The sequence below is a fragment of the Streptomyces sp. NPDC002623 genome, assembly GCF_053592635.1.
Map to the genome: position 1 here is coordinate 170,084 of NZ_JBSFWB010000011.1, position 55,194 is coordinate 225,277.

The 55,194-nt window shown below is 69.9% G+C and carries 56 protein-coding genes, 1 tRNA gene, 2 pseudogenes and 1 riboswitch (2 of these 60 only partly in view); of the genes and pseudogenes, 28 read left to right on the plus strand and 31 right to left on the minus strand.

The window, feature by feature from the left end:
- On the plus strand, window positions 1-601 hold the 3' portion of the coding sequence (locus ACWD4O_RS21695) for an HAD family hydrolase (RefSeq protein WP_451281967.1). It extends 224 nt beyond the left edge of the window; 601 of the gene's 825 nt are visible here — the last part of the coding sequence; its start codon lies beyond the left edge, outside the window; the stop codon is at window positions 599-601.
- Between the two features lie 54 nt (window positions 602-655).
- Here ACWD4O_RS21695 and ACWD4O_RS21700 read toward each other — a convergent pair whose 3' ends face one another.
- Entirely contained in the window at window positions 656-1,138 is a 483-nt protein-coding gene (locus ACWD4O_RS21700) for a transglycosylase SLT domain-containing protein (protein WP_451281969.1), read from the minus strand.
- 3 nt (window positions 1,139-1,141) lie between these two features.
- A riboswitch (cyclic di-AMP (ydaO/yuaA leader) is annotated at window positions 1,142-1,355 on the minus strand.
- Between the two features lie 697 nt (window positions 1,356-2,052).
- On the opposite strand from ACWD4O_RS21700, the gene ACWD4O_RS21705 reads away from it, so the two are divergent.
- The 4 genes from ACWD4O_RS21705 to ACWD4O_RS21720 all read left to right on the plus strand — a co-directional run bounded on the left by ACWD4O_RS21705 (window position 2,053) and on the right by ACWD4O_RS21720 (window position 6,673).
- Window positions 2,053-3,063 (plus strand): polyprenyl synthetase family protein, encoded by a 1,011-nt coding sequence (locus ACWD4O_RS21705; protein ID WP_351904043.1) that lies wholly within the window; start codon window positions 2,053-2,055, stop codon window positions 3,061-3,063.
- 292 nt (window positions 3,064-3,355) lie between these two features.
- The gene (locus ACWD4O_RS21710) at window positions 3,356-4,669 is read left to right on the plus strand and encodes a LolA family protein (RefSeq protein ID WP_451281971.1); all 1,314 of its coding nucleotides are present in this window, start codon (window positions 3,356-3,358) and stop codon (window positions 4,667-4,669) included.
- A gap of 62 nt (window positions 4,670-4,731) precedes the next feature.
- Entirely contained in the window at window positions 4,732-5,706 is a 975-nt protein-coding gene (locus ACWD4O_RS21715) for an ABC transporter ATP-binding protein (protein ID WP_451281973.1), read from the plus strand.
- Complete coding sequence (locus ACWD4O_RS21720; RefSeq protein WP_451281975.1) at window positions 5,693-6,673, plus strand: ABC transporter permease; 981 nt, start codon at window positions 5,693-5,695, stop codon at window positions 6,671-6,673. Before ACWD4O_RS21715 ends, ACWD4O_RS21720 begins: the two co-directional genes overlap by 14 nt.
- 3 nt (window positions 6,674-6,676) lie before the next feature.
- Here ACWD4O_RS21720 and ACWD4O_RS21725 read toward each other — a convergent pair whose 3' ends face one another.
- From ACWD4O_RS21725 to ACWD4O_RS21735, 3 genes are all read right to left on the minus strand, one after another.
- Window positions 6,677-7,294 carry a flavodoxin family protein gene (locus ACWD4O_RS21725; RefSeq protein ID WP_451281977.1) on the minus strand — a complete coding sequence of 206 codons (618 nt, stop codon included), beginning with the start codon at window positions 7,292-7,294 and terminating at the stop codon, window positions 6,677-6,679.
- A gap of 68 nt (window positions 7,295-7,362) precedes the next feature.
- Window positions 7,363-8,685, minus strand: a complete 1,323-nt coding sequence (locus tag ACWD4O_RS21730) for an amidase family protein (protein WP_451281979.1) — start codon at window positions 8,683-8,685, stop codon at window positions 7,363-7,365.
- 23 nt (window positions 8,686-8,708) lie between these two features.
- The gene (locus ACWD4O_RS21735; RefSeq protein ID WP_451281981.1) at window positions 8,709-9,227 is read right to left on the minus strand and encodes a DUF6668 family protein; all 519 of its coding nucleotides are present in this window, start codon (window positions 9,225-9,227) and stop codon (window positions 8,709-8,711) included.
- Window positions 9,228-9,443: 216 nt separating this feature from the next.
- On the opposite strand from ACWD4O_RS21735, the gene ACWD4O_RS21740 reads away from it, so the two are divergent.
- Window positions 9,444-10,859 carry a tetratricopeptide repeat protein gene (locus tag ACWD4O_RS21740; RefSeq protein WP_451281983.1) on the plus strand — a complete coding sequence of 472 codons (1,416 nt, stop codon included), beginning with the start codon at window positions 9,444-9,446 and terminating at the stop codon, window positions 10,857-10,859.
- A 121-nt stretch (window positions 10,860-10,980) separates the two neighbouring features.
- Here the strand turns inward: ACWD4O_RS21740 and ACWD4O_RS21745 are convergent, their stop codons facing one another.
- From ACWD4O_RS21745 to ACWD4O_RS21755, 3 genes are all read right to left on the minus strand, one after another.
- The gene (locus ACWD4O_RS21745) at window positions 10,981-11,898 is read right to left on the minus strand and encodes a M28 family metallopeptidase (RefSeq protein ID WP_451281985.1); all 918 of its coding nucleotides are present in this window, start codon (window positions 11,896-11,898) and stop codon (window positions 10,981-10,983) included.
- Between the two features lie 266 nt (window positions 11,899-12,164).
- The gene (rarD, locus tag ACWD4O_RS21750) at window positions 12,165-13,133 is read right to left on the minus strand and encodes an EamA family transporter RarD (RefSeq protein WP_451281987.1); all 969 of its coding nucleotides are present in this window, start codon (window positions 13,131-13,133) and stop codon (window positions 12,165-12,167) included.
- A 173-nt stretch (window positions 13,134-13,306) separates the two neighbouring features.
- A complete protein-coding gene (locus ACWD4O_RS21755; RefSeq protein WP_451281989.1) occupies window positions 13,307-14,161 on the minus strand; it encodes an NAD(P)H-binding protein in 855 nt (284 codons plus the stop codon).
- A 136-nt stretch (window positions 14,162-14,297) separates the two neighbouring features.
- Between ACWD4O_RS21755 and ACWD4O_RS21760 the strand changes: the two genes are divergently transcribed.
- The gene (locus tag ACWD4O_RS21760; protein ID WP_451281991.1) at window positions 14,298-14,684 is read left to right on the plus strand and encodes a winged helix-turn-helix transcriptional regulator; all 387 of its coding nucleotides are present in this window, start codon (window positions 14,298-14,300) and stop codon (window positions 14,682-14,684) included.
- A 31-nt stretch (window positions 14,685-14,715) separates the two neighbouring features.
- Here ACWD4O_RS21760 and ACWD4O_RS21765 read toward each other — a convergent pair whose 3' ends face one another.
- The 5 genes from ACWD4O_RS21765 to ACWD4O_RS21785 all read right to left on the minus strand — a co-directional run bounded on the left by ACWD4O_RS21765 (window position 14,716) and on the right by ACWD4O_RS21785 (window position 21,623).
- The gene (locus ACWD4O_RS21765) at window positions 14,716-15,777 is read right to left on the minus strand and encodes a 2-oxoacid:ferredoxin oxidoreductase subunit beta (RefSeq protein WP_451281992.1); all 1,062 of its coding nucleotides are present in this window, start codon (window positions 15,775-15,777) and stop codon (window positions 14,716-14,718) included.
- On the minus strand, window positions 15,770-17,719 hold the full coding sequence (locus ACWD4O_RS21770; RefSeq protein WP_451281994.1) for a 2-oxoacid:acceptor oxidoreductase subunit alpha: 1,950 nt from the start codon (window positions 17,717-17,719) through the stop codon (window positions 15,770-15,772). Before ACWD4O_RS21770 ends, ACWD4O_RS21765 begins: the two co-directional genes overlap by 8 nt.
- Window positions 17,720-17,970: 251 nt before the next feature.
- A complete protein-coding gene (locus ACWD4O_RS21775; RefSeq protein ID WP_351904001.1) occupies window positions 17,971-18,642 on the minus strand; it encodes a response regulator transcription factor in 672 nt (223 codons plus the stop codon).
- Window positions 18,643-18,931: 289 nt separating this feature from the next.
- Entirely contained in the window at window positions 18,932-20,305 is a 1,374-nt protein-coding gene (locus ACWD4O_RS21780; RefSeq protein WP_451281996.1) for a sensor histidine kinase, read from the minus strand.
- A gap of 136 nt (window positions 20,306-20,441) precedes the next feature.
- Window positions 20,442-21,623 carry a sensor histidine kinase gene (locus ACWD4O_RS21785; protein WP_451281998.1) on the minus strand — a complete coding sequence of 394 codons (1,182 nt, stop codon included), beginning with the start codon at window positions 21,621-21,623 and terminating at the stop codon, window positions 20,442-20,444.
- A gap of 194 nt (window positions 21,624-21,817) precedes the next feature.
- Here ACWD4O_RS21785 and ACWD4O_RS21790 point away from each other — a divergent pair, with 194 nt between their 5' ends.
- The 14 genes and pseudogenes from ACWD4O_RS21790 (at window position 21,818) to ACWD4O_RS21855 (ending at window position 33,895) form a co-directional block, all read left to right on the plus strand.
- Entirely contained in the window at window positions 21,818-22,258 is a 441-nt protein-coding gene (locus ACWD4O_RS21790) for an NADH-quinone oxidoreductase subunit A (protein WP_451281999.1), read from the plus strand.
- Window positions 22,249-22,857 (plus strand): NADH-quinone oxidoreductase subunit B, encoded by a 609-nt coding sequence (locus tag ACWD4O_RS21795; RefSeq protein WP_451282001.1) that lies wholly within the window; start codon window positions 22,249-22,251, stop codon window positions 22,855-22,857. Before ACWD4O_RS21790 ends, ACWD4O_RS21795 begins: the two co-directional genes overlap by 10 nt.
- Entirely contained in the window at window positions 22,854-24,389 is a 1,536-nt protein-coding gene (locus tag ACWD4O_RS21800) for an NADH-quinone oxidoreductase subunit C (RefSeq protein WP_451282003.1), read from the plus strand. The genes ACWD4O_RS21795 and ACWD4O_RS21800 overlap by 4 nt, the downstream gene beginning before the upstream one ends.
- Window positions 24,386-25,354: a complex I subunit 1/NuoH family protein gene (locus tag ACWD4O_RS21805; protein WP_451282005.1), complete on the plus strand. Its 969-nt coding sequence runs from the start codon at window positions 24,386-24,388 to the stop codon at window positions 25,352-25,354. Before ACWD4O_RS21800 ends, ACWD4O_RS21805 begins: the two co-directional genes overlap by 4 nt.
- 2 nt (window positions 25,355-25,356) lie before the next feature.
- Window positions 25,357-25,929: a NuoI/complex I 23 kDa subunit family protein gene (locus tag ACWD4O_RS21810; RefSeq protein WP_451282006.1), complete on the plus strand. Its 573-nt coding sequence runs from the start codon at window positions 25,357-25,359 to the stop codon at window positions 25,927-25,929.
- A complete protein-coding gene (locus tag ACWD4O_RS21815; RefSeq protein WP_451282008.1) occupies window positions 25,926-26,603 on the plus strand; it encodes an NADH-quinone oxidoreductase subunit J family protein in 678 nt (225 codons plus the stop codon). Before ACWD4O_RS21810 ends, ACWD4O_RS21815 begins: the two co-directional genes overlap by 4 nt.
- Window positions 26,603-27,004: an NADH-quinone oxidoreductase subunit NuoK gene (gene nuoK / locus ACWD4O_RS21820; RefSeq protein ID WP_450946084.1), complete on the plus strand. Its 402-nt coding sequence runs from the start codon at window positions 26,603-26,605 to the stop codon at window positions 27,002-27,004. The genes ACWD4O_RS21815 and nuoK overlap by 1 nt, the downstream gene beginning before the upstream one ends.
- The gene (locus tag ACWD4O_RS21825; RefSeq protein WP_451282011.1) at window positions 27,001-28,995 is read left to right on the plus strand and encodes an NADH-quinone oxidoreductase subunit 5 family protein; all 1,995 of its coding nucleotides are present in this window, start codon (window positions 27,001-27,003) and stop codon (window positions 28,993-28,995) included. The genes nuoK and ACWD4O_RS21825 overlap by 4 nt, the downstream gene beginning before the upstream one ends.
- 6 nt (window positions 28,996-29,001) lie before the next feature.
- Window positions 29,002-30,576 carry an NADH-quinone oxidoreductase subunit M gene (locus ACWD4O_RS21830; RefSeq protein ID WP_451282012.1) on the plus strand — a complete coding sequence of 525 codons (1,575 nt, stop codon included), beginning with the start codon at window positions 29,002-29,004 and terminating at the stop codon, window positions 30,574-30,576.
- Window positions 30,573-32,108 (plus strand): NADH-quinone oxidoreductase subunit N, encoded by a 1,536-nt coding sequence (locus ACWD4O_RS21835; RefSeq protein WP_451282014.1) that lies wholly within the window; start codon window positions 30,573-30,575, stop codon window positions 32,106-32,108. The genes ACWD4O_RS21830 and ACWD4O_RS21835 overlap by 4 nt, the downstream gene beginning before the upstream one ends.
- A gap of 206 nt (window positions 32,109-32,314) precedes the next feature.
- Window positions 32,315-33,178 carry a zinc metalloprotease HtpX gene (gene htpX, locus ACWD4O_RS21840; RefSeq protein ID WP_451282016.1) on the plus strand — a complete coding sequence of 288 codons (864 nt, stop codon included), beginning with the start codon at window positions 32,315-32,317 and terminating at the stop codon, window positions 33,176-33,178.
- A gap of 23 nt (window positions 33,179-33,201) precedes the next feature.
- Window positions 33,202-33,303: pseudogene (locus tag ACWD4O_RS21845) on the plus strand (YccF domain-containing protein); the annotation flags it as partial.
- Between the two features lie 49 nt (window positions 33,304-33,352).
- Window positions 33,353-33,607 carry a hypothetical protein gene (locus tag ACWD4O_RS21850; protein WP_451282018.1) on the plus strand — a complete coding sequence of 85 codons (255 nt, stop codon included), beginning with the start codon at window positions 33,353-33,355 and terminating at the stop codon, window positions 33,605-33,607.
- 69 nt (window positions 33,608-33,676) lie between these two features.
- Window positions 33,677-33,895 (plus strand): hypothetical protein, encoded by a 219-nt coding sequence (locus tag ACWD4O_RS21855; RefSeq protein ID WP_451282019.1) that lies wholly within the window; start codon window positions 33,677-33,679, stop codon window positions 33,893-33,895.
- A 242-nt stretch (window positions 33,896-34,137) separates the two neighbouring features.
- Here the strand turns inward: ACWD4O_RS21855 and ACWD4O_RS21860 are convergent, their stop codons facing one another.
- Window positions 34,138-34,539 (minus strand): YccF domain-containing protein, encoded by a 402-nt coding sequence (locus tag ACWD4O_RS21860; protein ID WP_450946092.1) that lies wholly within the window; start codon window positions 34,537-34,539, stop codon window positions 34,138-34,140.
- Between the two features lie 117 nt (window positions 34,540-34,656).
- Between ACWD4O_RS21860 and ACWD4O_RS21865 the strand changes: the two are divergent.
- A pseudogene (locus tag ACWD4O_RS21865) lies at window positions 34,657-34,755 on the plus strand (YccF domain-containing protein); the annotation flags it as partial.
- 101 nt (window positions 34,756-34,856) lie between these two features.
- Window positions 34,857-35,429 (plus strand): SMI1/KNR4 family protein, encoded by a 573-nt coding sequence (locus ACWD4O_RS21870; protein WP_451282022.1) that lies wholly within the window; start codon window positions 34,857-34,859, stop codon window positions 35,427-35,429.
- A 137-nt stretch (window positions 35,430-35,566) separates the two neighbouring features.
- On the opposite strand, the gene ACWD4O_RS21875 is transcribed toward ACWD4O_RS21870, so the two are convergent.
- Window positions 35,567-36,817, minus strand: a complete 1,251-nt coding sequence (locus ACWD4O_RS21875) for an APC family permease (protein WP_451282024.1) — start codon at window positions 36,815-36,817, stop codon at window positions 35,567-35,569.
- A gap of 203 nt (window positions 36,818-37,020) precedes the next feature.
- Between ACWD4O_RS21875 and ACWD4O_RS21880 the strand changes: the two genes are divergently transcribed.
- A complete protein-coding gene (locus tag ACWD4O_RS21880; protein WP_451282026.1) occupies window positions 37,021-37,287 on the plus strand; it encodes a GlsB/YeaQ/YmgE family stress response membrane protein in 267 nt (88 codons plus the stop codon).
- A 76-nt stretch (window positions 37,288-37,363) separates the two neighbouring features.
- Here ACWD4O_RS21880 and ACWD4O_RS21885 read toward each other — a convergent pair whose 3' ends face one another.
- Entirely contained in the window at window positions 37,364-37,852 is a 489-nt protein-coding gene (locus ACWD4O_RS21885) for a YajQ family cyclic di-GMP-binding protein (protein WP_451282028.1), read from the minus strand.
- Window positions 37,853-38,077: 225 nt separating this feature from the next.
- On the opposite strand from ACWD4O_RS21885, the gene ACWD4O_RS21890 reads away from it, so the two are divergent.
- A tRNA-Tyr gene (locus tag ACWD4O_RS21890) sits at window positions 38,078-38,159 on the plus strand.
- A gap of 154 nt (window positions 38,160-38,313) precedes the next feature.
- Here the strand turns inward: ACWD4O_RS21890 and ACWD4O_RS21895 are convergent.
- The 13 genes from ACWD4O_RS21895 to ACWD4O_RS21955 all read right to left on the minus strand — a co-directional run bounded on the left by ACWD4O_RS21895 (window position 38,314) and on the right by ACWD4O_RS21955 (window position 49,774).
- Window positions 38,314-39,675, minus strand: coding sequence for a tyrosine-type recombinase/integrase (locus ACWD4O_RS21895; protein WP_451282162.1), 1,362 nt, complete (start codon window positions 39,673-39,675; stop codon window positions 38,314-38,316).
- On the minus strand, window positions 39,675-40,034 hold the full coding sequence (locus ACWD4O_RS21900; protein ID WP_451282030.1) for a helix-turn-helix transcriptional regulator: 360 nt from the start codon (window positions 40,032-40,034) through the stop codon (window positions 39,675-39,677). Before ACWD4O_RS21900 ends, ACWD4O_RS21895 begins: the two co-directional genes overlap by 1 nt.
- 39 nt (window positions 40,035-40,073) lie before the next feature.
- Entirely contained in the window at window positions 40,074-41,303 is a 1,230-nt protein-coding gene (locus tag ACWD4O_RS21905) for a DUF3631 domain-containing protein (protein WP_451282032.1), read from the minus strand.
- Between the two features lie 358 nt (window positions 41,304-41,661).
- Window positions 41,662-42,567 (minus strand): bifunctional DNA primase/polymerase, encoded by a 906-nt coding sequence (locus ACWD4O_RS21910; RefSeq protein ID WP_451282034.1) that lies wholly within the window; start codon window positions 42,565-42,567, stop codon window positions 41,662-41,664.
- A gap of 87 nt (window positions 42,568-42,654) precedes the next feature.
- On the minus strand, window positions 42,655-42,948 hold the full coding sequence (locus tag ACWD4O_RS21915) for a hypothetical protein (protein WP_451282036.1): 294 nt from the start codon (window positions 42,946-42,948) through the stop codon (window positions 42,655-42,657).
- An 18-nt stretch (window positions 42,949-42,966) separates the two neighbouring features.
- Window positions 42,967-43,278, minus strand: a complete 312-nt coding sequence (locus tag ACWD4O_RS21920; protein WP_451282038.1) for a hypothetical protein — start codon at window positions 43,276-43,278, stop codon at window positions 42,967-42,969.
- A 228-nt stretch (window positions 43,279-43,506) separates the two neighbouring features.
- Complete coding sequence (locus ACWD4O_RS21925) at window positions 43,507-45,642, minus strand: hypothetical protein (protein ID WP_451282040.1); 2,136 nt, start codon at window positions 45,640-45,642, stop codon at window positions 43,507-43,509.
- A 2-nt stretch (window positions 45,643-45,644) separates the two neighbouring features.
- The gene (locus ACWD4O_RS21930) at window positions 45,645-47,177 is read right to left on the minus strand and encodes a hypothetical protein (RefSeq protein WP_451282042.1); all 1,533 of its coding nucleotides are present in this window, start codon (window positions 47,175-47,177) and stop codon (window positions 45,645-45,647) included.
- Between the two features lie 81 nt (window positions 47,178-47,258).
- Window positions 47,259-47,642, minus strand: a complete 384-nt coding sequence (locus tag ACWD4O_RS21935) for an RRQRL motif-containing zinc-binding protein (RefSeq protein ID WP_451282044.1) — start codon at window positions 47,640-47,642, stop codon at window positions 47,259-47,261.
- Window positions 47,642-48,649 carry a DUF2637 domain-containing protein gene (locus tag ACWD4O_RS21940; RefSeq protein ID WP_451282046.1) on the minus strand — a complete coding sequence of 336 codons (1,008 nt, stop codon included), beginning with the start codon at window positions 48,647-48,649 and terminating at the stop codon, window positions 47,642-47,644. Before ACWD4O_RS21940 ends, ACWD4O_RS21935 begins: the two co-directional genes overlap by 1 nt.
- Window positions 48,646-49,176, minus strand: coding sequence for a hypothetical protein (locus ACWD4O_RS21945; RefSeq protein WP_451282048.1), 531 nt, complete (start codon window positions 49,174-49,176; stop codon window positions 48,646-48,648). Before ACWD4O_RS21945 ends, ACWD4O_RS21940 begins: the two co-directional genes overlap by 4 nt.
- Window positions 49,173-49,514 (minus strand): hypothetical protein, encoded by a 342-nt coding sequence (locus tag ACWD4O_RS21950; RefSeq protein WP_451282050.1) that lies wholly within the window; start codon window positions 49,512-49,514, stop codon window positions 49,173-49,175. The genes ACWD4O_RS21945 and ACWD4O_RS21950 overlap by 4 nt, the downstream gene beginning before the upstream one ends.
- On the minus strand, window positions 49,511-49,774 hold the full coding sequence (locus ACWD4O_RS21955) for a DUF6284 family protein (RefSeq protein ID WP_451282052.1): 264 nt from the start codon (window positions 49,772-49,774) through the stop codon (window positions 49,511-49,513). The genes ACWD4O_RS21950 and ACWD4O_RS21955 overlap by 4 nt, the downstream gene beginning before the upstream one ends.
- A gap of 995 nt (window positions 49,775-50,769) precedes the next feature.
- Between ACWD4O_RS21955 and ACWD4O_RS21960 the strand changes: the two genes are divergently transcribed.
- Complete coding sequence (locus ACWD4O_RS21960) at window positions 50,770-51,537, plus strand: XRE family transcriptional regulator (protein ID WP_451282054.1); 768 nt, start codon at window positions 50,770-50,772, stop codon at window positions 51,535-51,537.
- A gap of 2 nt (window positions 51,538-51,539) precedes the next feature.
- On the plus strand, window positions 51,540-52,013 hold the full coding sequence (locus ACWD4O_RS21965; RefSeq protein WP_451282055.1) for an NUDIX domain-containing protein: 474 nt from the start codon (window positions 51,540-51,542) through the stop codon (window positions 52,011-52,013).
- Here the strand turns inward: ACWD4O_RS21965 and ACWD4O_RS21970 are convergent.
- Together ACWD4O_RS21970 and ACWD4O_RS21975 are read right to left on the minus strand one after the other, a co-directional pair.
- Entirely contained in the window at window positions 52,001-52,567 is a 567-nt protein-coding gene (locus tag ACWD4O_RS21970; RefSeq protein ID WP_398421788.1) for an HD domain-containing protein, read from the minus strand. The genes ACWD4O_RS21965 and ACWD4O_RS21970 overlap by 13 nt on opposite strands.
- A gap of 1 nt (window position 52,568) precedes the next feature.
- Complete coding sequence (locus tag ACWD4O_RS21975; RefSeq protein WP_451282058.1) at window positions 52,569-53,030, minus strand: GntR family transcriptional regulator; 462 nt, start codon at window positions 53,028-53,030, stop codon at window positions 52,569-52,571.
- Window positions 53,031-53,211: 181 nt separating this feature from the next.
- Here ACWD4O_RS21975 and ACWD4O_RS21980 point away from each other — a divergent pair, with 181 nt between their 5' ends.
- Window positions 53,212-54,582 (plus strand): hypothetical protein, encoded by a 1,371-nt coding sequence (locus tag ACWD4O_RS21980; protein WP_451282060.1) that lies wholly within the window; start codon window positions 53,212-53,214, stop codon window positions 54,580-54,582.
- A 292-nt stretch (window positions 54,583-54,874) separates the two neighbouring features.
- Here the strand turns inward: ACWD4O_RS21980 and ACWD4O_RS21985 are convergent, their stop codons facing one another.
- Window positions 54,875-55,194, minus strand: the 3' end of a protein-coding gene (locus tag ACWD4O_RS21985) for an HNH endonuclease (protein ID WP_451282061.1). The gene runs 739 nt beyond the window's last position; only the last 320 of its 1,059 coding nucleotides appear in the window; its start codon lies beyond the right edge, outside the window — the gene reads right to left on this strand; it ends in the stop codon at window positions 54,875-54,877.

Below are 55,194 nucleotides of genomic sequence, written 5' to 3' on the forward strand. Positions count from 1 at the left end.
CGGACAGGGCGCGCAGTTGTACGACGCCGGCGCGGACCGTCTGCTGTGGTCGGTCACGCTGGACCGGGAGCTGGCGGAGACCGCGCTCGGCAAGATCGAGGCGGAGGTCGGGCAGCTGTACGCGGCCGTCGACCAGGACGGCGTCGACGGACTGACGCTCATCGAGCCGGGCTACCGGATGCCGCACCCGACACTGCCCGCCCTGCGCGTCGACCGACGCGACGATCTGTGGTGCGAGCCGATCAGCAAGGTGCTGCTGCGCCATCCCACGCTGTCCGACGACGAGCTGGCGGCGACGGCCCGCTCGGTGGTCGGCTCGCTCGCCACCGTCACCATGTCGGGGCCGGGCACGGTCGAGCTGCAGCCCTGCGGGATCACCAAGGCGACGGGCCTGGCACTGGCCGCCGAACACCTGGGTCTGCGGCCCGAGGACACCGTCGCGTTCGGGGACATGCCCAACGACATCCCGATGTTCGACTGGGCCGCGCACGGTGTCGCCATGGCCAACGCCCATCCCGAGCTCAAGGCCGTGGCCGACGAGGTGACGACGTCGAACGAGGACGACGGCGTGGCCGTCGTCCTCGAAAGACTGTTCCCGTAGGACCCCTAGGTCCCGTAGGACCATCAGGGCCTGTAGGTCCCGTAGGGGGTTCTGTCAGTACGCGCCGAACACGTTGTCGATCGAGCCGTAGCGCGCGGCCGCGTAGTTGCAGGCGGCGGTGATGTTGGCGACCGGGTCGTAGGAGTTCCACGACGTGCCGGCGACGTGGTAGGCGCGGAAGGTCGGGTCGATGACCTGGAGCAGTCCCTTGGACGGGATGCCCGCGGCCGCGTTGGAGTCCCAGAGATTGATGGCGTTGGGGTTGCCGGAGGACTCGCGGATGACGTTGCGGTAGATGCCGTTGTACGTCCCCGGGATGCCGTGCTGCGCCATGACCTGGAGCGAGGCGCGGATCCAGCCGTCGAGGTTGTTGGCGTAGCCGAGGCTGGAGGCGGTGGTGACGGTCGGCGTGGCCGCGGAGGCGGTGGTGGAGCCGATGATCGGAAGGGCGAGCACGGCCGCGCCGGTGGCGGCGACGGCGAGCGTGCGGGCGAGACGGGTACGGCGGGCGCGGCGCGGCTGAGCGGCAGCGGACATGACGAAGTTCCTCTCCGGCGCCTGCGAGGTGAGCTGTCGGGTTCGGGCGGGAGCTGCCCGGCCGCGTCCTGACGGATGCGACTTCACCCCAAGCCGTACCGAAGTGTCCGAAACATCCTGAAAATCCAAGACGTCCAGAATTTCGATTCGGCGGCCTACCTGGTTCCCCCGCTCCTGCCGTGCGGTTCTCGATGGGTGTTTCGGGCGGCGGCAGGATTCGGCGTCCGCCCGACAGGCCGGGAACGTATGCGAGAGCACATGTCCGGAACAAGTAGCGGATTCACAGATCACCCCTATTGACCTTGGTCTGTGCCCTATGGGGTGCTTGATCCTTTGTGGGTGCAAAGCCCCAACTTGCTTGAGGGGCGCGGGGAAATGGTGGATGGCGTGCGGGGGGCGGCTCGGTGCCGGGAGTGAGCCAACTCACCAGCAATCACAAGAGTGGCGAATCGGGCATTGTTCCCAACTCATAGTTAAAGGAGCGGCAAAGGGGTGGGCCTGGAATTCTCAGCGCTTTGCTGCCATCCGTTCCCATGTGTCCATTTTGTCGCTCATGGATTTCGTCGATCCGACGACGCGGGAGGCCTCGCGGTGCGGGGCGCCAGGCGGCGCGCCCGCCCGCGCGTGGCGGGAAACGGTCGCGGGGCGCCCCTGGATCACCCGGCAGGCATGAATCACTACTACCTGGTAACTCGATAGGTGTTCGTTCATATGGGCTGATCAGAAACATAACGGGCCGGATCCGGCGTCGGCAGACCCGGCGCGACGCCTCCTCGGCGGGCCCATTCGAGCCTGCGGGACGTGGGGGCTATCGGTGATCGAAACGTGACCGGATACGCTGACTTGAGTGATGGCAGCGACCTATCGACAAACCGCGTAATCGCCAGTAGACACCAGCAGACAGGAGACCCCTCGTGACCGTCGTCGGGCCGTTCGGGCTGAGCGTGCGGGACCAGGCTCTGGAAGCCGATGTCCAGGCCGGATTGGCGGCTGTCGAGGAAGGCTTGCTCGAGGCCACCAAGAGTGAGGTTCCGTTCATCACGGAGGCTGCCCAGCACCTCGTACGGGCGGGCGGGAAGCGGTTCCGGCCGCTGCTCGTGGTGCTCGCCTCGCAGTTCGGGGACCCGTACGCGCCGGGGATCGTGCCGTCGGCCGTGGTCGTGGAGCTCACCCATCTGGCCACGCTGTACCACGACGACGTGATGGACGAGGCCGCCGTGCGGCGCGGGGTGCCCAGCGCGAACGCCCGCTGGGGGAACTCCGTCGCCGTCCTCACGGGTGACTTCCTCTTCGCGCGCGCCTCCCACATCCTGGCCGACCTCGGGCCGGAGGCGGTTCGGGTGCAGGCGGAGGCGTTCGAGCGGCTGGTCACCGGACAGATCCTGGAGACGGCAGGGCCGACGGACGGGCGCGACCCGGTCGAGCACTACCTCGACGTGCTCGGCGGCAAGACGGGCTCGCTGGTGGCGGTCGCCTGCCGCTTCGGGGCGATGATGTCGGGCGCCGACGAGACGGTCGTCGACGTGCTGACGCAGTACGGCGAGCGGCTGGGCGTCGCCTTCCAGCTGGCGGACGACGTCCTGGACATCGCCTCCGACTCGCGCGAGTCGGGAAAGACGCCCGGGACGGACCTTCGCGAGGGCGTTCCCACGCTGCCGGTGCTGCGGCTGCGGGAGCGGGCGGCGCGGTTGTCGCTGCCCGAGGACATCGCCCTGTGCGAGCTGCTGGACTCCGACCTGAGCGACGATGCCCGGCTCGCCGAGGCCCTGGAGGCGCTCCGGGCCCACCCGGCGCTGGAACAGGCCCGCCGGGACACGGTGCGGTACGCGAAGGACGCGCGGGCCGCGTTGGCGCCGTTGCGGGAGTGCGACTCCAAGGCGGCGCTGATGGAACTCTGCGACGCCGTGGTCCACCGAGCCGGCTGACCCCACCCACCGGTCTCCGCCCACCGGTCTCCGCCCACCGGTCTCCGCCCCGTCCCAGCCCGCCCACCGCCCGCCGACCCCTACGGGTCGGGCGTGGTCTCGGCGCGTTGTGTCATACCGGAGGTGTACGTGGAGTTGAGTCCCCGGGTTGACGCTTCCGAAGAGTGGATTTGGTCAGATGGGAACCACGGAAAACACCACTCCTCACCGATTCGGGTGAGAATGGCGGCTTGGGGTGGGGAACTTCAGCGCGAGATGACCAGCCGCCGCCGACGACGGAGGTAAGGCACACATGGCACCGAAGGCATCCGACGACACCACGACCGGCGTGGACGCGACCGCTGGGTACGCGACCGGTGGGGACGCCGACGAGCTGCGCCTCGGGCGGCGCAAGGCAGTGCGGTACGTCGTCCCGGTCACCGTGATCGGTGTCGCGGCGGCGACGATCGGGCTGGTCCCGGCGCTCGCCGACTCCGGCGACCCCGACCTGCCGAAGATCACCGCACAGCAACTCCTCGACAAGATCGCCGCCTCGGACGTACAGCAGCTGTCCGGGACCGTGAAGATCAGCACCGATCTCGGGCTGCCCGACCTCGGCGGGCTGGAGAGCGGTCTCCTCTCCGGCGTCGCGCAGCAGGGCGGTGACGGATCGTCCGCCGATCCGTCCGCCAAGCTCACCGAGCTCGCCTCCGGCACGCACACCCTGCGCGTCGCCGCCGACGGCCCGGACAGGCAGAAGCTCTCGCTGCTGGAGAACGCCGCCGAATACAGCCTCATCCACAACGGCAAGGACGTGTGGGGGTACGACAGCGCCTCCAACGAGGTCTATCACTCCACCGTCGACGAGAGCTCCGACGAGGCCGAGACCCCCGTTCCCGCCACGCCCAAGGACCTCACCGAGGACGCCCTGAAGGCGGTCGACGACACGACGTCCGTGACCGTCGACGGCACCGTCCACGTCGCCGGCCGCGATGCCTACAAGCTGCTGGTCAAGCCGAAGCAGTCCGGTTCCACGGTCGGCGCCATCAGCGTGGCCGTGGACGCGAAGACGGGCCTGCCGCTGAAGTTCACGCTGACCCCGGCGAGCGGCGGCGCCGCCGTCGTGGACGCGGGCTTCACCCAGGTCAGCTTCGCCAAGCCCGCCGCCTCCACCTTCGACTTCACCGTCCCCAAGGGCGCGAAGGTCACCGAGGCCGACGCGGCCGACGAGGCCGGCACATGGGACGAAGGCGGTCCGTGGGACGAAGGCGGCGCGGTGAAGCCGGCCCCCGGGCACTCCGGCAAGTCCGACGACCTCGGGAAGGACCTCGGGAAGGACCTCGAGGCGGATCTCGGCGACACCGGCGGTCCCACCGTCATCGGTGAGGGCTGGACCTCCATCGCCACCTTCGACACCGGCGGCGAGGGCGTGCCCTCGGGCTCCGAGGTCGGCGGCGACCTCGGCGGCTTCCTCGACTCCTTCGGCGACAAGGTGAGCGGCAAGTTCGGTTCCGGAACCGTCTTCTCCACCCGCCTGATCAACGCCCTGATGACTGACGACGGAAAGGTCTACGTCGGCGCGGTCACCAAGGACGCCCTTGTGAAGGCGGCGAACGCGGCGAAGTAGGGGTACTACGGGTACTACGGGTACTTCGGGTACTGAGGATCGGGGGTTCGGTGAGGGCGTCCATGGACGATGACGGCGGCGACGGCGAGAACGGCGATGGCGAAGCCGTCATCCACACCCGCGCCCTCACCAAGCGCTACCGCGGCGGCCAACTCGCCGTCGACGGCCTCGACCTGACCGTCCCCGCGGGCAGCGTCTTCGGCTTCCTCGGTCCCAACGGCTCCGGCAAGACCACCACCATCCGCATGCTGATGGGGCTCATCGAGCCCACGGCCGGCTCGGCCCGCGTCCTGGGGCAACCCATGCCGAGGGCCGCGCGCACCGTGCTGCCGCACGTCGGGGCCCTCATCGAGGGCCCCGCCCTCTACGGCTTCCTCTCCGGCCGCGACAACCTGCTCCGCTACGACGCCGCCGACCCGACGGCCGACCCGCGCACCCGGCGGGCGCGCGTCACGGCGACGCTGGAGCGGGTCGGGCTGACGGCCGCCGCCGGCAAGAAGGCGAAGGCGTACTCGCTCGGCATGAAACAGCGCCTGGGCCTCGCCGCCGCCCTCCTCCAGCCCCGCCGCCTGCTCGTCCTCGACGAGCCGACCAACGGCCTCGATCCACAGGGAATGCGCGAAATCCGTTCGCTGATCCGGGAGTTGGCGTCCGAAGGCACGACCGTGTTCCTCTCCTCGCACCTGCTCGACGAGATCGAGCAGGTGTGCACCCACGCGGCGGTGATGGCGCAGGGCCGGTTGATCGTCCAGGGACCGGTGGCGGACCTCGCGGCGGGGACACGCGGCCGACTGGTCGTGACGACCCCGGACCCCGCGGACGCGGCCCGGGTGCTGAAGGAACAGGGCACGAGCGACGTCGTCGTCGGCGAGGATCTCGTGAGCGCGGAGGCTCCGCCGCCGGACCACGATCTCGCCGACCTGAACGCCGCGTTGGTGACGGCGGGCGTCCGCGTCCGTGGCTTCGCCGTCGAACGGGCTTCCTTGGAGGACGCGTTCGTGGCGCTCACGGGGGAGGGTTTCGATGTCGCAGGCTGAAACGGAGGAGCTGGAAGGGGCGGGGGAGAGCCGGAGCTCCGCGCAGACGCCGACCCGGACCCCGACCCGGACCCCGACCCCGACCCCGACCTCGGCCCGGGCCTCGACCTGGACTTGGACCTGGACGTTCGGAATCCTCCGCAATGAACTGCTGACCACCTTCAGACGCTGGCGCACGCTCGCGCTGCTGGGCGTGCTGGCAGCGGTGCCGATCCTGGTCGGGATCGCGGTGAAGATCGAGACGAGCGACGGCTCGTCCGCCGGGCCCGGTGGCGGAGGAGGCGGGGGCGGCGGGGGTCCCGCGTTCATCTCGCAGGTCACCAACAACGGCCTGTTCCTGGTCTTCACCGCGCTGGCCGTGACGCTGCCGTTCTTCCTGCCGATGGCGATCGGCGTCGTCGCGGGCGACTCGATCGCCGGAGAGTCGAACGCGGGGACGCTCCGCTACCTCCTCGTCGCCCCCGCCGGCCGCACCCGCCTCCTGCTGGCCAAGTACGCGACCGTCATGACCTTCTGTCTGGCGGCCACACTCGTGGTCGCGCTGTCGGCGCTGACGGTCGGCGCGTTGCTCTTCCCGCTGGGCGACCTGACCACGATCTCCGGCACCCGGATCGACTTCGCCGACGGACTGCTCCGGGCGCTGCTGATCGCCCTGGTCGTCGCCGCGTCCCTCATGGGCGTGGCGGCGCTCGGCCTGTTCGTCTCCACGCTCACGAGCAGCGGCATCGCCGCGATGGCCACGACGGTGGGTCTGCTGATCACGATCCAGATCCTCGACCAGATCCCCCAACTCCACGCGCTCCAGCCGTACTTCTTCTCGCACTACTGGCTGTCCTTCGCCGACCTCATGCGCGAGCCGGTCTACTGGGACGACCTGCAGAAGAACCTCGGCATCCAGGCCCTCTACGCGGCCGTCTTCGGCTCGGCGGCCTGGGCGCGCTTCACGACGAAGGACATCACGGCGTAGGCGTCAGCGGGGTGACTCGCTCTCGTACAGGAAGCGGGCCACCGGTGCCTCCTGTGCGAAGAACGTCTTCGCGCGGGTCAGCGCCTCGGTGTCCGTCAGGACGTCGTCCGGCTTGCTGCCGTTGCCGAGCAGCACCCCGCCGAACCGCATCTTCAGGTACGCGGCCGAGTTGTTGAGCGTGCCGACGAGCGGGTCGGCGACCAGGGGCTGGTCGTCCGCGAGCACGGTGACGCCCCAGAGGGTGCGCCCGGCGAGCGTCGCCTTGAAGTCGAGGCCGGGGGTGCGCAGCCAGCCCGACCAGTGGTCCAGGTAGCGCTTGGTCTGGGCGGAGACCGAGTACCAGTACAGCGGGGACGCGATCACGATGTCCGTCGCGGCGAGCGTGGCGTCGAGCAGCAGCGCCGTGCTGCCTTCGGTGGGGCGGACGTGGTCGCTGTCGTGCCGCAGGTCCGCGAAGTCGGGCAAGGGGTGTGCGGCCAGGCTGATCCACGTCTGCTCGACGTCGGAGGGCAACTGCTCGGCGGCCTTGCGGGCCAGTGACTCGGTGTTGCCGTCCGGTCGGCTGCTGCCCAGCACGAACAGGAAGCTGCGGTGCGTCGTCTGCGTCGTCTGCGTCGTCATGATCCGATCCCCCAGGTAGTCGGCGTACGACGATAGTATGCCTCTGCATTAAATGTGTGCGCAATCATTTATGGCGGTGGGTTCAGCGGGTTCAGCGGGTTCAGCGGGCTCTGGGGGCGGGCAGGCTCGGCTCCGGGCGCTCGCGCGGCCGCCAGCAGCGATATCTCCCCGCCGTGCGCCGCGACCATCTGCAACCCCACCGGGCAGCCGTCCGCGCCGACCCCCGCCGGGAGGCTGATCGCCGGGTGCCCGCTCAGGTTGAACGCCCAGGTCAGCGCCGTCGAGTAGCGGTCGCCGGGGCCTTCGTGACCGTGCGCGGCGTTGGGGGTCGTGGGCGTCAGCAGCAGGTCGGCGCCGGAGAAGAGGCCGGCCAGCAGCAGGTCGTTCGCCTCCCGGACCCGTTCGGCCGCGCGGAGGTCCGCGCCCGGGGTGCGCAGCGCGAGCCAGGCCGGGCCGGGGTCCGCCAGCCGCAGACGCGCGTCGGACGGCAGCAGTCGGACGACACCGGCCTCGGCGAGGCGCTCGGCGGCGGCGCGGGCGAGGGCGAGCGGCTCGGGGTCGGGGTCGGCGAAGCCGAGGCCGGGGGAGAAGACGGCGGTCGGCGGCGGCACCGTAACCGCCCGTCCGCCCGCCTCGGAACCCGCTCCTACGCCCGCTCCTACGCCCGCCTCTACGTCCGCCGCAGAGCCCGCGACTGAACCCGCCGCTGAACCCGAAGCCCGCCCCGAGAGCTCCGCCCCCGCCCCCGACCCCGCCTCCGCGACCATGACCCGCCACCAGGCCTCGGCATCCTCCGCGTACCGCACGAGCACACCCGGCGCGGTCAGCCCCGTGCCGTCCCCGGGCAGCGGTCGTCCGTTGGTCGTCTTGAGGCCGATCACGCCGCACCACGCGGCCGGGATGCGTACCGAGCCCGCGCCGTCGCTGCCGGTCGCGAGGGGGACGAGGCCGGCGGCCACCGCCGCCGCGGAGCCGGCCGAGGAGCCGCCCGGTGTGCGGTCGGCGCGCCAGGGGTTGACGGTACGGCCGTGGGTTCCGAGGCCCCAGGTCTGCCACGGGGTGCCGGGTCCGGGTACGGCGGTCGCCCCCACGGGCACGCATCCGGCGGCGATCAACGGGGCCGCCGCACGCAGCCCGTGACGCCCCTTCACCCCGATCGGCACACCTGCCAGCGGCAGCGACAGCGACAGCGGCGGCGATTCGCCCGACCCGACCCGCTCGTCGACCGCCCGCGCCCACCCCTCCGCCCGCTCCTCCCACACCTCGGCGAAGGCGCACAGCGAGCGGTCGATGCGGGCGATCCGTCCGAGCGCCTCGCCGACGACGTCCACGGCCCGCAGCCGCCCCGCGCGTACGCCCGCGGCGATCTCGACGGCCGGAGGCCACTCCACAGGCCCGCCTCCGGTGCCCGGCCTCAGCGAACCCTCCCGCTCACCGCCCCCGTGAGCCGGGACAGCGGTTCCGTCTCCCTCGGCGGGCTTCCGGCCAGGTCGCCGAGACGCCAGTTCGTCACCCACGGGACGCGGTACACGTCGATCACCGATTCGATCACCCGCACCCGCTGGACGAGCGGGCGCGGCAGCCGGCCCGGCGCGTCTGCGACGAGTACGACCGCGTCGAGGTCGAGCCCCTGAGGAGCCGCCCCGCGCCGGAAGACCTCCAGGGTCCGTAGGACGGACTCCAGCCCGGCCGCATGCGTACGGCCGACGAGCAACACGGACGGGGGATCGCCCGCGCCGGGCCATTCCCGCCCGCAGTCGTGGCCGCCGTAGACCGCGGCGAGGGTGGAGCTGCCGGCCCCGCCGTGCGTGGCGACCCACGAGAAGCGGCGGGGCGTGGCGGTGGACGTGTACGGCATGGGCACCGGATCCGGTGCGGCCACCGGTCCGCGGATCCAGATCTCCGGCCCCCGCTGCCCGTCCGTCGTCCGCATCCCCGTGTTCCTCCCAGTCGTCGCCGTCCCTCCGGGACGCACCCTGATCCTGGTGGTCCCGGGGCGGCCCCGGGGAGCGGGGCGTGGGTTCCTGGAACGAGGCTGTGACGTCGTGGTGACGCGCGGACCGGGAGCGCTCGGAGAGACTCAACAGTACGTGCCACGCACGCGTACCTGGACGACCGGATCGTGACGACGCATCCGAGTGAGGAACCGATGTCTCGACTCAGCCGCGAGAAGAAGCGGGAACAGCAGCACCCCGGCCGCCCGGCCGCCGTGGTGGCACCGCTCGATGTCCATGTCCGCGGGGGTGGGACGGCGACGATAGGCGGCGTACCGGTCACGGCGGTCGAAGGCGAGGAGATCCAGCGCGCCGTCCTGAGCCACCTCCACCGCATCGCCCTCGCCACCGGCCACCCGGTCCTCGCCACGGTCCACGACGAACGCATCGGTTACGTCGTCCCCCTGCGGGTGGAACCGGACGGCTCCAGCCACTTCACGGCGGAGCCCCTGCGCACACCGGCGGTGGCGGCGACGGCAGCGGTGACGACGCCGACGGCGACATCGGCGGTGACGACGGCGACAGCGGCACAGGAGGAGCCCTCTCCCGCTCCCGTTCCCGTTCCCGTTCCCGCTCCCGTCCCCGAAGCCCTCACGCCCGTCCCCGAAGCCCCCGCGCCTCTCGAAGACGGACAGCCGCCCTCCCCGCCGCGGCACGACAAGCCCACGCACTTCCTGCGCCCGGCGTCCGAGCCGGTGCGTGACACGGCCCCGACGTTCCCGCTGCGCGCGGTGCCCGATCCGGAGCGGGAGCCGGAGGCGAAGCCGGAACCCTGGGACGAAGTCCCTGCCCTCGGCACGGTCACCGCTCCGACGGGCGTGTTCGGCCCGCCTCCGCAGATGGACGAGCAGCCGAACCCGGACACTGCCCCTACCTCTACCCCTACCCCCACCCCCATCTCGACCCCGATCCCACTGCCACTGCCGCTCCCGACCCCTGCCACAGCCCCTGCACCCGCTGCTCCCACCCCCTTCGTCCCCGACGAGGTCATCTCCGACTCGGTCTCCGCCGCCGAGGCCGACCTCAAGCCCACCCCCGCCCGCGGCTTCGACGCCGTCGCGGAGGCGGTGCTGGGGGACGATCCCCGTGCCCTGCACGGCGACGGCGGCGTCCCCGCACTCCTCGGGGAACCGGTGGCGCAGATCAACGAGGCCGTGCGGGCGGGCCGGATAGACGCCGCGGCCGGCCTCGCGGAGCGGACCGTGCTGGAGGCGTCCGGGACGCTCGGGCCGGAGCACCCCGAAGTGCTCCGGCTACGCGAACTCACCGCGTACATCGCCTACCTGGCAGGCGACCCGCTGCGTGCCTTCCATGTCTCCCTCGACCTGGCCCGTATCCGCCGCCGGGCCCGGGACGCGGAGGCCGCGTACGGCAACGTCCAGAGCGCGGCGGCGGCCTGGCGTGCCGTACGGGACCCCCTGCAGGGGCTGAACCTGGGGACCGAGCTCCTCGGCCTGTGGACGGAGCTCAGCACCGAGGAGGGACCGGCCGCCGACGACGTCGAGCAGCTGGAGTCGGCCCGCGCGCGCATGCTCCGCCTGGCGGAACGCGCCCGTAAGGCAGGCGCGTAGCCACCTCGTCGTCCGGCGGCTACGGCGACTCCGGCCGGTCTGGCCGGTCTGGCGAGTCCGGCCGGTCCGGCACGTCAGGCCCCGTCTGGCGGCCCCGTCTGGCCCCGTCCCGTCCGGGTGATCAGGCGGACAGGTTCCAGATCGCGTACGCCAGTGCGTCCGCGTTCCGGTCCAGGGCGGTGTCGTTGATGTTGGCGGTCGTGTCGCAGGAGGAGTGGTAGCAGCGGTCGAAGGCCAGCCCGGCCGTGCCGCCCCACTTGGCCGCCTGCGCCGCCGTCTTGATGTAGTCGGCACCGCTGAACAGGCCGCCCACCGGCACGCCCACGTTCTTGAAGGGGGCGTGGTCGGAGCGGCCGTCGCCCTCTGTCTCGATCTCCGTCGGGATGCCGAGGCCGGCGAAGTAGTCCTTGAAGGTCTGCTCGATGGCCGGGGCGTCGTCGTAGACGAAGTAGCCGGGGTTCGGCGAGCCGACCATGTCGAGGTTGAGGTAGCCGCTGATGCGTGCGCGGTTCGCGGAGGACAGGTTGTTGACGTAGTACCTGGATCCGACCAGGCCCAGTTCCTCCGCGCCCCACCAGGCGAATCGCAGATGCTTGGTGGGCGCGTAGCCGGACCGGGCCACGGCCAGCGCCGTCTCCAGCACGGCGGCCGAGCCGGAGCCGTTGTCGTTGATGCCGGCCCCCGATGTGACGCTGTCGAGGTGGGATCCGGCCATGACCACCTGGTTGGCGTCGCCGCCGGGCCAGTCGGCGATCAGGTTGTAGCCGACGCGGGCAGACGAGGTGAACTGCTGGATGGTGGTGGTGTACCCGGCGGCGTCCAGCTTGGCCTTCACATAGTCGAGCGAGGCCTTGTAGCCGGTCCGGCCGTGGGCGCGGTTGCCGCCGTTGGCGGTGGCGATGGACTGCAGCTGGGCCAGATGAGCCTTGACGTTGGCCAGCGGGATGTCGGGAGCGGCGGCCAGGGGTGCGGCGGCCAGGGGTGCGGTGGCCTGCGGCGCGGGGGCCGCACCGGCTATCGATCCGCCAGTCAGGAGCATGACAAGCGAAACGATGCCGACAGCCGCCGTGCGTCCGGAAACGGGACGCTTGGCGAGTCTGGGGAGCTTGGGTGACTGCATGTGGGGGGCTCCGAATTCCTCGGGGGTCTCCGGATCACAGAGACTCCACAGTGAATGGGGTTCCAGGATGGTGAACTCGCCACTGACGCCACGTCAAGAGCGCTATCAGGACACGGGGTTCACATTCCGGACAAGAGGGAGCCCCCAAGTCGTATCGAACGGGGTCCGGGGGCAGAGCCCCCAGGTCAGACGTCCACGGCGGCGGGCGGCACCGAGGCCGCGACCGGAACCGTCTCCACCGTCTCGGCCGCCGCCACCTTCTTCGGCCGCCGTGAGGAGCGCCACGCATCCCCCGTGAGCAGCACCAACGCCAGCCACACCAGTGCGAACCCGGCCCAGCGCTCGGCCGGCATGGCCTCGCCGAAGTAGAGGACGCCGAGCAGGAACTGGAAGACCGGGGCCATGTACTGCAGCAGGCCCAGCGTGGACAGCGGCACGCGGATCGCCGCCGCACCGAAGCAGACGAGGGGGAGTGCGGTGACGATGCCCGTGGAGGCGAGCAGGGCCGCGTGTCCGGTGCCCTCGGTCGTGAAAGTGGCGTCGCCGTGCGCGGACAGCCACAGCAGATAGCCCAGCGCGGGCAGGAACTGCACGGCGGTCTCGGCGGTCAGCGACTCGACCCCGCCGAGGTTGACCTTCTTCTTCACCAGCCCGTAGGTGGCGAAGGAGAAGGCGAGACAGAGCGAGATCCACGGCGGGCGGCCGTAGCCGATGGTCAGGACCAGCACCGCGCTGAAGCCGACGCCGACCGCCGCCCACTGCACGGGCCGCAGTCGCTCCTTGAGGATCAGTACGCCCATCGCGATGGTGACCAGCGGATTGATGAAGTAGCCGAGCGACGCCTCGACGACATGGCCGCTGTTCACGGCCCAGATGTAGACGCCCCAGTTCACGGTGATCACGGCCGCGGCGATCACGACGAGACCGAGCCGGCGCGGCTGCCGCAGCAGCTCACCGGCCCACGCCCAGCGTCGTACGACGAGCAGTGCGACGGCGACGAAGGCGAGGGACCACACCATGCGGTGGGCCAGGATCTCGGTCGCGCCGGCCGGCTTGAGCAGCGGCCAGAAGAGGGGCACCAGGCCCCACATCCCGTACGCCGCGATGCCGTTCAGCAGGCCTATCCGGCCTTCACTCCTCGACGTCCCGGCCACGGGGCCCCTCCCTTTCACCGTCAGGCATGCGTGGACGAAGGTAACGCCGAGCACCCCTGTCTGTCATGCCCGTATCGCTATACGGTCATGACAGGCAGGGGTGGGGCGGAGCAAGGGCCCGTTACGGGGCCCTTCAGCCCTTCAGTCCGTCACTCCTTCGGTCCGACAGCTCGTCAGCCCTTCAGCGCCGCCGTGATCGCCTCGGCGAGCGGAGTGGTCGGGCGGCCCGCCAGCCGGGACAGGTCACCGCTCGACACGACCAGCTCGCCCTTCTCGATGGACGTGTCCACGCCGGCCAGGATCGCGGCGAACTGCTCGGGCAGTCCCGCGCCGGTCAGGATGCCGATGAGCGCCTCGGCCGGAACGGCGTTGTAGGCGATCTCCTTGCCGGTCTGCTTGCTCAGCTCGGCCGCGTACTCGGCGAAGCTCCACGCCTCGTCGCCGCCCAGCTCGTACGTCTTGTTCTCGTGGCCCTCGCCGGTCAGCACGGCGACGGCGGCGGCCGCGTAGTCCGCGCGGGAGGCGGAGGAGACCCGGCCCGCACCGGCGGCGGACACGACCGCGTTGTGCTCCAGCACCGGGGCGAGCTGCTCGGTGTAGTTCTCGTGGTACCAGCCGTTGCGCAGCAGCGCGTACGGCAGACCGGAGGCGAGCAGCGCCTTCTCGGTGGCGCGGTGGTCGTCCGCCAGCGCCGCGCTCAGGCTGCCCGGCGCGCTGGTGTACGCGAGCAGCGCGGCCCCGGCCGCCTTCGCGGCGTCGATGACGACCTGGTGCTGGGCCGGGCGGCCCTTGTCGAACTCGTTGCCCGAGATCAGCAGCACCTTGTCGCCGGCCGCGAACACGCCGTCGAAGGTCTCGGGGGCGTTGTAGTTCGCGACGGCGATCTTCACGCCCTTGGCCGCGAAGTCGGCGGCCTTGGTCTCGTCGCGTACGACGGCCGTGATCTGCTCCGCCGGAACCTTCTCCAGCAACTGCTCCACGACGTGACGGCCGAGGTGTCCGGTGGCTCCGGTGACGACGATGCTCATGGCTCAGGAACTCCTAGTGGGGGTCAGCGGGTCTGGTACTAACTCTACGGGCGGCACTAACTCACCGAAAGTACCCACTTTGAAGTAAGGTACTGGCATGGCAGTAAGTGAAAACACCACGGCAGGTGCGGCAGCCATGGAAACCATGGCTCCACGGGTCGTCGATGCGATGTGCCCCTCCCGTCTGGTCCTGGAGCACGTGACGAGCCGCTGGGGCGTCCTCGTCCTGATCCACCTCCTCGGCCGTCCGCACCGCTTCAGCGAACTGCGCCGGGCGATCGGGTCGGTCAGCGAGAAGATGCTGACCCAGACCCTGCAGACCCTGGAGCGCGACGGTCTGGTCCATCGTGACGCCAAGCCGGTGATCCCGCCGCGCGTCGACTACTCGCTCACCGACCTCGGCCGCGAGGCCGCGGAGCAGGTGCGCGGGCTGACCCACTGGACGTACACCCGCTTGGCCGACGTGGAGAAGGCCCGCCAGGCATACGACGAGGCCCGGGAAATCCAGTCCCGGGCCTCGTGAACCGCAGCAGATCCGCGCCGCGACAACCGTCTCAGCCGACGACCGTCCAGGTGTCCCCGCCCGCCAGCAGCGCGGCGAGATCGCCCTTGCCGTGCTGTTCGACGGCCGCGTCGAGCTGCTCGGCCATCTGGGTGTCGTAGACCGGCCGTCGGATCGAGCGCAGCACGCCGATCGGGGTGTGGTGCAGGGTGTCCGGATCGGCCAGCCGGGACAGCGCGAACGCGGTCGTGGGCGAGTCCGCGTGCGCGTCGTGGACGAGGATGTCCGCCTCGTTGTCGGCGGTCACCGTGACCACCTTCAGATCCCCCGTCCGCCGGTCGCGGACCACGCCCCGCGCGCGGTCCGCCCCGAAGCGGATCGGCTGCCCGTGCTCCAGGCGGATCACCGCCTCCTCCGCCGACTGCCGGTCCTTCAGCGCCTCGAACGCGCCGTCGTTGAAGATGTTGCAGTTCTGGTAGATCTCGATCAGCGCCGTACCGGGGTGGGCGGCGGCCTGGCGCAGCACCTCCGTCAGATGCTTGCGGTCGGAGTCGATGGTCCGCGCCACGAACGAGGCCTCGGCCCCGAGGGCCAGCGAGACGGGGTTGAAGGGCGCGTCCAGTGACCCCATCGGCGTCGACTTGGTGATCTTGCCGACCTCGGAGGTGGGGGAGTACTGGCCCTTGGTCAGTCCGTAGATACGGTTGTTGAACAGCAGGATCTTCAGGTTGACATTGCGTCGCAGGGCGTGGATGAGGTGGTTTCCGCCGATGGAGAGCGCGTCGCCGTCCCCGGTCACCACCCACACGCTCAGGTCCCGCCGGGAGGCGGCCAGCCCGGTCGCGATCGCCGGCGCGCGCCCGTGGATGGAGTGCATCCCGTAGGTGTTCATGTAGTAGGGGAAGCGGGAGGAGCAGCCGATGCCGGAGACGAAGACGATGTTCTCCTTGGCCAGCCCCAGCTCCGGCATGAAGCCCTGGACGGCCGCCAGGATGGCGTAGTCACCGCAGCCGGGGCACCAGCGCACTTCCTGGTCGGACTTGAAGTCCTTCATGGACTGCTTGGCCTCGGCCTTGGGGACGAGCTGCAGCAGACCGTTCGTGGCGTCAGTCATCGATGGCCTCCTTGAGCGCTGCGGCGAGCTGTTCCGCCTTGAATGGCATGCCGTTGACCTGGTTGTAGGACTGGGCGTCGACCAGGTACTTCGCCCGGACGAGGGTGGCGAGCTGGCCGAGGTTCATCTCGGGGACGACGACCTTGTCGTAGCTCCCCAGCACCGTGCCGAGGTTGCGCGGGAAGGGGTTGAGGTGCCGCAGATGGGCCTGCGCGATGGCCTCGCCCGCCGTCCGCAGCCGTCGTACCGCAGCGGTGATGGGCCCGTAGGTGGAGCCCCAGCCCAGCACCAGCGTCCTCGCCTCGTGCGGGTCGTCCACCTCGAGGTCGGGCACGTCGATGCCGTCGATCTTGGCCTGCCGGGTGCGGACCATGAACTCGTGGTTGGCCGGGGCGTAGGAGATGTTCCCCGTCCCGTCCTCCTTCTCGATCCCGCCGATGCGGTGCTCGAGACCCGGCGTGCCCGGGACCGCCCACGGCCGGGCGAGGGTCTGCGGGTCGCGCTTGTACGGCCAGAACACCTCGCTCCCGTCGTCCAGGGTGTGGTTGGGGCCCTGCGCGAACTGCACGGTCAGATCGGGCAGCTCCGCGACCTCCGGGATCCGCCAGGGCTCCGAGCCGCTGGCCAGATAACCGTCGGAGAGCAGCATCACGGGAGTGCGGTAGGTGAGGGCGATCCGGGCCGCCTCCAGTGCCGCGTCGAAGCAGTCGGCGGGTGTGCAGGCGGCCACGATCGGGATGGGGGCCTCGCCGTTGCGGCCGAACATCGCCTGCAGCAGATCCGCCTGCTCGGTCTTGGTCGGCAGCCCGGTCGACGGCCCGCCGCGCTGGATGTCGATCACCAGCAGCGGCAGCTCCAGCGAGACCGCGAGACCGATGGTCTCCGACTTCAGCGCCACCCCGGGGCCGCTCGTCGTGGTCACCGCCAGCGAGCCGCCGAAGGCCGCGCCCAGCGCCGCCCCGATGCCGGCGATCTCGTCCTCCGCCTGGAAGGTGCGCACCCCGAAGTTCTTGTGCCGGCTCAGCTCGTGCAGGATGTCCGAGGCCGGAGTGATCGGGTACGAGCCCAGGAACAGCGGCAGATCCGCCTGCCGGGACGCGGCGACCAGCCCGTACGCCAGAGCCAGGTTCCCGGTGATGTTCCGGTACGTGCCGACGGGGAACGCCTTCGACGCCGGAGCCACCTCGTAGGAGACGGCGAAGTCCTCGGTCGTCTCCCCGAAGTTCCAGCCCGCCCGGAACGCCGCGATGTTGGCGGCCGCGATGTCCGGCTTCCGCGCGAACTTCGACTTCAGGAACTTCTCGGTGCCCTCGGTCGGCCGGTGGTACATCCACGACAAGAGGCCGAGCGCGAACATGTTCTTGCTGCGCTCGGCCTCTTTGCGGGTGAGGGCGAAATCTTTCAGAGCCTCGACGGTCAGGGTGGTCAGTGGGACCGGATGGAGCTGGTAACCGTCGAGGGAACCGTCCTCCAGCGGCGAGGCCGCGTACCCCACCTTCTGCATCGCGCGTTTCGTGAATTCGTCCGTGTTGACGATGATCTCCGCGCCGCGCGGCACATCCGCGATGTTCGCCTTCAGCGCCGCCGGGTTCATCGCGACCAGCACATTCGGCGCGTCGCCGGGTGTGAGGATGTCGTGGTCGGCGAAGTGCAGCTGGAAGGAGGAGACGCCGGGCAGGGTGCCGGCGGGCGCACGGATCTCGGCGGGAAAGTTCGGCAGGGTGGACAGATCGTTGCCGAACGACGCCGTCTCCGAGGTGAAACGGTCACCGGTGAGCTGCATACCGTCACCCGAGTCACCCGCGAACCTGATGATCACCCGGTCGAGACGACGTACGTCCTTCGTCGCACCGCCCGGTTTGCGCTGTTCTCCCACTACGGTTCCGTCGGCCTGCTCGTCCTGCCCGGCCTTGTCCGCTGCGCTGCTGACCTGACTGGTCACTGAACTGGACCTCCTTCGAGGCGGCTGTCCCGGGAGCGGCCTTCCCCAAGGCGCTCCCGGATCAACCCTACGTCTGTAAGGGTCGCCTTCCCTCGGCCATTCGTAAGACGTCACTGCCTCCGAGACGGCCCGGCACCCGGACTTGTCATGATTTCCCGTCCCACCATGCCGCCCCGGCAGACGCACCGGCCGCCGCCCACGAGAGTGGCGACGCCCGACGATGCCCTGACGCCTGGCACAGTGCCATCCCGTCAGGAATTGAGGTAGGTGAGGACCGCGAGAACGCGACGGTGATCCCCGTCACTGGGCGACAGCCCGAGCTTCAGGAAGATGTTGCTGACGTGCTTCTCCACCGCCCCGTCGCTGACGACCAGCTGCCGGGCGATCGCGGAGTTCGTCCGCCCCTCGGCCATCAGCCCGAGGACCTCCCGCTCCCGTGGCGTGAGCCCCGCCAGCACGTCCTGCTTCCGGCTCCGCCCGAGCAGCTGAGCGACGACCTCCGGATCGAGGGCCGTGCCGCCCTGGGCGACCCGCACCACGGCGTCCACGAACTCCCGCACCTCGGCCACGCGATCCTTGAGCAGATACCCGACCCCGCGGCTGGAACCGGCCAACAGTTCGGTGGCGTACCTCTCCTCCACGTACTGCGACAGCACCAGCACCCCGAGCCCCGGATGCGCCTTGCGCAGCTGTACGGCGGCCCGTACTCCTTCGTCCGTATGGGTGGGCGGCATCCGCACGTCCGCGACGACGACGTCGGGCAGCGCACCCTCGTCGTCGAGCTCGGTGATGGTCTTGACCAGCGCCTCGGCGTCCCCCACCCCCGCGACGACCTCGTGGCCCCGGTCGGTCAGCAACCGGGTCAGTCCCTCCCGCAACAGCACCGAATCCTCGGCGATGACCACCCGCACCCTGTCCTCCACGATCCTCGGCCCCCCAGCCGTCCACCCGTTGGTCGAACCAGTCAACGAGTCAAGCATTCCAGCATCTGGCTGGTCTGCACCCGGCATCGGGCGGGTCGAGGGTCAGGAAGGCGGGAAGAAGCGGGAAGAAGGCGCGAAGAGGAGGGCGGAGGCCGGCTTTTCCGGCTGCTCAGGGTGCCGAGGAAGGGCGGGGCGGGAGGGCGGGGGCAGGGAAAGGCAGGGGCCGGGATGGTGGGGTCCTGGAAGGCAGGGGCCGGGATGGCGAGTGCCGGGGAGGCTGGGTGGGCGCTCAGATTCGGCTGCCGCCCCGCCAGGGCAGCTCCGCGGTGATCCGCGTGGGCCCGCCCACCGGCGAGTCGACGACGAGAATCCCGTCCACCGCGTCCAGCCGCCCGGCGAGCCCGGCCAGCCCGGAGGACTCCCCGGCGGTGGCATCGGCCCCGCCGACACCGTCGTCCACCACCTGCAGCATCAGCCGGTTCTCCACCCGCCACACATCGACCGACGCCGACCGGGCCCGGCTGTGCTTGCTGATGTTCTGCAGCAGCTCCGAGACGGTGAAGTACGCGATCCCCTCGATCGCCGGCGCCGGACGCTCCACCAGATCCACGTCCACCCGCACCGGCACCGTGCACCGCGACGCCACCGAGGACAGCGCCGCGTCCAGGCCCCGGTCGGTCAGCACCGCCGGATGGATCCCGCGCGCCAGGTCCCGCAGCTCCTGCAGCGCCGTCTTCACCTCACCGTGCGCCTCGCCGACCATCCGGGCCGCGGCCTGCGGATCCTCCCGCAGCTTCTCCTTCGCCAGCCCCAGATCCATGGCCAGAGCCACCAGCCGGGCCTGCGCGCCGTCGTGCAGATCGCGCTCGATGCGCCGCAGGTCGGCGGCCGCCGTGTCCACCACGACCCCCCGGTCCGACTCCAGCTCCACCACCCGCGCCCCCAGCGACGACGGCCCGAGCAGCCCGTGCACCAGCAGCCGGTCCACCGTCGTCAGCGCCCGCACGATCCACGGCGTGGCCAGCGTGATCAGCAGGCCCACCAGCGCCGTCACGGTGATCTCGAAGGGGTTGTCCAGGTAGACGCTGTGCTGCTCGTCGCCGTACAGCTGAAGCCCGCCCTGACCGCCGTACATCGGGAAGAGCCAGAACCACAGCGGATACGTCAGCATGGCCCAGCCGCACGTCCACACGGTCACGGCGACGCCGAAGGAGAACACCGCCCACGGGAGCTGCAGCACCGCGTACAGCACACTCCGCCACGACGTGCCGCTCTTGAGGACGGCCGCCATCCAGGCCATCGCGCCGCTCCCGCGCGTCCGCAGCGGCTCGGGCGCGGCCACCTCCAGGCCGAGCAGCCCGCGCGCCCGGGCCCGCTCCAGCGCGCCGAAGCCCCGGCACGCGGCGAGCCCCGCCGCCAGCACCGGGATGCCGAGGAACGTCACCAGCAGCCCCGCCCCCAGCGACAGCATCGTGACCGCGAAGGAGAACAGGACGACGCCGATCGGCAGCCCCAGCAGGACGTAGACGAACTCACCCAGGTGGCGCGCGGTGAGCGGCTCCCGCAGCCCCGTCGGCAACAGATGCCGACGCTCGCGCCGCTCATGCCGGTCGTCGTGCCCGTACTCCCCGTACTGCTCGTATTGCCCGTACTGCGTGGCCATCGGCGTGGTCCGTCCTACTCGTCGCGCAGCTGTCGATCCGTACCTCCCACACTCCTCGGCGGCGGACGTGTGGACCATGGAGTCCGTCGGCCTCTTGGAAGGGGGGTTTTCCCTACCCCCGCTCCGGTCCCCGGTCCTACCCCCGGTCCCGCCAGGGCAGTTCCGCGGTCACCGTCGTGGGACCTCCCACCGGCGACTCGACGACGAACAGCCCGTCGACCGCGTCCAGCCGCTCCGAGAGCCCCCGCATGCCCGTCCCGCCGTCGATCCGTGCGCCGCCGCGGCCGTCGTCCCAGACCTGGATGAGCAGCCGGTCGTCCGTCCGCCACACATCGACCGACGCCGTCCGGGCCCGGCTGTGCTTGCTGATGTTCTGCAGCAGCTCGGAGACGGTGAAATAGGCGATGCCCTCGATGGCCTGCGCCGGTCTGGACATCAGATCGGCGGTCACCTTCACCGGCACCGTGCAGCGGGTGGCCACCGAGGACAGCGCCGCGTCCAGGCCCCGGTCGGTCAGGACGGCCGGGTGGATCCCGCGGGCCAGGTCCCGCAACTCCTGCAGCGCCAGCTTCACCTCGCCGTGCGCCTCCTCCACCATCGCCGCCACGACGTCGTCGGCCTGCCCCTCCAGCAGCTTCTCCTTCGCCAGACCCAGCCCCATGGCCAGATTGACCAGCCGGGCCTGCGCGCCGTCGTGCAGATCGCGCTCGATGCGCCGCAGGTCGGCCGCGGCCGTGTCGACCACGATCCCGCGGTCCGACTCCAGCTCCGCGATCCGCCGCTCCAGCTCGTCCGAGGGGGACAGCAGTCCGCGCACCATCGCCCGGTCCGCGTTGGCCAGCCCGCGCGCCAGGAACGGCAGCACCGGCCACAACACGAACAGGGACGGCACGACCAGGCCGAACGTCAGCACCCCCCAGGGCAGCCGGACGAGGTCGTACAGCACCGCCCGCCAGGCCACCGGATCCTTCAGCGCCAGCCACAGCCGCGCGAACAGCCCGCCCGCCCTGCGCAGCGGCAGCGGGCTCGGCTCGTCGATCCGCACGCCCAGCAGCCGGCGCGCCCGCGCCCGCTCGAACCGGCCCAGCAGACGCGATCCGGCCAACCCGAGCGCGAGCAACGGAAACCCGACCACGGTGACCGTCAGCGCGGCCCCGGTGACGATCATCGTCATCACATACGTGAACCCGATCAACGACATCGGCAGATTCAGCAGAAGATGAGCGATCTCCTTCCAGGTCTGCCGGTCGTAGGCGAAGCGGGCCGGGGGCGGACGATCGTCGCCGGGAGCGGCCGAGTGGCCGGCGGAAGCGGTCATATGGGCTAGCCTGCCGCGCCGCGAGGCCGCGCGCCATGAGGTCTGCTGCCTTGCTCGACCGGGGGAAAACCCCCGTCCCGCATCCGGTCCCGCACCCGTCCCGCATTCCGACCTGTGACGGGCTGCTTACCGTCCCTTTATCAGGGCCTAGACTCCCGTGCATACAGATCGTCGAAGGGGAGCGAGGGACGGACGTGCGGGAACCGACCGTCGATGTCGCGGCGGATTTCGCGGCTGACCACCACGTCGCGGCCGGCCACTTCGCGGTGGACTACTTCGAGTCCTACTCCGTCGTCGGACTGCTCGCCGTCGTCGGCGTGCTGTTCGTCGCCGTCGCCTTCGGCGCGGGACGCCTGCTGCGCCCGGTGGTCCCCACCCCGGAGAAGCTGCTGACGTACGAGTGCGGAGTGGATCCGGTCGGCGAGGGCTGGGCCCACACCCAGGTCCGCTACTACGTCTACGCCTTCCTGTACGTGATCTTCGCGGTCGACTCGATCTTCCTCTTCCCCTGGGCGACGGTCTTCGCGGCCCCCGGCTACGGCGCGACCACCCTCGTCGAGATGTTCATCTTCCTCGGCTTCCTGGCCGTGGGCCTGCTGTACGCATACAAGAAGGGCGTCCTGACATGGACGTGACGCCGTCGGAGCCTGTTCTCCTCCCGGAGCCGAAGCGGCTGGGCAGCCTGGCCCGCCTCGCCCCCGAGCCGATGAAGGTGATCCTGAACTGGGGCCGCCGCTACTCGCTCTGGGTCTTCAACTTCGGTCTTGCCTGCTGCGCGATCGAGTTCATCGCCGCGTCGATGGCCCGCCACGACTTCATCCGCCTCGGTGTCATCCCCTTCGCGCCGGGCCCGCGCCAGGCCGACCTGATGATCGTCTCCGGCACGGTCACGGACAAGATGGCCCCGGCCGTGAAGCGCCTCTACGAGCAGATGCCCGAGCCGAAGTACGTCATCTCCTTCGGCGCGTGCAGCAACTGCGGCGGCCCCTACTGGGACTCGTACTCGGTGACCAAGGGCGTCGACCAGATCATCCCGGTGGACGTGTACGTGCCGGGCTGCCCGCCGCGCCCGGAAGCGCTGCTCCAGGGCATCCTCAAGCTCCAGGAGAAGATCGCCCGCGAGTCCCTGGACGAGCGCTACGGCACCTCCGCCGCCCGCCCCTCGGCGGCGGCCCTGCAGAGCGGCCTGGTGCGGCCCCCGGCTCCCGCGTCCCCGCCGGAGGACGCCCGATGACCACGATCGGCTGGCTCCCGGCCCCCGCCGAGGAACTCTTCGGCCCCGAGGCCACGGCCGAGGAGTCGTACGACGTCCTGACGGTGGACGTCCCCCCGGCATCCTGGACCGACGCCCTGCGCGTGGCCCGCGACCGCCTCTCCTGCACCTACTTCGACTGGCTGAGCGCGGTCGACGAACCCGGCACCGGCTTCCGCGTCTCGGCCCATGTCGTAGCCCTGTCCCCGGTCCGCCGTCTCCTCCTGCGCACGACGATCCCGCACGAGGCCCCCACCCTCGCCTCCGCCGTCGACGTCTACGCCGGCACGGCCTGGCACGAACGCGAGACGCACGAAATGTTCGGCGTCACCTTCGAAGGCCACCCCGGCCTGAACCACCTCCTTCTCCCGGAGACCTTCGAAGGCCACCCCCTGCGCAAGGACTTCGTTCTCGCGGCCCGCGTCGCCAAGGCCTGGCCCGGCGCGAAGGAACCCGGCGAGTCCGAGCACGGCGGCCCCAAGCGCCGCCAGATGCTCCCCCCAGGCGTCCCCGACCCCAACGAATGGGGCCCTCTGAAGGGCCAACTTCCCCCGGCCCCGACCCGCCCGACCCGAGCAGCGGCAGGCCGAGCAGCAGCCGACCGCCCACCCCGCCGCACCCGCACAACAGCAGAGGGCTCAGCCAGCCAGCCCCCGACAGAGACGCCGGCGGCGACCACGACACCGAGGTCGCCACAGGCACCGAGGTCGCCTCAGGCACCGACGTCGCCACAGGCACCGACGTCGCGACAAGCACCGGCGGGGCCGCAGGCAGCGGCAGCGGCACCGGCGGCGGCGGAAACCGAGGCGGCCGCATCGCCCGGTGCAGCCACGCCGACCTCGCCCACCTCACCGGCTCCCTCACCTCCGGCCGGCCCGCGCCGCGCCCGCAGCGCAAGCGCCGGCTCGGCCTCCCAGCGCACCCAGCCTCCGACGGCATCCCCCGACACCTCCCCCCGCCCCTCCACAGCCCCTCGCAGCTCCGACGCCCCGTGGCACCACGCCCGCCCGGCATTCGACGCCCCGGAACAGACCCAGAAGCCGGAGCCGGGGTCGGAACCGGGTTCGGTGGCAGAGCCGGTGCCAGGACCGGAGCCGGTGGCAGAGCCGGTGCCAGGGCCGGAGTCGGAGTCGGCGTCAGGGCCGGACTTGGAACGGGACTCGGCCGAGCCCGAGCCCGAGCAGAAGCCCGAGTCCGAACCGCAGGAGAAGCCGGAGCCTGAGCAGCAGCGGGAGCCTGAGCCTGAGCCCGAGCAGTCGGAGCCCGAGCTGCAAGAGCCTCAGCAGCAGCGGGAGTCGGACTCGAAGCCCGAGCCGCAGCCGGGGCCCGACTCGAAGCCCGAGCCCAGGTCGGGATCCGAGCCGAAGCAGGATCCCCCGCGGACGAGCCCCGAGCAGCCCGCCTCCGAGCAGCCCGCCTCCGGGCAGTCGGCCTCGGGGCAGCCGACCGCTGGGCAGCCCGCCCCGGGACAGCCGGCCCCCGCCCCCGAAGACCCCACAGGAGGTCCGCAGTGAACGACGCTCTCGACGTCGCCCTGCGACTGCTGGTCGTCTTCGTCGTCTTCCTCACCTTCCCCCTGATCGTCGGTCAGACCGAGCACAAGGTGATGGCCCATATGCAGGGCCGCCTGGGCCCGATGTACGCGGGCGGCTTCCACGGCTGGGCCCAGCTCATCGCGGACGGCGTGAAGTTCGCGCAGAAGGAGGACATCGTCCCCGCGGGCGCGGACCGCCGTATCTTCCAGCTCGCGCCGGCCGTAGCCCTCCTCCCGTATCTGCTCGTCCTCCTCGCCATCCCCATCGGCCCGGGCGAGGGAGCCGTCGGCCAGGTCCTGGACGCGGGCATCTTCTTCGTGCTCGCCGTGATGGGCGTCGGCGTACTCGGCTCTCTCATGGCCGGCTGGGCCAGCGCCAACAAGTTCTCCCTTCTCGGCGGCCTGCGCACCGCCGCTCAACTCCTCGCCTACGAACTCCCGATGCTGCTCACCGCCGCCTCGGTAGCGATGGCGGCCGGCACGGTCTCCCTGCCGGGCATCGTCGACGCCTTCGAGTGGTGGTGGCTGCCGTGGCAGATCACCGGCGCGATCGTCTTCTTCATCGCCGGTCTCGCCGAACTCCAGCGGCCCCCGTTCGACATGCCCGTCGCCGACTCGGAGATCATCTTCGGCGCGTACACCGAGTACACCGGCCTGCGTTTCGCGCTCTTCCTCCTTGCCGAGTACGCCGGAATCGTCGTCCTGTGCGGCCTGACCACCGTCCTCTTCCTGGGCGGCTGGCACGGCCCCTGGGGTGCGGACGGCCTCGGCTGGGTCTGGACCCTGCTCAAGTCCGCCGTCCTCGCCTTCGTCGTGATCTGGCTGCGCGTCACCTATCCCCGACTGCGCGAGGACCAGCTCCAGAAGTTCTCCTGGACTTTCCTCGTCCCCCTCTCCCTCGCCCAGATCGCCCTCACCGGCGTCGTCAAGGTGGTGATCCAGTAACCATGGCCCCCATTCCCGGTAGTGGCCTCGCCAAGGGCCTGGCCGTCACCCTCCGCACGATGACGCGGAAGACCGTCACCGAGCAGTACCCGGACGCCCAGCCCGATCTCCCGCCCCGCACGCGCGGCGTCATCGGCCTGTTCGAGGAGAACTGCACGGTCTGCATGCTCTGCGCCCGTGAGTGTCCCGACTGGTGCATCTACATCGACTCCCACAAGGAGACGGTGCCGCCCGCCGCCCCCGGAGGCCGCGAGCGCAGCCGTAACGTCCTCGACCGCTTCGCCATCGACTTCTCGCTCTGCATGTACTGCGGTATCTGCATCGAGGTCTGTCCTTTCGACGCCCTGTTCTGGTCCCCGGAGTTCGAGTACGCCGAGACCGACATCCACGAGCTCACCCACGAACGCGACAAGCTCCGTGAGTGGATGTGGACGGTCCCGGCCCCGCCCGCCCTCGACCCCGCCGCCGAGGAGCCGAAGGAGATCGCGGCCGCCCGAAAGACCGCCGAGAAGCTGGCGGCCGCCCAAGCCGCCGCCCAGGCCGAGCCCACCGACCCCCAGGGAGGAGAGTCGTGACCCTCGCCGAGGCCGCGCACGGCTTCCTCTCCCCGACGGGCGTCGAGATCGCCTTCCTGCTCGTCGGCCTGGTCACTTTCGGCGCGGCCCTCGTCACCGTGACCACCAAGCAGCTGGTGCATGCGGCCCTGTGGCTGGTGGTCGCCCTCGGCGGCCTCGCCGTCGAGTACCTCCTGCTCACCGCCGAGTTCATCGCCTGGGTGCAGGTCCTCATCTATGTCGGTTCCGTCGTCGTGCTCCTCCTCTTCGGTCTGATGCTCACCAAGGCCCCCATCGGCCGCTCACCGGACGCGGACTCCGGCAACCGCTGGGCCGCGCTCACGGTCGCCGTCGCCGCGGCCGCCGCTCTGATCTGGGTGGTCGTCGACGCCTTCCGGGCCACCTGGATCGACCTGGACGGCCCGGCCGCCGGCTCGACCGAGGTCACCGGGGCGAGCCTCTTCCAGAACTGGGTCCTCCCCTTCGAGGCACTCTCCGTCCTTCTCCTCGCGGCCCTGGTCGGCGCGATCGTCCTCTCCCGCAAGGCGACGACGGAGTCGAGCCCGCCCCCTATGAACTCCCGAGCCGCCACCAAGAGTTCCCGATCGGTCACAGAGAGTTCCGGGAATTCCGAGGCCTCCTCGTCCGCCCCGGACGCCCCGAAGAACCCGGCCGAGCAGGAAGGCACCCGCTGATGCACCTCGCCTATCCCGCCGTCCTCTCCGCCCTTCTCTTCTGCACCGGCCTGTACGGCGTCCTCGCCCGCCGCAACGCGATCCTGATCCTGATGTCGGTCGAGCTGATGCTCAACGCCGTCAACCTGAACCTGGTCGCCTTCGACGTCTGGCTCAACAAGGCCGCCGTGGAGACCCTGCACTCCGGCCAGGCCCTGACCCTGTTCACCATCGCCATCGCCGCCGCCGAGATCGGCATCGGCCTGGCGATCGTCCTCGCCGTCCACCGCAATCGCGGCACCGCGGACATCGACCGGCTCCGCGACACCGCCGAGGGCCACGAAAGCCCCGCGACCGACGGCCCCGACAGCGACGCCACCGCGACCGGAACGGCCGCCGAGAAGGCTGAGGCCACCGCGTGACCACGACCACCCTCGCCGTCCTCGTCCCCCTCCTTCCGTTCCTGGGCGCGGCCGCCGGCCTGCTCCTCGGCCGCACCGCCCCCGGCTTCGTCCGCCCGCTCGCCGTCCTGCCGACCCTCGCCGCCCTCGTACTGGCCGCGATCGTCGCCGTACGCCAGAGCGGAGACGCCGCTGTCACCGCGGCCACCGAACTGACCCCCACCGGCTCGATCCCGATCGAACTGGCCCTGTACATCGACGGCTTCGCCGCCCTCGTCGCCGTCCTCGTCGGTCTCGTCGCCACCTGCGTGCAGATCTACTCGACCGGCTACCTGCGCGAGGACCCGCGCTACCCCTCCTACGCCGCGCTCGTCTCCCTCTTCACCTCCGCGATGTTCCTGGTCGTCTACTCCGGCGACCTGATCGTGCTGCTGGTCGGCTGGGAAGTCATGGGCATCTGCTCCTACTTCCTGGTCGGCCACTACTGGGAGACCCCGGAGGCCCGCGCCGCCTCCATCAAGGCCTTCCTCGTCACCAAGCTCGGCGACGTCCCCTTCCTCATCGGCCTGTTCGCCCTCGCCACCGACGCCGGGTCCTTCCGGATCACGAAGGTCCTCGCCGCCGTCGCGCACGGCGGGCTCGACCACCCGACCCTCGTCGCCCTGCTGCTCCTCGCGGGGGTGGCCGGCAAGTCCGCGCAGTTCCCGCTGCACACCTGGCTTCCCGATGCGATGGCGGGCCCCACGCCCGTCTCCGCGCTCATCCACGCAGCAACGATGGTCGCCGCCGGCGTCTACTTCGTCGCCCGTCTCCTCCCGGTCTTCGAGGCCTCGTCGGCCGCGATGGTCGTCCTCGCCGCGATGGCCGCCGTCACGATGGTCGGCTCGGGCCTGGCCGCCCTCGCCCAGGACGACATCAAGCGCGTCCTCGCCTACTCGACGATCGGCCAACTCGGCTACATGACCGGCGCCCTCGCCGTAGGCGACCGCGGGGCCGCCGTCTTCCACCTCCTCTCGCACGGCGCGTTCAAGGCACTGCTGTTCCTCGCGGCCGGCGTGATCATCCACGCCGCCGGCACCAACTCGCTGGCCGCCATGTCCCGCATGAGCCACCTGCGTGACCGCGTCCCCGACGCCTACTGGACGATGACCGTGGCGCTCCTCGCGCTCGCCGCGATTCCGCCGTTCAGCGGCTTCTTCTCCAAGGAGTCCGTCCTCGGCGCCGCCGAGCACGTGACCGCCGGCCACACCGAGCACGCCCCCGCCGCAGCGGGCTGGATCACCCTTGTCGCCGGCCTGATCGCCGCCCTCCTCACGGCCGCCTACGCGACCCGCCTGTGGCTGCTGACCTTCCGCGGCCGGGGCGTCGAAGCCCCCGACCACGGCCGCCAGCCGCTGACCATGACCGTGGTGCTGTGGGTCCTGGCCGTCCCCTCCCTCGCCCTCGGCGGGCTCGCCTACCGCACGCTCCCCGACTGGTTCGACGGCAACGACCTCGCGCCGACCCTGACCACCTCGGTCCTCGGCACCGGCGTGGCGCTGGCCGGCGGACTCTTCACATACGCCGCCTGGCGCCATCTCGCCGGCCTCGCCGCGCGCGTGCCGCTCGGGGCGGTCGCCGCCCACCCGCAGGGCGACGCGGCCCAGGTCGAGGCCGAGGCCATCGCGACGCACGCGCCCGCCTACGGAGGCGTGGCCTCGGCCCCCGACCCGGCGGACCCCGGACGGCTCCTGCTCGGCCCGCTGCACCGCCATGCGGCCGTCGGCTTCCACCTGGACGCCGTCTACCAGACGTTGTTCGTCCGCCCGGTCCAGGCCGCCGCAAGCCTCGTGCGGTTCCTCGACCGCGAGGTCGTCGACACCTACGTACGCGGCGCGGGAGCGCTGCCCCGCTGGCTCGGCGCCGCCGTACGGCGCGCCCAGACCGGCAACCTTCAGACCTATGTGAGCGCGCTGCTCGCCGGCACCGTCGTCCTGGCGGTCGCCGCCCTTCTCGTCGCTTCGGGAGCGTGAGCAGGCGTGATCGATATCAACGAGTCCGTGATGCAGTTCCTTCTGGCGTTCATCGTGGTCGGCCCGCTCCTCGGGGCCGTCGCCGCTCTCCTGCCGGCCCCGCCGGGACTGAAGGGGAAGTCACCCGAGCAGGCCGTGCTGAGGCACGGCGTGACCGTGACCGGCGTGATCCTCATCGCCGCGATCGTCCTCGCGCTCGGCTTCGACCACGACCATCCGTCGAAGATGCAGGCCAGCACGGACATCAGCTGGATCCCCGCACTCGACGTGCGCATCCACCTCGGCATCGACGGCATCTCCCTCCCCTTGCTGGTCCTGACCGCGCTGCTGACCTTCCTCTGCGCGCTCTACTCCTACTTCAAGATGCCGGCGGGCCCGTCCCCGAAGGCATTCGTGGCGCTCGTGCTCGTCCTCGAGTCCGGCACCCTCGCGGCCTTCGCCGTCCTCGACCTGCTGCTGTTCTTCCTCGCCTTCGAGATGGTCCTCATCCCGATGTACTTCCTCATCGCCCGCTGGGGCGGCGAGGGCCGGACCCAGGCGGCCTGGAAGTTCATCCTCTTCACGCTCCTCGGATCCGTGGTCATGCTGCTCGGCCTGCTCCTGATCGGAATCAAGGCGGGCACCTTCGACATGGTGGCACTCGCCACTGACAACGGCCGGTCGCTGACCACATCCGTGCAGGTCATCGCCGTTCTGGCGATCGGGCTCGGGCTCGCGGTCAAGACCCCGATGTGGCCCCTGCACAGCTGGCTGCCCGACGCCCACACCGCCGCCCCGACCGTCGGCTCGGTCCTGCTGGCCGGCGTGCTGCTGAAGATGGGCACGTACGGGTTCGTCCGGATTCTGCTGCCGGTCGCGCCGGACGGCTTCCGCGTCTTCGCGCCCTACCTCGGGGCCTTCGCCGTCGTCGGGATCATCTACGGATCCCTGGCCTGCCTGGCCCTGGCCAAACAGGGCGCGAAGGGCGACCTCAAGCGGCTGATCGCCTACTCCTCCGTCGGCCACATGGGCTTCGTCCTCCTCGGCATCGCGACCATGACCCCGACCGGCGTGAACGGCGCCCTGTTCGCCAACATCGCCCACGGCCTCATCACCGGCCTGCTCTTCTTCCTGGTCGGAGCCCTGAAGGACCGAACCGGCACGACCGACCTGGACACCCTCGCCGAGCAGACCGGCGCCGCCCTGTACGGCAGGACGCCCCGCCTCGGCGGCCTCCTCGCCTTCGCCGCGGTCGCCTCGCTCGGTCTGCCGGGCCTCGCCGGGTTCTGGGGCGAGATGCTGGCCCTGTTCGGCGCTTTCGACCCCGCCGACGATCTCAGCCGACCCGCCTTCCTCACCTTCATGGCGATCGCCGCGTTCGGCACCCTGCTGACGGCCGCGTACCTGCTCGTCGTGGTCCGCCGCGTCTGCATGGGCGCCGTCCCGCAGGACGCCCCACACCTCGCCGACGTGCAGACCTACGAGTTCGCGGCCTGGACCCCGCTCGTCGCCCTCACCGTCGCTGCGGGCCTGTGGCCGAAGGCCCTCCTCGGCCTGACCGACCCGGCCGTGCAGCAACTCCTCGCAGGAGGCACCCGATGAGCTCCCTGGCCCAGCCCCTGGCCCGACCTCTCGCCGAGTCGATGGTCCAGTCCGTCGACTGGCTGGCCATCGCACCGCCCACCCTCGCGGCGGTCGTCGCCCTCGTCGTGCTCGTCGCCGACCTCTTCGTCGCCGACGCCCGCAAGCCGCTCCTCGGCTGGCTCTCGGTCGCGGGCCTCGCGGCCTCCACCGCCCTCCTGCTGCCCCTCCTGGACGGCGACCGCTCCACCTTCTGCCTGACCGGCGACACACGCGTGTGCAGCTACACGGCCGACCGCTTCACCCTCGTCATCCAGTTCCTGGTGCTCGGCGGAGCGCTGCTGGCAGCCCTTCTGTCGGTCACCGCCCTGAAGGACGCGCGCGGGAGGCTCCCCGAGGGGGAGTTCTGGTTCCTGCTGCTGTCCTCCGCCGCAGGCGCCGCACTGCTGCCCGCCTCCCGCGACCTCGCCACCCTCGTCGTCGCCCTGGAGGTCGCCTCCCTGCCCGCCTTCGCCCTCGTCGGCATACGGCACGGCGACCGCAGGTCCTCAGAGGCGGCCCTGAAGTTCTTCCTGTCGTCGGTCACCGCGACCACCGTCAGCCTCCTGGGCATCAGCTTCGTGTACGCGACGACCGGCACGCTCTACCTCACCCAGGTCGCCGACCGCATCCAGCACGTCGACGGCCAACTCCACACCCTCGCCCAGACCGGCGTGGTCCTCACCCTCATCGGCTTCGCCTTCAAGACGGCTGCCGTCCCCTTCCACTTCTGGGTCCCCGACACCTACGTCGGCGCCCCCCTGCCCATCGCGGCCTACCTGTCGGTCGTCGGCAAGGCGGTCGGCTTCTCCGGCCTCATCCTCGTCACCGTCATCGGCTTCCCCTCGTACGCCGACGTCTGGGGCCCGGCCCTGGCCGCACTGGCCGCCCTCACCATGACCGTCGGCAACGTCGGGGCCCTCCGCCAACAGGCCACACGCGCGTACAGCGCCGTACGACTGCTCGCCTGGTCCTCCGTGGGCCAGGCCGGCTACCTCCTCGTACCGATCGCCGCCGCCGCGTACACCGACGACGCCGAGCACGCCATCGGCTCCACCGTCGCGTACGCCCTCATGTACGCCGCCGTGAACCTGGGCGCCTTCGCGGTGGCCGCCCTCGTGGGCCGTACCAGCACGACGAACCGGATCGCGGACTACCGCGGCCTGTACGCGAGAAACCCCCTGTCGGCCCTAGTCCTGGCCTTCTTCCTGCTCTGCCTCGCCGGACTGCCGCCGGGCATCATCGGCCTCTTCGCGAAGGTCACCGTCTTCTCGGCGGCCGTCGACGCGGGTCTCGGCTGGCTCGCGGTCGTCATGGCCGTGAACGTCGTCATCGCCCTGTACTACTACCTCCAGTGGACGGCCCTGCTCTTCCGCGCCCCCGAGGGCCAGGCGGAGAAACACCGCGTCCCCGTCCCGCTGACAGCCGCGATCACCCTCACCGCCGCCCTCGGCGTCGTCCTCTCCGGAGCACCCCAGCTGGTCCTGCGCTTCGCCGACACCAGCCTCTTCTGAGCCTTCACGCGCGCGTACGCCCCCGTCCTCACCCGGACGGCCCACACGCCTGCCCGAAGGCACAAGGGAACTAGTGCCTCCCGCCTGGCGTTGACCAGTACGGGAGGGTGCACTGGAGGTGCACCACGGCACCAGTGCCACCGGAGAACAGCAAGATCCGCAAGCAAGCAAAGGGTTCCCCTGCTGCACGACTTGGAGGGCGTACCGTGCACCGCCGGCACAACGGGCTCAGGACCGCAGTACTCCTCGGGGGGCTGTCGGCACTCATCATCGTCATCGGCAGCTTCTTCGGCCGCATGGGGCTCGTCGTCGCGGTCCTGATCGCACTCGGCACCAACGCGTACGCGTACTGGAACAGCGACAAGCTCGCGCTACGCGCGATGCGTGCCCGCCCGGTGAGCGAGTTCGAGGCCCCTGCCCTATACCGGATGGTCCGCGAACTCTCCACCCAGGCCCGTCAGCCCATGCCCCGCCTGTACATCTCCCCGACCGAGGCGCCCAACGCCTTCGCGACCGGCCGTAATCCGCGCAACGCCGCCGTGTGCTGCACGGAAGGCATCCTGCGCCTGCTCGACGAGCGTGAACTGCGCGGAGTCATCGGCCACGAGCTCAGCCACGTCTACAACCGCGACATCCTCATCTCCTCGGTCGCCGGCGCGCTGGCCTCCGTGATCATGTTCCTGGTCAACTTCGCCTGGCTGATCCCGATCGGCCGCTCGGACGACGATGACGGCCCCGGCATCCTCGGCATGCTCCTGATCATGATCCTGGGCCCGCTGGCCGCCAGCGTCATCCAACTCGCCATCAGCCGTTCCCGGGAGTACGAGGCGGACGCCTCCGGCGCGCAGCTCACCGGCGACCCACTGGCCCTCGCGAGCGCCCTGAGCAAGCTTGAGACGGGCACCAAGCAGCTTCCACTGCCGCCGGAGCCCCGCATCGAGACCGCGAGCCACATGATGATCGCCAACCCCTTCCGCCCAGGCCAGGGGCTCTCCAAGATGTTCTCGACACATCCGCCGATGGCGGAGCGCATCGCCCGGCTCGAGAAAATGGCAGGTCGCCACCGGTGAAGACCATCCCGAACATCATCTGACTGATCCTGAGCGGCTTTTGGCTGTTCCTCGGCCACCTGCTCGCAGGTGCGCTGCTCTGCATCACGATCATCGGCATTCCCTTCGGGACCGTTCTTCTCCGTTCGGCGGGCGTGCCCGTCGCGACGGTCCGCTTGTGGCGGGAAGCGACGGATGATCGGTGGCGCCACGGGACGATCGGCTTCCCTGGGGGCGCTGTCGATCGCGCCGCAGATTCCGAAGCCTGGGCTCGCGGTGAAAAACGGCTATGACAGCCATATCGACGTATTGAGCAAAATCTGCGTCTTCCGCCAGGCCGTCATTACCGTCCAGGCGTGCGCGGGCAAAACCCGGGCGCAGAACGAGGCGATATCGAAGCAACCACCCTGCGGTGATCGCCGTCTCCACAGAACGGCAGCGGTGTCGTGATCCTCACGGCTTTGCGGTGGCGTCAAACCGCCCGCTATCCTACCCGATGGGGAGAAAAAATTGAAGAACATGCGTCGCGTTCTGGCTGTTTCCGCTGTGGGCGCCATCGCCGCTTCGTCTCTGGCGCTGGGAGTCGGTTCGGCCTCCGCCGCCACCGCCAAGCCTCGCCTCACCACCAGCGCCCTCGCCTGTCAGACCCTGGGCAACACCTGGGCTCAGCAGGGGAAGATCACGGGCTTCCGATGTGTCCAGACCAAGGACAACGCGTGGGCCCTTTACACCTGGTAGACCCCGCTCGGTAAGGGGAGGGGGCGCGGACGCGCCCCTCCCCTTTATCGCGCATGCGACACCGGACCGCTCGCCGCATTCGTGAAACATCCGGATGTGCCCGGCTGCATCCACTATGCGAATATCTCGGCGCGCCTCGCGAATGACGGCATGTGACCCCGCTCGCCTATCCGCCGGGGATTACGGGACAGCCCTCAAAGGACCTTTAGGACTTTCCTCTAGCTCCGCTTGTAAACATCAATTCAGCGGCCGCCAAAACCCTGGTCCGTTGCTACCACTTCGCGTCCCAAAGGCATCAGAGAGATCGGGATCAGCTTCAGGTTGGCCCACCCGAACGGGATGCCGATGATCGACAGGAACAGCGGGATGCTCGTGACCAGGTGGGCCAGAGCCAGCCACCAGCCCGCGAAGATCACCCAGATCACGTTCCCGATGAAGGATCCCGCCCCAGCTCCCGGCCGCTCCACGGTGGTGCGGCCGAACGGCCAGATGACGAAGCCGGCGATGCGCAGCGACGCGATGCCGAACGGGATGGTGACGATCAAGATGAAGCAGATCAGCGCGGCAATGGTGTAGCCGATCGCCATCCAGATGCCGCAGAAGACGAGCCAGATGATGTTCAGCAGCAGGTTGAAGAGCTTCATGGTCGGTACCTCTCCAGGTCGGTCCGTCGGCATGCCTGCTACCACCAGTATCAGCTGGTCACGCGTTCAGGTGGAACCGCAGCGCCCTTGTAGCGTGATCGAGAACCCTCGGAGACGATCCCGTTCGGAATCGCGGCATGCCGAATCGGCCCGGTCTCGCTGTTCCCGCTGGGCCGCGAAATCGTGCCCACGGACCAGCCGTTCGCGTCGCGCTGACGAGGCGCGCCCGATCCGCTCCACATCGTGCGGGATATCCACAACGGGCAGGTTGTCCACAGGCCGTCCCGATTGTCAGTGGCGGCCTGCATCATGAACGCATGACCGAGAACGAGCAGTTGCTGGCAAGGGTGGCGGCCAAGGCGGCCACCACCCGCCCGTGGGGCCGGCCTGCGCTCCCCGATCCCGTGGACGAGGACACCGTGGCCCGGACCGAGGCCGCCCTCGGTTTTCGCCTGCCCCCACTGCTCGCCGACCTCTACCTGCGCATAGGGGACGGCGGATTCGGCCCGGAGTACGGACTGCTGCCCCTGTTCGACAGCACTCCGGCCGGCGAGCCCGCCGCCGTGACCCAATACCTCGTGAACTGCGAGAGCGGTCGTGAGGATCCCGACTGGCCCTGGCCGGAGGGCGTCCTGCCGATATCCCACTGGGGCTGTGCCATGTACGCGTGCGTGGACTGCCACTCTCCACAGGCGACCGTCCTGCTCTTCGAACCGAACCCCGGCGACCCCGACCACGCCTGGTTCGTGGACGCCCCCAGCCTCGCGGACTGGCTGCGCACCTGGCTCGACGGCACGGGCTGGTACGACGTCATGGACGAGGACCTGAAACTGACCCCTTGGACCGAGTTCCGCATACGCACGGCGGTGAATCGGATGCCGACGCCGTAGGGGCCAGGGCCATCGGCGCGCGCAACTGTGCAACAGCGCGACCGTCAGCCGTCAGCCGTCAGCCGTCAGCCGTCAGCCGTCAGCCGTCAGCCGTCAGCCGTCAGCCGTCTGTCGTAAGTCGTCAGCCGTGGGTACGGCTATCGGGCATCGAGTCGCTGCCGTACCCCATACGCGATCACCCCCGCCGTCAGTACTCCCGCCCCCGTCACCACCGAAGTTCCCGGCAGCGCGAACGCGAGCACCAGGCAGCCCAGGAGCCCGATCGCGGGCAGCGCACGCTTCGCCGGAGCCGAATCGAGCGTCCACGCCGACGCGTTGGCCACCGCGTAATAGGCCAGCACACCGAAGGAGGAGAACCCGATCGCGCCGCGGACGTCCACCGTGGCGGCCAGGACCGCGACGACCGCGCCCACGGCCAGTTCGGCCCGGTGGGGCACCTGGAAGCGCGGGTGCACGGCGGCCAGGGCACCGGGCAGGTGCCGGTCCCGGGCCATGGCCAGCGTGGTGCGCGAGACGCCCAGGATGAGGGCGAGCAGCGAGCCCAGCGCGGCCACGGCGGCCCCGGTCCGCACCACCGGTACCAGCCCGGGCGCCCCCGCCGCCCGTACCGCGTCCGCCAGCGGCGCATCCGCCCGCCCGAGATCGCCCGCTCCCAGCACAGAAAGGACAGCGACCGCCACGCACGCGTACACGGCCAGCGTGATGCCCAGGGCCAGGGGGATCGCGCGGGGGATGGTGCGCGCAGGGTCCCGCACCTCCTCGCCGAGGGTCGCGATGCGGGCGTACCCGGCGAAGGCGAAGAACAGCAGACCGGCGGCCTGCAGCACCCCGCCGAGGCCATCGGAGAGCCCGACGTCCAGCCGACCCGCGTCGGACGCGTCGGACCCCAGGCACACGACCACCACGGAAGCGAGGACCGCCAGGACCACCGCCACGATCGCCCGCGTCAGCCAGGCGGACTTCTGGATGCCGCCGTAGTTCACCGCGGTCAGCGCCACCACCGCCGCGACCGCCACGGCGTGCGCCTGCCCCGGCCAGACGTACGCCCCGACCGTCAGAGCCATCGCCGCACAGGAGGCCGTCTTCCCGACCACGAACGACCAGCCCGCCAGGTACCCCCAGAACGGGCCGAGCCGCTCGCGCCCGTACACGTAGGTGCCGCCCGAAGCCGGATACAGCGCGGCGAGGCGCGCCGAGGACATGGCGTTGCAGTAGGCGACCAGCGCGGCGAGCGCGAGTCCGAGCAGCAGCCCGGAGCCCGCGGCGTGCGCGGCGGGAGCCAGCGCCACGAAGACGCCGGCGCCGATCATCGAGCCGAGCCCGATCACGACGGCGTCGCCCACGCCCAGAGTCCGCCGCAGCTCGGCGGGCGGTCCGGCCTGTGTCATGTGCCGCACCTTACTGATCGCCCTGGTCCTGGACGGAACCGCCGGGTGCTGCCGTGACGTCGTCCTCATGGATACGACACGACATGAACCCGCGTGCGACGCAGGACGCGGGGCGCGTCGGAGACGAGCACAGCCCGTCCGGAGCGAGGGACATCACAGTGCCCGGACAGTGCGGGCACAGCACGGAAGGGCAGGTTCAGGGCATGAGCATCATCAGCTGGATCATCCTGGGGCTGTTGGCCGGAGTCATCGCCAAGGTCCTGCTGCCGGGTCGTGACCCGGGCGGCTTCATCGGTACGACGTTCATCGGCATCGCGGGCGCGTTCATCGGCGGCTGGATATCGGCCCGCTGGCTCGACCACCCGATCACCAAGGACTTCTACGACGGCGCGACGTGGGCCGCGGCGGTCGGCGGATCGCTCGTGCTCCTGATCGCCTACCGCCTGCTGTTCGGCAACTCGCGCGACTGAGCGAGGTCCTTGCTCGTATCGCCCCGAGGCGCGCTGACGGGCCGGCCGACGTGACAGTCGGCCGACCGGCGTCCGACTACCGGTAGTTCACGAACTGCAGGGCGAAGTCGAAGTCCTGGCCCTTGAGCAGGGAGATGACGGCCTGCAGGTCGTCGCGGCTCTTGGAGCTGACGCGCAGTTCCTCGCCCTGCACCTGGGCCTTCACGCCCTTGGGGCCCTCGTCGCGGATGAGCTTCGCGACCTTCTTCGCGTTGTCCTGGGAGATGCCCTCCTTGATCTCCGCGAAGAGCTTGTACTCCTTGCCGGAGAGCTGGGGCTCGCCCGCCTCCAGCGCCTTCAGCGAGATCCCGCGCTTGATCAGCTTCGACTGGAAGACGTCGAGGACGGCGTTCACCCGGTCCTCGGAGTTCGCCTCCATCAGGATCTTGTCTCCGGACCACGAGATCGAGGCGCCGACGCCCTTGAAGTCGTAGCGCTGGGAGATCTCCTTGCCGGCCTGGTTGAGGGCGTTGTCGACCTCCTGCCGCTCGACCTTCGAGACGATGTCGAAACTGGAGTCGGCCATGTCCTGTGGCTCCTTGTATCGGGGTGCGTGTCGGGTGCGTATCGGCGTACTTGGGGGTGGCCGCCGAGCCCGGCGTGATCCCGGGCCGCATCCGGACAAGCCTAGCCACCCCGCCCCCTCCGGGCGGCGCGGAATCAGGTGGCGAAGCACCCCTGGGCATCGGGTATCGTTTACGTCGTTGCCAGGGAGCACCGCCGAAAAGCGGTTCGAACGGGCAGCGACCCCGGCGGTGTGCCCGAGCGGCCAAAGGGAGCAGACTGTAAATCTGCCGGCTCAGCCTTCCCAGGTTCGAATCCTGGCGCCGCCACGCTGAGAGCGAAGGGTCCGTGACCTGCTTACACAGCAGGTCACGGACCCTTCGTCATGCTCCCTGGCGAGTGGTGCACTGTCTCATGGTGTCTCGCGTTCGAACGCCCTATCTCGGGGTGCGTGGACGGTGCGTGGACGGGATTTTCAGCCCTTTACCCGCGCTGCTCCAGTCGAGCGGAGATCTTGGCGTTTGCAGCGTCGTCGCCGCCCTTGAGGAACTTGGCGTACACCCGGAAGAGCACCGCCACGCTGTGGCCGGCGCGCTCTGCTACGAGCTGAGGTTCCACCCCGGAGCTGAGCCAGGTGGATACCGCGGCGTGGCGAAGATCATATGGGCGCTTCGCCAACGTCGACTCGAACTCTGCCGTGGTGAGTGCGTGCTTACGCGCCGCTGCCCAGACTTCGCCGTACCCGGTGTCTTGGACGAGTCCACCGCGCATGGTCTGGAAGAGCCGGCCGTCGGGGGCCGTGCCGTACGCGGTGACGTGCCACCGGAGCAGGGCGACCAGGTCCGGCGGGATCGGAACGTGCCGGACCGCCTTACGCGGGCGGTGCTTGAGCCCGCGCCTGTCGTGTGCCTCCCCGTTGTTCGTCCACGCCTTGCCCGACCGGGGGCGCGTCTCTCGAAGCTTGAGCACGCCCCACCCCCGGCGCGGTAGGTCGCAGTCGCCCCGTCGTAGCCCGATGACTTCCGCCGGTCGGGCCGCGGCGTAGTAGATGCAGGCGAAGAACGCCACGAGACGGCGACCGCGCGGGCTCTGGTCTCGTACGGAGACCAGTAGTTCGGCCGCTTGCTCAGGGTTGGGCACGCCGGCCGGGTCTACTTCCTCCACCACCTGCTCTGGCGCTTTCCACTTGATGCGGGTGAGCGGGTTATCGGTGAGGAGTTCGGCCTCAACCGCGTACTCAAGCGCGTTGTAGAAGATCGCACGCTTCCGACTGATGGTGCCCGGAGCCGCGGTCGCGCCGTCCAGTTTCTTGGAGATCGCACGGAGACTGCTCCGGACGACAACGAGGTCCGAGAGCGCCGACGTCGGCAGCGACTTGCGCTTGAACCAGTCCAGCACCTTGGCGACGTCGGCGGGGGCTTCCTCCTCCCAACGATTCTTGTTGAAGGCCCAGCCGTATAGGGCGGTGCGGGCGACGCGCGCGTCCGGCATGCCCTTGGTGTCTTTGACGAATGTGGGCGTCACAGTGGCCATGGCTTCGGCGAGAGTGCGCCGTGTCGAGGCGGGCGAGTCGTCCCACTTCATCTCTATGTAGTTGCGGGCGTGCTCGTACCACGAGATGTCTCGGTCCTTCACGACCAGGGACTTCGGCAGCCCGCTATCGACGTCGAACGGCTCGCCTTCTCGGGCTGCGGTGATGAGCTGGGCCCGGCGGCTCTCCGCCAGGCCCAGGGTGAGGAACGACTCCGAGTGAGGACGGGCGCCCACCTTCCAACGGAGTTGGTAGGGCTTCCGGTAATCGCGCTTCCGGATAGCCCAGATCTTGACGGTGTAGCTCCACTCGATCACGCGGCGTCCATTTCGTTCATGAAGGCGTCCAGGACGCTTCGGCGCACGCGCACGCGACCGGTCGGCGTGAGCTTCGCCTCGGGGCCGAGTCCGCGGTCGCGCCAGCGGTACCAGGTAGCGCGGGTGATGTTGAGTTCGGTGAGTACGTCGGTGAGCGGCAGCCACTCGTCTACGGGGGAGCGGCGGCGACGGGCAGGGGCGGCCATGGCGGCATCTCCTCGGATCAGCAGCAGGGAGGAAGGGGAGGCGGTCTCCGCCCCCTGGGGGATCCGCCACGTCCGCCACGCCGCCACATCGCAGGTCAGAGCCTTGATCGTGTGGCGGATGGCGGTTGTGTGGCGGATGGATGCCGCCACACCCGGCAGGTGCGGCGGCATTGGGAGGCACTTGTTCGGCTAGCCGGCGGGGGCGGGCTGTGTGGCGGATACCGTGACCGTGTGGCGGATGGCCGTGGCGGTATCCGCCACGGATTCACCCCCGCTGACCTGCGGTGTGGCGGACGTGGCGGACGTGGCGGATTCTCCGGGGTGCGGAGGGCAGTACCGCGTCCAGGCGTCCGTGAGGTCTTCCGCGTAGTAGCCCTTGGGGAACCCGGAGGGGGTGCGGATGCCTCGCGGTTTGATCGGCTTGTTGCCGGGAGTGACGTACTGGCCCAGCAGACGGGCGAGGGTGCGGGCGTTGATCGGCTTGTCGTCCAGGTCGCCCCACGGGCTCTCGTCCATGCGCAGCAGGCACTCGATGATGGCTGCGGTGGGCATGCGGTCGATGCCGCCGAACACCTTGTCACGCAGGTCGGTCAGCAGCCGGACCCCGAGTGAGGCTTCGTCGTTGTCGTGGGCTGCGCTGATCAATTCCAGGCAGGCGGCGCGTGCCCTCTTGGGCCACTCGCCGCCGGCCGCGTCCGCGACGGCGAGCAGGGGTTCCCAGACGTCCGCGGGCCGGTCGGAGACTCCTTCGGGCAGCTCCGGCCAGGCTTCGGCGACCTGGTCGCGGACGGTGTCGGCCCACTTGGCGAGCCGCTCGCGCAGGGCGTGTCCCTGCTTCTCGTGGATGCGCTGCCGGTACGGCTCGACCTTCTCGTTCGGGGCGCGCTTACGCATACGGATGATGACCGAGCGGGTCAGCACGGTATCGGGCAGCGAGCCGATGCCGGCCATGGCGACCGCGCAGTAGGAGCCGAAGACCTGCGCGTTCTGGTTGGAGCCCTCTCCGACGCAGCGCAGGGCACCGCCGATGCGCCGGTATCCGGCGTTCAGGAAGCCGCGCAGAGCTTCATCGGCCCCGGCCTTGGGGCCGAAGATGGTGTCCACTTCGTCGAACAGCACGGTGGGCAGGCCCTCGGCGGAGTCGACCAGCCGATAGAGGGCGTTGGCGGACGCGGACACGGTGGCGACCGGGCGGGGCGTGAGCGTTTCCACGATCTCCAGCGCCCGTGACTTGCCCGAGCCTGGCTCCGGGGACAGGAACGCGATGCGGGGCGTGGTCTCGAAGCAGTCGATGAGGTGGGCGTGACCGTCCCACAGGGTCACGGCCACGTAGGCGGCTTCGGTGGGGAAGACGTTGAAGCGGCGGTGGAAGGCTTCCACCTCATTGAGCAGTGCGGCCCCGTCGATGGTGTCGGTCATGCGGCGGCCCTCCCTTCCTGGGGAGTGCGGAGCGGGCAGAGGTCTCGGTGTGCGGCGTGCGCATCGATCAGGGCGAGCACGCGGTCACGGCCGACGGCGCTGCGGTCCCAGCCGCACAGGCATCGTGAGGTGGCGGTCGGCGTGGCTCCACATCGGTGCGGCGGCTGGATGTGGAGCCACGCCACGGGGTACCGGCCGTCGCCCTGCTGTGGGTCAGTGCGAGGTGCTGAAACGACGCCCTTGCGGGCGGCGACCTTCGGTTCGCCCTCGGCCGCCGGTGGCGGGGCCGGTTCGGCGGGGCGCGGGCCGGTCGGGGCGGGGATGGGGCTTTTACCTGCGGGGCGGGGTTCGGGAGTGGTCATGCCGTCGTCCGGGGCCAGGCGGTGCGGATGGAGTAGTCCAGGGCCTTGCGGATCGTGTTGCGGCACTCGGCGGGCGGCAGTCCCGCCAACTCGCCCCCGCAGGTAAAAGCCGCTTCGACGGTGGCGCGGTCGAGGTCTCCCCAGGCCACGAACCGGCCCACGGCCCGTACGGCGCGCAGGAGTTCGGCCTGACGTCCGCCCTCGGCAGTGGCGGCCACGGCCGCCACCTCCCGTTGCAGGACGGCGGCGGCGTACCGGTCGGTGTCGCGGGTGGGCATGGGCAGGATCGGGGCCGCGGCAAGCCTCTGAGGAGTCGTCAGAGCCTTCTGCAGCCATTCAGGAAGGTTCGCAACGGGCGCGTCGTCCAGGACCGCGTACAGGCCTTGTGGCGTCATGCTGCCCGGGGCGACGACCTGCCCGCCCCATGCGCGGGTGTCGACCTTGGGCGTGAGGGTGCCGGTCGTGTTGGTGAACCGGACGTCGGACGGCGCGGTGAAGTAGAGGTGTTCACCTCCGCTGGGGGTTCGGATACTGCGGGTGGCGGGGGCGGTCTGCCCGGCGCGCTCGCAGAGCGCCAGGAAGTTGGCCGCGCCGTCAGGCGTGCCCTCTTCGTCTGTGGGCTTGAGCGTGTCCAGGTCGACGACCAGCAGCCCGGCGGGGCCGGTGGCGATGCCGACGTTGAACGGGCCAGCAGCCCAGCAGCGTTCGATGCGGGCGGGGTCGACGGTGGCGCGCTGCTCGAACGTGCGGTGCCCGTCGGCGCAGTCGCCGGTACGGGGGCAGCGGCGCTCGCCGTGCAGCGCAGGGACCTTGCTGCGCGGGCGCAGCGGGATGACGGGCCAGCCGCGTGCGGCGGCGTTCAGCGCAGCGCGCAGCAGCGCCGGACGGGGGTCATGGGTCATGCTGGGTGTCTCCAGTTCCTTGAACGGGTGCTGGTGAACAAGGGCGACCCCGGTTCTTGGCGGAATGGGGGGTCGCCCTTGGCATAGCTAGAAGGGCGGTTCGCTGCTGTAGCCGTCGGGGGCCCACGGGTCGCGGCCGTCGGTGCGGCGGCGCAGCCACCGGGGGCGGCGCGGGAGCGGCAGCAGGGTCATGCGGCGGGTGTCGTCCGAGCAGGGGCAGGGGTCCCATTCGGTCCCGGCGTACTCACCGGTCTCGTAGTCGCCGTAGTCGTAGGCGTTGCCGCCCTCACCGCGGCAGTTCGGGCAGTCGGGACGGGGCGTGTCGGTCAGGATCAGCGCGCGGCGCGGCCAGTCGGCGACGCGGATGCGCAGTCGGAGCATGGGAGGTTCCTTCCGGGGTCAGTGCTGCTTGGTGCGGGCGAGTTTGAGGGTGATTCCGCCGACGCCGATGGGTCCGGCGGCTCCGGCGATGACGGTGAAGGTGTGGGCGGCGGCGTCGAGGAGGAAGCAGAGGGCGGCGACCAGTCCCCAGCCGCCGGCGACGGTCGCGCCGGCGATCGCGAACGGCAGCAGTAACCGCCGCCACTCGACGCCGGCCGCGGGGCGGTCGTTGACGACGATGACGACCGGCTGTCCGGTGGCCTGTGCGCGGTGGTAGACGTCGGCGGGGATGTGCGGGGCGATGGTGCCGGGCGGGTTGGGCTGGTTCATCGGTGCTCCCCTCGGGGTGTGCGACGGGCCCGCGCCGGGGTGCGGCGCGGGCCCGTCGGGCGGGTGGTGTGCTTGTCGCGTGGCTTGTCGCCTCGCTTGTCGTGCGGCTTGTCGCCTGTCTTGTCTTGTCGCTTGTCGCCTCCCAGGTCACAACCCGTTTTTCGACCCTCAGAGGGGCGGGAGGCGGCATGTGTGCGGGCGGGGCGACAAGCGACAAGCGACAAGTGATCAGTCCTGCGGGGGCTGTCCGGGGGTGTGCCGGCAGTGGACGTAGCGGGCTTTGGTGCCCTCCCCGACGCGTACCGCGGTGCCGTCCTTGAGCCAGTCCTTGAGCCACCCCACGACCGTCTGCCGGGTCGTGCCGTGCTCGTCTGTGAGCGCGCGGGCGATCGCGGACGCCCCGGTCCCGTCGGGTCCGGCGGCGAGCAGCAGGGCGAGCGCGGCACGCTGCGCGGGACTGTCCTGCTGCTCGCCCCGCAGCGCGGACAGGTTCAGCCCGCCCGCCACCGTCGGCGGGGCGGTGTCGGGGGTGTTCGGGTCGGTGGTGGTTCCGAATTCGGCGTCGATCTGCTCGCGGAAACGGCGGGCGAGTTCGTCCTCCTCCGACACCGGCCGCACCGGCTCGCTGCGCAGGGCGGACAGGTTCAGCCCGCCCCCGGCCGAACCGGTGGCGGAGCCGTCTGCCTCGCTGTCGACGGCCGGCGGGTCGCCCATCCACGCGGTGCGCTCCGTGTCCCACCGCCGCGCGTATCCCGGTCCGGCCGCTTTCGCGGACACCGCGTCGAGCGTGGGGTGCAGTTCGGAGGTCGCGGCGGTGATCTCCCGAATCTGGTTGGGGAGGATCCGCCACGCCTTGAACAACCCGGCCGGGGATTCCGGGGTGGCCATGAACCCGGCGCCCTTGTACGGGGCCTGGTCGACGCGCAGCCCGCGCGCGCCGGGGAACATCTTCGACAGGTCCATGCCCTCGGTCTCACCCCCGGTGAGAGCGACGCGCACCTTGCCCTCACGGCGGATCATCAGGTTGCCCAGCACACTGCCGGTGGCCCCGAGGGCGGTGAGCACGGTGCGCACGCCCATGGCGCGGGCGATCCGGATCACCTCCAGGATCTTCTCCCCGAGCTTGCGCATCTCCCGGTCGGTGCTCACCAGGATCTCCGCACCCTCGTCGACCACCAGCATGATCTGAGGAATCTGCGCGCTGACCGGCAGCATGTCCGTGTTCGCCTTCGACAGCAGGTCCTGATAGGCGGTCTTGCGGTGCTTCGCGATCCGCACCGCGGTGTCGAGCATCAGGAGCGCTTCGTCGTAGGTCCCGGCGAGCCAGTCCACGCCGGGCCGCACGGGCTTGCCCTCCTCGCGGGTCAGCTGACCGGTGAGCGCCGGACGCACCCACGGCAGGCCAGCACTGCCGGCGTTGAGGTCGATCACCCACGTCAGGACGTCCACGGAGCGGGCGAACCCGGCCAGGATCGTGTGGACCATGTTCGTCTTGCCCGAACCCGTCGGCCCGACGACCAGCGCGCACTGTTCGCGCAGGTAGACCAGGATGTCTTCCGCGTTGGTCCGGTAGCCCCACGGGATCCCGGTCAGGAGGGAGAGCGGGGCGTAGTCGGCGGGGTAGGTGCGCTCCTCCATCAGGACGTTGACGGTGGTCACGTCGATGATGACCCGGCCCTGGTGGACGCCGGGGGAGGCGGCGGCCGTGCAGCCGTGCGGCAACCGTGCGTCCGCGGACAGCCGCCCGGACTCGGATGCGATCTTGCTGTAGGTCGCGCCGCCGGGCGGGAGTTCGGCGTCGATCGAGAACCCGGTACCGGTCTCCCACATCTCCACCGCGAGGATCCGCACGGTGATCGAGCACACGCGCTGGATGCGGTCGACCCATTCCGCAGCGATCGCCCGGCGTTCCGCGGACAGTTCGGCGGCGACCTGCCGTTCCGCCGCGGCGATCGCCTCCTCCTCCCGTGCCTCCTCGAACAGGGCGGTGGAGCGGGCGGCGGCCCCGATGCCGACACCGACCGCGGCGAGCGACCCGAGCGCGGCCCACGTCAGCGGGCCGGTGGTCATGGCCCACGTCGTCCAGCCCGCGCCGACGAGCCAGGAGGCGGCGCGGGTGGCGAGGGTGCGGCCGGCGTTGCGCACCCGCAGCCCGGCCACGGTGTGACCGAGCGCCCCGGCCGCGCCGACCGCGAGCGCCCAACCCGGGGGCATGGCGGTTGCGGCGCCGGTGGCGGCGACGGCGAAGGCTCCGGTGGTGGCGGACAGAGCGCCGGTCACGGGTCCGTGACCGGCCGCCCAGTCCAGCACCGGACCACTGCTGACGTGCTGCTTCTTGGTCTTGGCGGTGGCGGTGCTGCTCATCTTTAGACGTTCCAGCCCTTCTCAGCCTCGGAGCCGTTGCGGGGGTCCTCGTGGCGGGCGATGTCCTGTTCGTGGACCTGCCGGAACAGCGGCCCCATGTCTTCGGCGACCGCGACGGCGCTCATGACCGCGCCGAAGATGTCGTTGAAGCCGTCCGCGATCTCCTTCTCCAGCGGAAACTCCGAGTCGGAGCGCTCCGCGAGGATCTTCATCACGTTCGCCACGCTGGTCAGCGCGGCCGGGAGGCCCTCGACCATGGCGAGGATCTCCATCGCGTTGTCGGGGTCGTAGGCGTTGGCGGCCTGTTCCATTTCCGCGGCCACTTCTTCGAACTGGAAACCGGACACGTGCTCTCCTTCGCTCACATCGGTGTTCGTGCTGGTGGGAACCCGTCCCTCGGGCCGCTCGACCTGATCGGCAACGCCCTCCGTGCCGTCCTTGCCGGCTTCCGCGTCCGCGGCGGCCTCTGCCTCGCGCTGCTCCGTGCGGATCGCCTCATCCCGTACGGCACGCTGTTCGGCGGCCGTCAGGAGCAGGCGGGCGAGCAGGCGGCGGCCGGGGTTGATCAGCCAGGGAAGGTTGAACTTCCGCCCAATCGGACTGGTGACCATGCCGAGCAGGCCCAACGGCAGCGCGAGCAGCGCCGCGAGCAGCCGACGGCCGTGGAACCGCGCCGCCGACCGGTGCAGCGCCCGCCGCGCCGCCCGCCGGGCGGGTGCCTTGCGGACCGCGCTGCGTTTGGCGGCGACCTGGTCGGCGGTCTTGCCGTCACGCTTCGCACGCTGCTTCGTGATCGCCGCCCTATGCGCGGCACGCGCCTTGCCGGCCGCGCTGCTCACCAGCCGCCCGACCGCACCCCGACGAGTGCTCGAACCGTGCTTGCCAGGGCGGCTGTTGGGATTGCGGCGGGCGTCGGCGATCGCGCGGCGCGCGGCGGTGGTCTGCGCCCGCCGGTCGGCCCGTGAACCGCCCGCGGCCTGCCGCGCCGCCCTCAGCGCCCGCCCCGCAGCCTTGGCACCCAACCCGCGGCCGGCACTCCGGGCACCGGTCGTGCTCTTCGGCGAGCCGGGCGTGCGGCCGGTCTTGGATCCCGCAGTGTTGCGGCCGGGGGCGGCTGAGGCACCACGGCGGGACTGGCCCGATGCCCGCCCCGCCCCGGTCGAGCGGTTCGTACGAGTGCCGGTGCCGCGGCCGGCAGCGCGCGCTGCGGCAGCACGGCCCGCAGCACGAGCGGCGGTCTTGCGTGCCTCGCGGCGCGGGTCGGTCTTGCGGTTGCGGGTGGCGGCGGCGACTGCGAGGACGACGGCGCCGGTGGCGGCTATGGCCGCGGCGATCGGCCCGCCGGCCAGGGATGCAGCGGCGACCATGCCCACGGTCGTGTTCGCCCCCGACACCGCGAGCGGCACGACCGGCCACCCGCCGGGCGTGTGCTCCCCCGCCGCGGCCGGCGACGGCACGGCGGGTGCCTGAGGGGGCGGGGGCAGTGTGGTGGGTGCAGCCGGGAGGGCTACCGGTTCGGTGCTGACTTCCGTCATGCTGAACGCAACTCCTCTTGGGGAGTAGGGCCCGACCGGGGCCGTAGGAAGTTGCCGGTCGGGCCTGCTGACGTGTGGGGTTCAGGCGGCGCGCTGTTCCTCAGCCGCGATGCACAGGCCGCAGATGCCGTGCCTGGTCGACAGGCAGTAGCTGTAGACGACCGAGCAGCGCGGGCAGGTGCGGCGGGCCAGCATGGCCAGCGCGAGAGCTCCCCACTTGCGGGACGTCATCGGCCGGACCGGCTTGGCCAGGTCGACGCGGTAGAGGTAGGCGACCCGGGGCGTGGCGGCGCGGCGGTTGACGACCATCACCTGTGCGGCGACCGGCTGACCGCCCGGCCGCAGCCCGCGGGTGCGGAGCTGTCGGCGGGTGGCGTAGCCGTCGGGGGCCATCTGCCACGGGTACGTCGGGACCCCGTAGCGAAGGCCGTTCGGGTCGTAGCAGCGGCTGTAGGCGGTGGGCATCAGCGGCTCGCGATCGCGAGTTCGGCGCCGCCCGCGCCGGGGTCGCGTAGTTCGGCGTAGCGGGTGGAGACCCACCCGACCGACCAGCCGCACAGATCCGCCGTGGTCCGCACCGACAGTTCCGTCTCGAATGCGGCGGTCACGACCTTGCGGGCTTCGTCCTCCGGAAGCTTGCCCGCGGCCGGGCCGCGGTCGAGCAGTGCGGCGCGTTCACGGGCGGAGCGCTCGTCGTGCTCGCGCTGTTCACGCGCGAGGGTCTCCGCCCGCTCACGGCGTTCGTTCTCGGCCCGCTCGGCAGCGTCGCGTTCAGCGCGTTCACGCTCCTGCTCGCGCTGTTCACGCTCGCGTTCACGGTGTTCACGCTCCACCCGCTCCGCAGCCTCGCGGGCGGTTCGCTCCTCGCGTTCCTCGCGCCGTCGGCGCTCTTCGCGTTCCGCCGCGTCCGCGGCAAGGCGGGCTTCGTGTTCACGCTGTTCACGTGCCAGCGTCGCGGCGTGCTCGCGCTCCTCCCGCGCTCGCTCGCGGGCGGCTTCCTCCCGGTCGCGGGCCGCCTTGCCGGCTGCTTCGCGGTCGGCGCGCTGCTGCTGTTCCAGGACGGTCACGGCGGCGGTGATGGCCCGGCGGTAGGCGAGCCCGGTTTCCGCGGTGACGATCAGCAGCAGCGGTGCCACGGAGTGGACCGCCGCGCCGACCAGGTCTTTCTTCAGTGCGGAGTCGGCGGTGTTGAGGGCGAGCGTCATGATGCCGGTCATCCACCGCAGGGCCACCGGCCACCGTCCGCCGTGCCCGCCGAGGCGGGCGAGGACGGAGTCGAGACGGACCACGATGACCACCGCGGCGTCGACGACGAGCGGCAGGATCGGTGCCGTCCACGCCCATGTGGCGGGGGTGTGGGCGGTCATCAGCGGGGTGACGGTGAGAATCGAGTACAGCATCGCGCCGGACACGATCAGCCACGTTCCCACCGACAGCGCGCGTTCCGCTGAACGGATCTGAACACCGTTCACGCCGCACCCCCCGAAGGCTCGGGGGAGGGAGCGGACACCGGGCTGAAGCCCCGGACGTTGTCGTCCTGGGTGAACGGGAGGGCCCGCCAGCTCACCTCAGCGGCGGGGCGTTCATCGCCCGGCCCCCATGCGTGAACGGGGAAGCCCTGCCCGGCGACGTAGTCGTACACGTCCTGGAGGCTGCGGTGGATGCTGTGCGGCGCGCCCCAATGGAGCAGCAGCACCAGCGAGCGCCCCTGACGCCGCGCGGCTTCCAGCGCCCGGACCAGCAGCCTGATCCGCTCCCCACGCTCCGCCGTCCCGGCCGCCGCGCACTTCAGGGCGGCCTCAAGCCGGAAGACTTCCTCGCGGACGATCGCGGCGTCGCTCTCCGCCGATTCGGCGCGGGCGCTCAGGTCCCGCACCTCACGGATGTGGCGGCCCCACGCGTCGTCTGCCTGTCCCTGAACCTCCCGTGCACGGGTACGGGCCTGCTCGGCTTCGGCTTCCAGCCGGCGCAGCCGGCGGGCGGTCACGATGCGGATCACGCGGCACCCCCCGCCGCGGCCGACGCGGGGATGTCGACGTCGCCGTAGCCGACCAGTTCCAGTTCCGCACCCGCATACGCAGTGAGCGTGCACAGGACGCCTGTCCGGCCGTCGCCCTGCACGTGGAAGTCCACGTCGTCGGGAGCGACGCCCAGCGCCTCGCGCCAGGCCTCGAAACCGGGCAGACCGCCGCGGTGAAGCGACAGCTCCAACCGCTCCGGGTAGATGGACGAGACGCTCAGGACCGGTGCCGGCAGGTGCCCGAAGTCGACGGCCAGCAGGCGCAGCGCACGCAGCGGCACGGCCAGGCCGTCCAGGGTGAGGGTCTCGGCACTCACGCGCCCACCCCCGCGACGCCGGCCGTCAGGTTGGCCAGCTCCACCCGGGCGGCGAGCGCCCGGCGGCGGGCCCGCCGCAGCCGGCGCGCGTCCAGCTCGGACGGCACCCGGTCCAGCAGGACGATCTGCGCGTCCAGCAACTCGACGTCCGCCGCGATGACCGGCATCTCCGACTCAATCGCGTCCAGCTCAGCGGCCGTCGGCTCCATCCAGTCCGCGAACGCCGTAACAGCGTCCTGAACAGTCACGATGTGCTTCATTGGGTCGTGTTCCTCTCACAGGGGTGAACGGCCCGACGCGGCTCCCGGGTGGCACCCCGGGAGCCGCTTGCCGTGGGAGACCGCGCATGCTGCGCGGCGCGACCGCAGAGCAGCGGCCGTAGCGCCCCCGCCGGGAGTCGAACCCGGCGTTGCGACCATCGGGGCGGATCGATCAACGGCCGGTCACCACAGGTACGGGTGCGGGCCGCGGGGGCGCTGCGGGAGCGGTTCCTTCGTCTTCTCGTGCTCGGAGCCGGCCATCAACGGCCGCCCCGGGCGCGGGCGTTGTTCTGGCTGCGCTTGTTCGCTTCGGCGTTCTTCCGGGCCAGTTCGGCCCGTTCCGCGTCTGTCAGACTGGTGACCACAGGTGCCTCCACATCAGGTGCCTGTACGCGGTCCCTCGGGGGGCAACCCGGGGGACCGTCCTGTTTCCTCATCAAACGGGCAGGGCACCGACACGACGGCCGATGTCCTGCCCGCATGACGAGTGACGGGGAAGCCCGTCACTGTCGTCCGCGGTTCCGTACGCGCCTTACGCTCCTTCGCTTGGCCGGCGCGCGGTCACCGCGGTCCCTCAGTCGTCACTCGCTGAGTGGATCGCCCATCCCTTGCGGGTGTCATGGACCGGGTGCAGCCCAATCACCGGGGTCCCCGTGATCCGGTCCCTGGGTCCACGCCCGAGGGTCAGACCAGCGGCTTAGCCGATGACACCGATCACTCCGTGAAGACGACGGGCTTTTACGTCTCCCCTGCCGCTCGAACCGCGTGAAAGCAAGTCCGGCGGGGTTCTGCCATGCTGTTGCAGTACCTGTTTTACAGGTACTGCATGGTGGTCCGTCAAGTCTGTCGGCGGAACCTCCTGGTTTCGCGCCGGGACTTCTTGGCGCACACTCAGAATCGCCCCAGGTCAGGGGAGTTGTTTACCCCGCGCGTGGACACCTTCGGGAGTTCTGGCTACCGTCAAGAAGTCCCTAGACGTCCCAACGGGGGTTCAGATGTCCAACGAACGCTTGCGCTCGGCTCTGTTAGCTCGGGGCATGACGGTTCAGGGGCTGGCCGAAGCGATCGAGGTCAACCCGAAGACCGTGGAACGCTGGATCACGCAGGGCAAGGTGCCGTACCGGCGTCACCAGTACGCGACGGCCGCCGTGCTCAAGGTCGACGTCACGTCACTGTGGGACGACGGCCGCACGATCGACAGCGCAACCGACCTGTCCAAAGCTGAGATTGGCACGGTCTACCCCCACCGGCACACTGTGCCGTCCGGGCTGTGGCGCGAGATCTACGGCAGAGCCCAGAAGAGCCTTGACGTGCTCGTCTACTCCGGTCTGTTCCTGTCAGAAGATCCGCTGTTCCATGACCTGCTCAAGGCGAAGGTAGCGGCCGGCGCTCGCGTGCGGATCCTGCTCGGGGACCCCGGCAGTGCGGCCGTCCAACAGCGCGGGATTGATGAAGGTCACCGGATCATGGACGGCAAGATTCGCAACGCCATGGTGCTCTACCGCCCGCTCATGCGGAGCCACCCGGACATCGGGTTCCGGCTGCATGACTCGACTCTCTACAACTCGATCTACCGGGCTGATGACGAGATGCTCGTCAACCCCCACGTCTACGGCATCGGTGCCTACCTTGCGCCCGTGCTGCACCTGCGACGCTTGGCAGATGGCGGGTTGTTCGACACGTACGTGAATAGCATCGAACACACCTGGGAGAACGCGCGTCAGATCACCGACGCGGACTTTGCGAGCAGCACGGGAGCCTGACCATGGGACGGATCGACTACCTTCACGACCCCGACGCGCCGCCGGCCAACTCGGTTGTGCCGTCCGTCGTCGCGTTCGTGCAGAACGACGCAGGGGATGTGCTGGTGATCCGCAGGTCCGACAACGGCCGTTGGGCACTGCCGGGCGGTGGTCACGACGTGGGGGAGTCCATCAGTGACACCGTCGTCCGGGAGGTCTGGGAAGAGACCGGGATCAAGGCGGAAGTCGTCGACATGTCCGGGATCTACACCGACCCGGGGCACGTGATGCAGTACGACGACGGTGAAGTCCGGCAGCAGTTCAGCATCTGTTTCCGGGCCCGGCCGGTCGGCGGTGAACTGCGTACGAGCAGCGAGACGACAGAGGTCCGCTGGGTCACCCCCGCGGACCTGTCTCAACTCGACATCCACTCCACGATGCGCCTCCGCATTGAGCACGCCATGGACCGGAGGCGAAGTGCCCCCTACGTCGGCTGACGCTTTGCCGCGGCCACCCGTTCCAGCACTCGTGAAGTACTGGCGAGGATCTCCGGTTCGGCTCGCCGGATGAACGTTCCGATCAGGCTGTCCGGCCCGTACCGTCCGGTGATCTCGTTCACCCGGTCGATTGGGTTCGTGGGCGTGCCGTCCGGTGTGGTGTTCATGTCGCAGAAGCACAGCGCGTCATTGAGGTGCGCGTGCTCGCGGGGGAACTCGCTCTCCAGCTCCTCACGCAAGCCTCGCGCGTCCGCCTCCATCCACGAACACGAGTGGTGCGCAACGAGGTTGATGACTCGCTCGTCGGCCTTGGCGACGTCTCGGAGGTAGCGGGCGCCGTCAAGGGGATGAAAGCCGGTCTTGGCAAGGTCGGGGGAGTACCCGATGTCATGCAGGACGGCCGCAGCTTCCAGCAGCGCAGCGTCTTCCCCGAGGATGGGCGCGATCGTGCGGGCCCGTTCGGCGACGCCCTGTGAGTGTCGCCATCGGCGAGGCAGCGGCTCAGCCAGCAACGACTCAGCCAAGGGATAGGCCCACTCCGTCAACTCCGACAAGCTAGGAACGCTCCTTTCGAATCGGCACGGCGCGGACTGTCCGCACCTTGCCCTGTCCTCCCCCCGCCAGCACGCCGGCGGTTTCCAACTTCTCCAGAGCCTTGCCCACGGTGGGACGGGATACGCCGAACCGCTTGGCCAGTACCGAAGCGCTCGGGAATGCTTCGCCGGCTTCGAGCTCCTCAGCCGTGATGATGTCCGCGATCCGCTGATCGAGCGGGCGCCGGTCGACTCCCGCACCCGCGCGTACGACACGCCACCGACCGCCCGGCGTCGATTCGGCCACGCCTTCCTGCCGCAGCACGCCGAACGCGCGGAGGGCGACCCCGCGCGAGACCTTGTGGTCGCGCATGACCTCGGCCAGTGACGGGAGCTCTGTCATGTCCGGGTCGTCCTCGATCTGCTGCTTCACAGAGTCGGCAATCTTCAGGAAGGTTCCCCTTGGGTTGGCCTGATGTGACACGCGATCTCCCTCCCGCTTCGCTTGCCATCCTGCTCAAGCTTCCCACGCTTGCTGATGGAGTCCATGGGGGTGATCTCGATCGTTCGCATGCAACCACGCTGTGTGGTCCCGCTAAGGTGCCTGTCAAGCAGACGGTCCGCGTTTTCGGAATTTTACGTGCACTGACGAATACTTTCACATCTTGAGGATGAAGGGACGGATGGTTTCAATGGGGGCATTTGAATCTTCCGCCGAGCCCATGAATGCAGATGGGCGCGAGGAAGCGATGGGGAAGCTGGAGGAATATGAGAAGAGATCGGTAGAGGTGATCGAAGGTGACAGTCGCAAGCTTTCAAGGACTCACCAAGGGAATGCTATCTTCTGTGATACCCAGAGTAGCGGAGGGCGGGAAGTCTTCAGGGTTGTCCCTCTTGCTGACTTGTCGGAGGTCGCAGACGATCTGATTCGCGGTGCGGTTGAACTTTCCGAATATGCGGGCTGTGTGGTGCCCAGTAAAGGGATTGCAGAATTTTCATTGAGGTCTGGTCGTACGAATCTCCGGAGAGTCGCTGAAAAATATGACTGGACTTTCGAGGCGGCGACCTGTGATCACAGGTTTTCCCCTGTTGTTCAGACTTCTCGACGGGGTCGCGCCGAGAATTCCTCAAAGAGTATCGGATTTCACGTACACTCCAGAAAGGATAAGGCATGCGTGGAGTTGTCGTTGATGACCCCTACCGGCGCTTTCCTTTCGGATCCATGGGCCTTTCCTGATGTTGCGATTGATATCTTGGGGCGTGACTATACGCTTAAGGTCAGGGTTGACCCTTCGGTGGACCACCAGGAAGTCGAGAGGTTGGCCACGGGTATCGCGGCTCGAATCATATTTGAGCTTGACGTGCGGAACGGAATTCCCCTGGTCCTTGAGCCGCGCAGGAGGATGCGTGTCTCGTTTGAGCGCACACCCGAATCATTCCGGCCTGCAATTCGTTTTCCGAAACTTCGAACGCCGCGAGAAGTGGCCGCCCTCTTTTCCTTCGTTACTGAAGCAGCAGACAATCCTCCGTATGTCTTTCTCTCGTACTATCAAGTGCTGGAATACTACCTTCCTGTTGCTCAGAGGAAGGACAGTATCAGGACCCTTCGGAGTGAGTTGCGGGATCCCTTCTTTGATGAAGATAGTGACCCTTCTGTGCTCCGTTTGATTAATTCGATTGAACGGTTTAAGCAGGTGAGTGAGGAGGATCAGTTGAAGGTGCTTCTGCGGGACTATGTTCGCGAGGATAAGTTGAAGGAATTTTTTGCCGCGGAAGATATGAAGCATTTTTCCAAGAGCGGGCCGATCTCGGGAATTCCCGAGATTAATATGCATCCGAAGAGTGACCCTCTCTCGGTGCAGGCTGCGAAGCGCGTGTACGCCTTGAGGAATCGCATTGTGCATGCCAAGGATGATCCTAGGTATGCGGAAATTCCAGTCCTCCTTCCGCGGAGCGCAGAGGCGACTTATCTCAGGCCGGATATTTCACTTGCCCGGCTACTGGCTACGGAAACTGTGATTCACAGTCAAGAGTGACGCGCGGTGGCGTTATTTCGCTGTGTGGCGACCAGATCCTCAGCGATGTGGACCGAGCCCCGCGCATCTCATCCGTGGTCTCAACCGCCCTTGAATCCGGTGCGGTCTGGGGTGTCCTTAGACCTTTGGTAGCGCTTGTGAGCTGCCGCAACGTCATCCTCCCAGACGTCTACGGACGCCCCCGGACCAAGATCGGACAACTCGTAATGCGTACGTCTTGAGGTCGAACACCACCGCGCTGCACCCGAGAGAGGCCGCCGACCCGAGGACATCGTCGGCGGCCGGAGGAGCCCTAGACGAGGTTGGTGCGCACCTCTGCGGCTGACGCGCTCCGTTGCTGCACAGGGAAGCGGTTCTGGCCCACCCGACGGGTCTCGATAACCGCGCGGAGCTCCTTCGGCGTAGGCCAAGGCGCGCGACGGTGGATCATTCGGTGGCAGTTCGCGCAGATGAGTGCGAGGTCGCCGAGTTTGGTCCGGCCCTCGCCGGCCTCGTGCAGCGGGACGACATGATGGCACTCGATGTAGCCGTCTCCGCGCTCGCCGTAGACCTCTTCGAAGTCGAAGCCGCACGCCTCGCATGCGAGCCGTCCGCCCTGTCGGAGGACCGCGG

Bases quoted from the DNA above. Each gene is read 5' to 3' on its own strand.
- ACWD4O_RS21745 (WP_451281985.1), bottom strand. From the start codon at position 11,898: ATGCTCCTGACTGGCGGATCGATAGCCGGTGCGGCCCCCGCGCCGCAG.
- ACWD4O_RS21710 (WP_451281971.1), top strand. From the start codon at position 3,356: ATGGCACCGAAGGCATCCGACGACACCACGACCGGCGTGGACGCGACC.
- ACWD4O_RS21860 (WP_450946092.1), bottom strand. From the start codon at position 34,539: ATGAAGCTCTTCAACCTGCTGCTGAACATCATCTGGCTCGTCTTCTGC.
- ACWD4O_RS21765 (WP_451281992.1), bottom strand. From the start codon at position 15,777: ATGACTGACGCCACGAACGGTCTGCTGCAGCTCGTCCCCAAGGCCGAG.
- ACWD4O_RS21905 (WP_451282032.1), bottom strand. From the start codon at position 41,303: ATGACCGACACCATCGACGGGGCCGCACTGCTCAATGAGGTGGAAGCC.
- ACWD4O_RS21955 (WP_451282052.1), bottom strand. From the start codon at position 49,774: ATGAAGCACATCGTGACTGTTCAGGACGCTGTTACGGCGTTCGCGGAC.
- ACWD4O_RS21795 (WP_451282001.1), top strand. From the start codon at position 22,249: ATGGACGTGACGCCGTCGGAGCCTGTTCTCCTCCCGGAGCCGAAGCGG.
- ACWD4O_RS21735 (WP_451281981.1), bottom strand. From the start codon at position 9,227: ATGCGGACGACGGACGGGCAGCGGGGGCCGGAGATCTGGATCCGCGGA.
- ACWD4O_RS21755 (WP_451281989.1), bottom strand. From the start codon at position 14,161: ATGAGCATCGTCGTCACCGGAGCCACCGGACACCTCGGCCGTCACGTC.
- ACWD4O_RS21875 (WP_451282024.1), bottom strand. From the start codon at position 36,817: ATGACACAGGCCGGACCGCCCGCCGAGCTGCGGCGGACTCTGGGCGTG.
- ACWD4O_RS21725 (WP_451281977.1), bottom strand. From the start codon at position 7,294: ATGACGACGCAGACGACGCAGACGACGCACCGCAGCTTCCTGTTCGTG.
- ACWD4O_RS21785 (WP_451281998.1), bottom strand. From the start codon at position 21,623: ATGACCGCTTCCGCCGGCCACTCGGCCGCTCCCGGCGACGATCGTCCG.
- ACWD4O_RS21885 (WP_451282028.1), bottom strand. From the start codon at position 37,852: ATGGCCGACTCCAGTTTCGACATCGTCTCGAAGGTCGAGCGGCAGGAG.
- ACWD4O_RS21740 (WP_451281983.1), top strand. From the start codon at position 9,444: ATGTCTCGACTCAGCCGCGAGAAGAAGCGGGAACAGCAGCACCCCGGC.
- ACWD4O_RS21810 (WP_451282006.1), top strand. From the start codon at position 25,357: ATGGCCCCCATTCCCGGTAGTGGCCTCGCCAAGGGCCTGGCCGTCACC.
- ACWD4O_RS21855 (WP_451282019.1), top strand. From the start codon at position 33,677: ATGCGTCGCGTTCTGGCTGTTTCCGCTGTGGGCGCCATCGCCGCTTCG.
- ACWD4O_RS21915 (WP_451282036.1), bottom strand. From the start codon at position 42,948: ATGCTCCGACTGCGCATCCGCGTCGCCGACTGGCCGCGCCGCGCGCTG.
- ACWD4O_RS21835 (WP_451282014.1), top strand. From the start codon at position 30,573: ATGAGCTCCCTGGCCCAGCCCCTGGCCCGACCTCTCGCCGAGTCGATG.
- ACWD4O_RS21720 (WP_451281975.1), top strand. From the start codon at position 5,693: ATGTCGCAGGCTGAAACGGAGGAGCTGGAAGGGGCGGGGGAGAGCCGG.
- ACWD4O_RS21965 (WP_451282055.1), top strand. From the start codon at position 51,540: ATGGGACGGATCGACTACCTTCACGACCCCGACGCGCCGCCGGCCAAC.
- ACWD4O_RS21800 (WP_451282003.1), top strand. From the start codon at position 22,854: ATGACCACGATCGGCTGGCTCCCGGCCCCCGCCGAGGAACTCTTCGGC.
- ACWD4O_RS21925 (WP_451282040.1), bottom strand. From the start codon at position 45,642: ATGAGCAGCACCGCCACCGCCAAGACCAAGAAGCAGCACGTCAGCAGT.
- ACWD4O_RS21715 (WP_451281973.1), top strand. From the start codon at position 4,732: ATGGACGATGACGGCGGCGACGGCGAGAACGGCGATGGCGAAGCCGTC.
- ACWD4O_RS21935 (WP_451282044.1), bottom strand. From the start codon at position 47,642: ATGCCCACCGCCTACAGCCGCTGCTACGACCCGAACGGCCTTCGCTAC.
- ACWD4O_RS21850 (WP_451282018.1), top strand. From the start codon at position 33,353: ATGATCGGTGGCGCCACGGGACGATCGGCTTCCCTGGGGGCGCTGTCG.
- ACWD4O_RS21700 (WP_451281969.1), bottom strand. From the start codon at position 1,138: ATGTCCGCTGCCGCTCAGCCGCGCCGCGCCCGCCGTACCCGTCTCGCC.
- ACWD4O_RS21960 (WP_451282054.1), top strand. From the start codon at position 50,770: ATGTCCAACGAACGCTTGCGCTCGGCTCTGTTAGCTCGGGGCATGACG.
- ACWD4O_RS21920 (WP_451282038.1), bottom strand. From the start codon at position 43,278: ATGAACCAGCCCAACCCGCCCGGCACCATCGCCCCGCACATCCCCGCC.
- ACWD4O_RS21880 (WP_451282026.1), top strand. From the start codon at position 37,021: ATGAGCATCATCAGCTGGATCATCCTGGGGCTGTTGGCCGGAGTCATC.
- ACWD4O_RS21930 (WP_451282042.1), bottom strand. From the start codon at position 47,177: ATGACGGAAGTCAGCACCGAACCGGTAGCCCTCCCGGCTGCACCCACC.
- ACWD4O_RS21780 (WP_451281996.1), bottom strand. From the start codon at position 20,305: ATGGCCACGCAGTACGGGCAATACGAGCAGTACGGGGAGTACGGGCAC.
- nuoK (WP_450946084.1), top strand. From the start codon at position 26,603: ATGCACCTCGCCTATCCCGCCGTCCTCTCCGCCCTTCTCTTCTGCACC.
- ACWD4O_RS21910 (WP_451282034.1), bottom strand. From the start codon at position 42,567: ATGACCCATGACCCCCGTCCGGCGCTGCTGCGCGCTGCGCTGAACGCC.
- ACWD4O_RS21870 (WP_451282022.1), top strand. From the start codon at position 34,857: ATGACCGAGAACGAGCAGTTGCTGGCAAGGGTGGCGGCCAAGGCGGCC.
- ACWD4O_RS21760 (WP_451281991.1), top strand. From the start codon at position 14,298: ATGGAAACCATGGCTCCACGGGTCGTCGATGCGATGTGCCCCTCCCGT.